This is a genomic window from Streptomyces tsukubensis (assembly GCF_003932715.1).
In the GTDB taxonomy this organism is placed as follows: Bacteria; Actinomycetota; Actinomycetes; order Streptomycetales; family Streptomycetaceae; genus Streptomyces; species Streptomyces tsukubensis.
Window position 1 is genome coordinate 807,400 of record NZ_CP020700.1, and the last position, 57,554, is coordinate 864,953.

Here is a 57,554-nt window from a genome sequence, read left to right on the forward strand (position 1 = left end):
GGCGACCCTGCTGGACACCGGCGGACTGCACGAGCACGGCTTCCCCCAGCAGGTCATGCCCCGGCTGTTCGCCATCGAGCACGCCGATCAGGAGGGCGTGGACAACGTCCGGGCGCTGACCCGGCGCCGCGGGACGGCGAGTCTGCTGAGCGCGTCGATGCGGGGGCGGATGGCGGACAGCGTCTACTACCGGGACGTGCTGCGGCCCGTGGGGCTCTCCGACGAGTTACGGGTGCTGCTGCGCGACGGCCCCCGCACCTGGGGGCTGCTGGTGCTGTGCCGGGGTCCCGGCGCCCCGCCGTTCACCGCGGCCGAGACGGCCCTGGCCGCCGCGGTCAGCGCCCCCGCGACGGCGGCGCTGCGCCGTTCACTGCTGCTCACCGGTATCGACCGGGACGACGTGCCCGACGCGGCGGGGCTGCTGGTGGTCGACGACGCACTGCGGGTCCGGCTGGCGACGGCCACCGCCGAACGCTGGCTGGCGCTGATCCAGGAGGCCCATCCGCCGCCGGGCCGGAGCCTTCCGTACGCCCTCGGCGCCCTCGTCCAGACGGCGCGCACCGCCGCGCCGGGCAGTCAGGTGCGGTCCCGGGCGATCGGTGTCACCGGGCACTGGGTGACGCTCACCGCCTGGCGGGAGGCCGGGGCGGGCACGCTGCCCGGTCCACTCGGCGACACGGACGGTGAGGGCAGTGAGGGCGATGAGGTACTGACCGTGGTGTCCCTGGCGCCGACCCATCCGCGGGAGCTGACCGCTCTCGTCCTGGACGCCTACGGGCTCACGCCGCGCGAGCGCCAGGTGGCGCAGCAGGTGCTGCTGGGCCGGTCGACGGCGGAGATGTCGGCGAAGCTGCACATCACCGAGTACACCGTCCAGGACCATCTGCGGAAGGTGTTCGACAAGGCGGGGGTGCGCAGTCGCCGGGACTTCAGCGGGGAGCTGTTCCGGCGCTGCTATCTGCCGAAGCTGGACGATCCGCCGCTGACGAAGGACGGACGGATGCGGGACGACGGCGACGGCGGTGCCCAGGACGACGGCTGAGCGGTGGCCCGGGCGGTACCGGGCCGCGGGATCGGTGCGTCGGTACGGGTGCGGGTCGCCGTACCACGGGCTCCGCCCCGCCCGGCGGAAGTGCCGGACCGGGCGGAGGGGGGAACCGAACCGGGCCCGTGGGCCTGGGGGCCGGGCCTGCGGGATCAGCCCAGGGAGGCGATCGCCTGGTTGAACGTGGCGGACGGGCGCATCACGGCCGCGGCCTTCGCCGGGTCGGGCTGGTAGTAGCCGCCGATGTCGACCGCCGTGCCCTGGACCGCGATCAGCTCCGCGACGATGGCCTCCTCCTGCTCGGTCAGCGTCTTGGCGAGCGCCGCGAACGCCTCGGCGAGCTGGACGTCGTCCGTCTGCGCGGCCAGCTCCTGGGCCCAGTAGAGGGCCAGGTAGAAGTGGCTGCCGCGGTTGTCGATACCGCCGAGGCGGCGGGTCGGCGACCTGTCCTCGTTGAGGAAGGTGCCGGTGGCGCGGTCGAGGGTCTCGCCCAGCACCTTGGCCCGGGCGTTGCCCGTGGTGGCCGCGAGGTGCTCGAAGCTGACGGCCAGCGCGAGGAACTCGCCCAGGCTGTCCCAGCGGAGGTAGTTCTCCTTGACGAGCTGCTGGACGTGCTTGGGCGCGGAGCCGCCGGCGCCGGTCTCGAACAGGCCGCCGCCCGCCATCAGCGGGACCACGGACAGCATCTTGGCGCTGGTGCCCAGCTCCAGGATCGGGAACAGGTCCGTCAGGTAGTCGCGCAGGACGTTGCCGGTGACGGAGATGGTGTTCTCGCCGCGGCGGATCCGCTCCAGGGAGAAGCGGATGGCGTCGACCGGGGCCTTGATCTCGATGACGAGGCCGTCGGTGTCGTGCTCCGGGAGGTACGCCTTGACCTTCTCGATGAGCTGCGCGTCGTGGGCGCGGGTCTCGTCCAGCCAGAAGACCGCCGGGTCGCCGGTGGCGCGGGCGCGGCTGACGGCCAGCTTCACCCAGTCCTGGACCGGCAGGTCCTTGGTCTGGCACATGCGGAAGATGTCACCGGGAGCGACCTGCTGCTCCAGCACGGCGGTGCCGGAGGCGTCGACCACGCGGACGGTGCCCGCGGCGGCGATCTCGAACGTCTTGTCGTGGCTGCCGTACTCCTCGGCCTTCTGCGCCATCAGACCGACGTTCGGCACGGAGCCCATGGTGGCCGGGTCGTAGGCGCCGTTGGCGCGGCAGTCCTCGATGGCGACCTGGTAGATACCGGCGTAGCTGCTGTCCGGGAGGACGGCGAGGGTGTCGGCCTCGCGGCCGTCGGGGCCCCACATATGGCCGGAGGTCCGGATCATCGCGGGCATGGAGGCGTCGACGATGACATCGCTGGGCACGTGCAGGTTGGTGATGCCGCGGTCGGAGTCGACCATCGCCAGGGCGGGGCCCTCGGCCAGCTCGGCGTCGAAGGACGCCTTGATGACGTCACCGCCGGGCAGGGTCTCCAGGCCCTTGAGGATGCCCCCGAGGCCGTCGTTGGGGCTGAGGCCGGCGGCGGCGAGCGCGGCGCCGTGCTCCGCGAAGGTCTTCGGGAAGAAGGCGCGGACCGCGTGGCCGAAGACGATCGGGTCGGAGACCTTCATCATCGTGGCCTTGAGGTGGAGGGAGAACAGCACGCCCTCGGCCTTGGCGCGGTCGACCTGGGCCGCCAGGAACTCCCGCAGCGCGGCGACGCGCATCACGGAGGCGTCGACGATCTCGCCGGCGAGCACGGGGACGGCCTCGCGCAGCACGGTGGTGGTGCCGTCCTCGTCGACCAGCTCGATGCGCAGGTCACCGGCGTCCGCGACGACGGCGGACCGCTCGGTGGAGCGGAAGTCGTCGGCGGTCATGTGCGCGACATTGGTCTTCGAGTCCGCGGACCAGGCACCCATGCGGTGCGGGTGGGCCTTGGCGTAGTTCTTCACGGACGCCGGGGCGCGGCGGTCGGAGTTGCCCTCGCGCAGCACCGGGTTGACGGCGCTGCCCTTGATCTTGTCGTAGCGGGCGCGGATCTCGCGCTCCTCGTCGGTCTTCGGGTCGTCCGGGTAGCCCGGCAGCGCGTAGCCCTGGCCCTGGAGCTCGGCGATCGCGGCCTTGAGCTGCGGGATGGACGCCGAGACGTTCGGCAGCTTGATGATGTTGGCGCCGGGGGTCTTCGCCAGCTCGCCCAGCTCCGCGAGGGCGTCGTCGATCCGCTGCCCCTCCTCCAGGTGCTCCGGGAAGGAGGCGATGATCCGCCCGGCCAGCGAGATGTCACGACTCTCGACGGCGACTCCGGCGGTGGAGGCGTACGCCTCGATCACGGGCAGGAAGGAATACGTCGCCAAGGCCGGGGCCTCGTCGGTGTGCGTGTAGATGATGGTCGAGTCAGTCACCGGGTGCTCCGCTCCACTCCACGTCTGCAACATTGCTTGACATCAAGATATCTCGTACGGGAGCCCTGCTCGACAGAGGCCCGTATGACGTCGGCCGCACCGGCCCGAACCCGGCCGGAACCGGGCCGTGCCTCCCGCTGCGGTTTCCGGGGCCGTTCCGGTCCGCCGTCCGTTCCACCTCGGGTGCGTCCACGGTCTCCCCTGATGATCACGTTCATGATTCACTGATCAAGCAAAGGTTTTGGCCAGCCCGAGGAGGCGCTCTGATGTCCGAATCCGACCCCCGGCCCGCGTCCGCCGACGACATCCGCTCGCGGATCGACACGGGCAAGCCGCATTCGGCGCGCTTCTGGAACTACTTCGTGGGCGGCAAGGACAACTACGAGGTCGACCGGGAGATCGGCGACGAGATCAAGGAGATCTTCCCGGGGCTGGTGGACGTGGCCCGTACCAGCCGGCTCTTCCTGGGGCGCGCGGTGCGTTATCTCGCGGCCGAGCAGGGCATCCGCGACTTCCTCGACATCGGCACCGGCCTGCCGACCGCGGACAACACCCACGAGGTCGCCCAGCGCACCGCTCCGGACGCCCGGATCGTCTACGTCGACAACGACCCGCTGGTGCTCGCCCACGCCCGGGCGCTGCTCACCAGCACGCCCGAGGGCCGTACCGCGTACATCGACGCCGATCTCTACGACCCGGCCCGGATCCTCGGCCAGGCCGGGGAGACCCTCGACATGTCCCGGCCGGTCGCGCTGATGCTGCTCAATGTGCTGGGGCACGTCGGCGACCACGGGCGGGCCAAGGAGCTGGTGGCCGGGCTGATGGCGGGGCTGCCGTCGGGCAGCCATCTGGTGATCAGCGACTCGACGGCGACCAGCCCGGGCATGGTCGCCGCGTCGGAGGCGTACAACAAGAGCGGCGCCGTCCCCTACTACGTGCGCAGCATCGACGAGATCACCGCCTTCTTCGACGGTCTGGAGCTGGTGGACCCGGGTGTGGTGCGGGTGACCGACTGGCGCCCGGAGGAGGGTGCGGCGGCCGAGTCGGTCGACGCGTACTGCGGGGTGGCCCGCAAGCCGTAGGCCCGGTTCCCGGGGGAGCGGCCGCAGGCCCGTCCGTGGTCCCGGCAGGTCCGGGGCCACGGCGCCCGATGGCGTAAAAGGCGCGGCCGCTGGCCGGATGTACGACACTCCACGCCTTTGGGCTGAGGCCGGGCGTCCTGATCACCTCCTGAAGGGTGACGCCGGGCACCCGGCACCGCCCTACGGTCGTTCGCATGATCCCAGTGACCCGGACGGCCGCGATCGCCGTCCTCGCCTGCGCCCTGGTCCTGCCCGTCGCCGTGACGGCCCCGGCCCACGCCGTGCCGAAGGCCGCGGCCGGCTCCGTGGCGGCGACCGCCCCGCCCGCCGGAACTCCCCGGTCCACCGCGCTCGAACTGCCGCGACCGACCGGGAAGTACGCCATCGGCAGCTCCGTCCACCATCTCGTCGACCGTTCGCGGAAAGACCCCTGGGAGCCGGCCGCCGAGGCCCGGGAGCTGATGGCGACCGTCCACTATCCGGCGGCCCGCCCGGGGCCGCCCGGCGCCCGGACCACGGCGTACGGCACGGTGGACGAGGCCCGGGCGATGCTCAAGGGGATCGGTTTCGATCCGGCGGTCCCGGCCGAGCTGCTGGCCGCGACCCGTACCCACAGCAGGCCGGGCGCCCTGCCTGCGCGGGGTCGCTTCCCGCTGGTGGTCCTCTCCCCCGGGTTCAGCGTCCCCCGGTACACGATGACCGCGCTCGCGGAGGATCTGGCGAGCCGCGGCTATGTGACCGTCTCCGTCGACCACGCCTACGAGTCGTTCGGGCTCTCCGTCCCCGGTGGGCGCCTGCTGACCTGCAAGGCCTGTACGGCGCTCGATGTGGACGGGGTGCCCGCCTCGGTGGTCACCGCGACGCGGGCGAAGGACGTGTCCTACGTCCTCGACCGGATCACCGGCCGCCATCCGGTGTGGAAGCACTCCGGGATGATCGACCGGAAGCGGATCGGCATGGCCGGGCACTCCATCGGCGGGGCCTCGGCGGCCACCGCGATGGTGAACGACCGCCGGGTGCTGGCCGGGATCAATATGGACGGGGCGTTCTGGGACGATCTGCCGCCCACCGGGCTGAACGGCCGTCCGTTCCTGATGATGGGCACCGACGACAACGTGCACCGGCCCGGCGGGATCGACACCACCTGGGACCGGATGTGGCCGTCGCTGGACGGCTGGAAGCGCTGGCTGACCGTGGCCGGTACCGATCACGGCGCGTTCGCGGACTTCCCACTGATCGAAGAGCACTTCGGGCTGCCGCGGGCGCCGCTGCCCGCCGCCCGGTCCGTGGAGGTGGTGCGCACCTATGCCGCGGCCTTCTTCGACGAGCATCTGAAGCGGAAGCCGCAGCCGCTGCTGGCGGGCCCCTCGCCGGCCAACCCCGAGGTGAACTTCCACCATCTGCCGTGACCCCGGACGGCGGGGTACGGGGGCTCGTCCTCGTACCTCGCCAACTCCCTTTTGGTCCAGACCTCTTGACTGATGGTCTGGACCAACTTACGTTGTGGCGCATCACCCCCACGTACGTCTCCAGGCCCCCCACAGTCCCAGGAGGTGAGCGTGCCCCACCGGTGTCCCCCCACTTCCCCGCCCGCGCGTCCCGCCTTCTGCCGGCCGGCCCTCGGGCCGGCGACCGCCGGGAGCCTGTGAAGACAGGAAGGGAACACGCATGGCAGCACGCAGATCCCGGCTTCTCGGGGCAGGCCTCGCCGCGGCCCTCGCCGTCCCGCTGTTCCTGGCCTCCGCCTCCCCCGGGCAGGCCGCCGCACCACCCGCCGCACCGCTCGAACTCTCTTCACAGCTCGCCGACCGGGCCGCGGACCGGCCCGTCGCCGACCCCGCCCCGGCCGCGGCGCCGCGCGCCGCCGCCGAGACGTGCGCCGTCAAGTCCAAGCCCGCGGGCAAGGTCCTCCACGGCTACTGGGAGAACTGGGACGGCGCCTCCAACGGCGTCCACCCGCCGCTCGGCTGGATCCCCATCACCGACTCCCGGATCACCAACCACGGCTACAACGTCATCAACGCCGCCTTCCCGGTGATCCTCTCGGACGGAACCGTCCTCTGGGAGGACGGCATGGACCGGACGGTGAAGGTCGCCACCCCGGCCGAGATGTGCGCCGCCAAGGCGAACGGGCTGACCATCCTGCTCTCCATCGGCGGCGCGACCGCGGGCATCGACCTCAGCTCGGCCGCGGTCGCCGACCGGTTCGTCGCCACCGTCGTACCGATCCTCCAGCGGTACAACTTCGACGGTATCGACATCGACATCGAGACCGGACTGGTCGGCAGCGGCAACATCAACCAGCTCTCGGCCTCCCAGGCCAACCTCATCCGCATCATCGACGGGGTGCTGGCCCGGATGCCGTCGAACTTCGGCCTGACGATGGCGCCCGAGACGGCGTACGTGACCGGCGGCAGCGTGGTCTACGGCTCCATCTGGGGCGCCTATCTGCCCATCATCAAGAAGTACGCGGACAACGGCCGCCTGTGGTGGCTCAACATGCAGTACTACAACGGGTCGTTCTACGGCTGCTCCGGCGATTCCTACCAGGCCGGTACGGTCGCAGGGTTCCGCGCGCAGACCGACTGCCTCAACCAGGGCCTGGTCATCCAGGGCACCACCATCCGGGTCCCGTACGACAAGCAGGTGCCAGGTCTGCCGGCCCAGGCGGGCGCGGGCGGCGGCTATATGCCCCCGCCGCTGGTGGCCCAGGCGTGGAACAGCTACAACGGCGCCCTCAAGGGCCTGATGACCTGGTCCATCAACTGGGACGGCTCGCGCAACTGGACCTTCGGCAACAACGTGAAGTCCCTCCAGGGACGCTGATCCGGCCGCGCCCGGGCATCACCCGGCGCTCGGCACCAGCCGGCCGTCCGCGCCTCCCGGGGCGCGGACGGTTTCGCGGCTCAGGGGCCGGGCGCCGCCCTGCGCCGGAGCCGGGCCGGACATCGCCAACTGCCCTGTACGGGGCCCGGGTTCGAGCGCCGGGCATCACCCGAGAATAATGGTCCAGACCTTTACGGCTACGCAGTTCGCCATATAACGTGCTCATAGATGAAACATCCCCCACAGTTTCATCATCCCCCCACAAGGAGTGACACGTTGACGGGCATCCTCGATGCCGCACTGTGCCGCTACCGGCGACACAGCACCACCATCCTCAGAGTTTCCGTCGGACTCGTCTTCGTCGGTTTCGGTGTCATGAAGTTCGCCCCGGACGCCAGTCCGGCGGAGGACATCGCGACCCGGACGATGGACGTCCTGGCCTTCGGCCTGGTGCCGTCCGGGGCTACCCGCCCCCTGCTGGCGCTCTTCGAGACCACGATCGGCCTCGGGCTGATCACCGGAATCCTTCTGCGGCTGGTGCTCGCGGCCTTCTTCCTGCACATGGCCGGGGTCTTCGCGGCCCTGCTGATCCTTCCCGACGAGATGTGGAACGGCCAACTACCCACCCTGGAAGCGCAGTACATCATCAAGAACGTGGTGCTGATCGCGGCCTGTCTGACGGTCGCGGCCGAGGAGAGCCTGCGCACCACGGTCGTCACACCCCGCCACCCCGAACCCGTCCACCGAGTCAGAGCCCGTCTGTGACACCCTCGTTACCGGAACTGTGGGCTCCGCCACAGGCGGGTGCGGTGGTCCTCTGCTGGACTCGGCCGATGCCCCGGCCGCACAGGTCCTGTCCCGGGACCACCGCACCCCGCCCGGCGCTCCGGCTCCGGCCCCCCGCCCGGCGGCCTCCATGCCGGTGATCCTCTTTCTGCTGCTCCTGCTGCCCGTCTGCGCGGGCCTCGCCTTCGGCCTGACCGGGTACGGAATCGGGGCCCTCGCGCGCTCCCGGCGCTCAAGCCGCCGTACGGGCTCCCTGCTCGGGGCGCTGGCGGCCTTCTGCGGCGCCGCCTCGGCCGTCGTCTACGCCTGGGGCGGTCTGCTGCTGGCCGGTGCGGTCGTCGAGGCGGAGGACGGGGGCACCAGCTCCTCCCCGCTGCTGCCCTGCCGTGATGTCACGGGCCGGGAGGAACAGCTCCAGCAGGTCGTCGGCTACTCCGTCGGCTTCGTCCCGCTGCGGTTCGACTGCGAGCTGACCGACGGCGGTTCGTACGACTCCGGTGCGGTTCCCGGTGCCGTCAGCGCCCATGCGGCGACGCTCGCACTGTCGGGTGCCGCGCTGGCCGTCGCCGCCCGGTACGCGGCGGAGCGGGAGGCGCGCTCCCGGAGCCGTACCGAAGCCGGCGGACCGGACCGGGACGCCGGATCGGACGGGGACCGGAACAGGTCCTGACGGGCCGCGGCGGGCCCACGGCCCGCGCCCGTGCCCGTGTTCCGGAACCACCCAAACGGCCCACCCGCATTGCCCCGCCCGCGCCCCCGACGGAAGGTGACGGGTACCCCTGTCCAGGGAGAAGGGCTGGTCGGCGGCCATGGCGGAGAAGCAGAAGCGGACGGACAGCAGAGCCCGGCGCATCGAAGAGCTGATCGGGCCACTGCGGGTGCCGCCGGGCACCGAGGTCGATCTGGCGAAGGACTTCGACCCCCGCTACAAGGCGCATCTGAAGAAGAAGGAGAGCGCCGAACTCCTGCGGACCGGCGTCGAGATGCTGACCGAGTACCAGGCGAAGCTCGCCGCCCAGAACACGTACGGCGTGCTGATGTGCCTCCAGGCACTGGACGCCGGGGGCAAGGACGGCACGATCCGGCACGTCATGAGCGGGGTGAACCCGCAGGGCGTCCAGGTGCACAGCTTCAAGGTGCCGTCCGCCGAGGAACTGGACCACGACTATCTCTGGCGGTACGGGAAACGGCTGCCCGCCCGCGGTGACATCGCGGTCTTCAACCGCTCCCACTACGAGGAGGTCCTCGTCGTACGGGTCCACCCCGAGGTGCTGGGGCGGCAGCAGCTGCCGCCTTCGGCGCTCCGCCGGGGGATCTGGGAGCGCCGCTACCGCGAGATCAACCACTGGGAGCGGTATCTCACGGACAACGGCTTCAAGGTCGTGAAGATCTTCCTCAATCTGTCGAAGGAGGAGCAGCGCACCCGCTTCCTGAAGCGGATCGACGTGCCGGAGAAGAACTGGAAGTTCTCGGCTGCCGATGTGCGCGAGCGGCGCTACTGGGACGACTACCAGCGCGCGTTCTCCGAGATGCTGTCGGCGACGAGTACGGCGTGGGCGCCCTGGTACGTCGTCCCGGCGGACCGCAAATGGTTCGCCCGGATCTGCGCTTCGGCGGTGCTCGTCCACACCCTGATGGACATCGACCCCCGGTATCCGACGGTGGGCCGCAAGGCCCACAAGGAACTGCTGGCCGTGCGCCGTCAGCTGGAGGACGAGGCTCCGGAGGGGGCGCCGAGGGATCCCTACCGGGCCGGCCACGGGGGCAAGCGACGGTCCGGCGGCCGTGGACCGGAGGCGTGACCATGGCCGGAGCATCCGAGCCGCGCGGTCCCGAAGCCCCGTGGTACGAGCGGGACGCGGCGGAGACGGCGGCGGCGTTCGGGGTGGACCCGGCCGTCGGGCTGCCGGCGGCGCGGGCCGCCGAACTGCTGGCGGAGCGCGGGCCGAACGCACTGCCGGAGGAGAAGCCGCTGCCCGCCTGGCGCCGCTTCCTCGACCAGTACCGCAGCTATATGCAGATCATCCTGGTGGTGGCCGCGGTGGTGTCGCTGGCCGTCGGGGAGTGGAGCACGGCCGTTCTCCTCGCCCTGCTGACCCTGCTGAACGCCGTCGTCGGGCTGCGGCAGGAGGGCAAGGCGGAGAGCGCGATGAACGCGCTGAAGTCGATGATGAAGGCGACGGCCCGGGTGCGGCGGGACGGGACCGAGTCGGAGATCCCGGCCGAACAGCTGGTGCCCGGTGACGTGGTGCTGATCGCGGCAGGTGACCAGGTGCCCGCGGACGGGCGGATCGTGTCGGCGAACGCGCTCCAGATCGACGAGTCGGCGCTCACCGGGGAGAGCGTGCCCTCCGCCAAGGACGCCGGCACACTGGCGGCCGCGGCGTCTGCGGGGTCGGGCGCGGCGTCCGGCGGTTCGGGTGGTGCCGCTTCCGGCGGTCTCTCGCCGGGCGAACAGTCCAATATGGCCTTTATGAACACCCCGGTCACCCATGGCAGCGGTGTTCTGGTGGTCACGGGCACGGGCGCGGACACCGAGCTGGGCAAGATCTCCGGAATGCTGTCGGCGACCCGCAAGGAGGAGTCGCCGCTGACCCGGCAGCTCAACAGTCTGACGCTGTGGATCGCGGGGGCCGCCGGGCTGACGATGATCGTGATGTTCGCCCTGGGCCGGACCCGGGGCCAGGCCTGGGACACCCTCTTCGTCAGCGCGGTCTCCCTCGCCATCGCGGCGATCCCGGAGGCCCTGCCCACGGTGACGCAGGTGATCCTCTCCGTCGGCAGTCTCAACCTGGCGAAGCGCAACGCCATCGTCAAGGAGCTGCCGTCGGTGGAGACGCTGGGCTTCACCTCGGCGATCAACTCGGACAAGACCGGCACGCTGACCATGAACCAGATGACCGCCGTCGAGGTGGTCAGCCCCAGCGACCGCTATACGGTGTCGGGCACCGGGTACGGGCTCGAAGGCCGGATCCACCGGGCCGCGGGCTCCACGGCGAGCGTGGAGGACGCCGTCCTGCCGTTCCTGGTCGCCAATGACGCGCGGCTGGTGGACGGCCGGGTGGTCGGGGACCCCACGGAGGGCGCCCTGCTGGTCCTCGGGCACAAGGCGGGCCTCGATATCGAGGCCACCCGGGAGCGGCTGCCCCGGCTTGCGACCCTGCCGTTCGACCCCGGCTACAAGCTGATGGCCACCTTCAACTCCGCAACGGGCGACGACGGCCGGCCGGTGGTGCGGGTCTTCGTCAAGGGCGCGGCCCCCGCCGTGCTGGAACGGACGGCGAGCGCGCTCTCGGAGGGCCGGACCGTGCCGTGGGACGAGCAGTTGAGCGGGCGGGCGGCGGAGGCCGTGGCCCGGATGGGCGGGGAGGGCCGCCGGGTGATGGCCGCGGCCACCCGCGATCTGGACCCGGGAGACTTCGACGAGGACGGCGATCTGCTGGGCTATGCGACCGGGCTGCGGATGACGTCGCTGGTCGGCATGGTCGACCCGCCGCGCGAGGAGTCCCGGGCCGCCGTCGCCGCCGCGCAGGACGCCCATATCCGGGTCCGCATGGTCACCGGGGACGACGTCACCACGGGCGCGGCGATCGCCCGGCAGCTCGGTATCCCCGGGGAAGCCGTCCTCGGGGCCGAGTTCGCGGCGCTGCCGGAGGCGGAGCGGCTGGACCGGATCGACCGGATCGGGGTGGTGGGCCGGGTCGCGCCCGAGCACAAGGTGCTGCTCGCCGAGGTGCTGAAACGGAAGGGCGAGGTGGTGGCGATGACCGGCGACGGCGTCAACGACGCCCCCGCCATCAAGGCCGCCGATATCGGCATCGCCATGGGCAGCGGTACGGACGTGGCGAAGAACGCGGGGCGGATGATCCTGTCCGACGACAACTTCGCGACGATCGTCTACGCCGTGGAGGAGGGCCGGAAGCTCTACGACAATCTGACGAAGTACATCCGGTTCGTGCTGCTCCTGCTGGTGACGTTCGTGCTGACGTTCCTGGGTGCGGCGGTGCTCAACATCGCGGCGGGCGAACCGTTCACCCCGGCGCAGGTGCTGTGGATCCACTTCGTCGTCAACGCGCCGTTCGGTTTCGCGCTGGGCTTCGACCGGGAGTCCCCCGGGCTGATGCGGCGCAGGCCCCGGCCGCGCGGCGAGTCCGTGCTGACCGGGCCGCTGCTGCTCACCGTCGGGCTGAGCGGGCTCGCGCTGACGGCCCTGCTGCTGGGCCTGATCAAACTGGGCGAGGCGCACTTCGGCTCCACGGCGACCGGCAGTTCGATGGCGTTCACGGCATTCGCGCTCTGTCTGATCGTGGCGGCGTTCGAATGCCGCAGCGAGACCGCGTCGGTGCTGCGGACCTCCACGTTCGACAGCAAACAGATGAACTGGGCGGCGCTCGCGGAGTTCGTGCTGGCGGTGCTGGTCACCCAGCTCGACGGCTTCCGCCGGATCCTCGGCACCACCCGGATCGACCTGCGGGAGTTCGGCTGGGCGCTGCTGGCGGCGCTGGTGCTGCTGGCGGCCTGGGAGCTGGGCAAGCTGATCGCCCGCCGGGTCCGCGCGGGCGCCGGGGCGCCGGCCGCCGGGAAGGAAGCGGTCCCCGACATCGCCTGAACGGCCCAGTCAGGCCGATCGCGACACCGCAGACGGCGAGTCCCGACAACGGCGCCCGGAGCGGCCCGGGGACGGTCCAGGTGCGTCACCGGAGCCGGGGCCCGGTCACGGTCCCCGCCGGGAGGCCCCGCGCCACTCTCCCGGCCCCGCCGGTTGCGCCCTTGGGAGGACCGCAGGGCCCCGCCCCCCACCCCACTCCGCGATGCGCTGATATGACCGGCATGGGACATTCAGCATGACTCGTCCCTTCCCACGGAGGAATCCTCATGAGCGGGACAGCTTCCCCGGACACGGGCACCACGGCCGCTGCGGACAGGCCCGCGGGCCAGGACCCCGATGACGCTGGCACCGGCGTCGTTCATATCCTCTGGATCAACGCGGGCCTGAGCTGCGACGGCGACTCCGTCGCCCTGACCGCCGCCATGCAGCCCAGCATCGAGGAGATCGTCACCGGTGCGCTGCCCGGGCTGCCGCCGGTCGCGGTCCACTGGCCTCTGATCGACTTCGAATGCGGCCCGGTCCAGGGCGCGGACAACTTCGTCGAGTGGTTCTTCAAGGCCGACCGCGGTGAGATCGAACCCTTCGTCCTGGTCGTGGAGGGGTCGATCCCCAACGAGCAGATCAAAGAGGAAGGCTACTGGTGCGGTTTCGGCGACGATCCGGAGACCGGTCAGCCGATCACCACCAGTGAGTGGCTGGACCGGCTGGCGCCGAAGGCAACCGCCGTGGTCGCCATCGGCACCTGTGCCACCTACGGCGGCATCCACGCCATGGAGGGCAATCCGACCGGCGCCATGGGCGTCCCCGACTACCTCGGCTGGGACTGGCGGTCGAAGGCCGGGCTGCCCGTGGTGTGTGTCCCGGGCTGCCCCATCCAGCCCGACAACTTCGCCGAGACGCTCACCTATCTGCTCTACCAGCTGGCCGGTTCGGCGCCGATGATCCCGCTGGACGACCAGCTCCGCCCCACCTGGCTGTTCGGGGCGACCGTCCACGAGGGCTGCGACCGGGGCGGCTACTACGAGCAGGGGCAGTTCGCCTCCTCGTACGGCACCCCGGAATGCCTGGTCAAGCTGGGCTGCTGGGGCCCGGTGGTCAAGTGCAACGTCACCAAGCGCGGCTGGATCAACGGCATCGGCGGCTGTCCCAACGTCGGCGGCATCTGCATCGGCTGCACCATGCCCGGCTTCCCCGACAAGTTCATGCCGTTCATGGACGCCCCGCCCGGTTCGCACGTCTCCGCGGGGGCCAGCTCCGCCTACGGCGCGGCGATCCGCCGGCTGCGCGCGATCACCTCGAAGACCCTCGACAGGGAACCGAAGTGGCGGCGCCCCGGCCGCAGGCTCGCCACCGGATACCACTCCCCCTGGTGACCCGTGCCGGACCCGGCCGACCGCCGCCCCGCCCCGCCCCCTCCCCCGCAACCCGTACGCAGAAGGGCACGACAGACCGATGGCACCGAAGACGAAGGCGGCCGGTGACGGCAGCGGCCTGGTGGAGATGAGCTGGGACCCGATCACCCGGATCGTGGGCAGCCTGGGCATCCACACAAAGATCGACTTCAAGCAGAAGCGGGTCGCCGAGTGCTACAGCACCTCGTCCGTCTTCCGCGGCTACAGCGTCTTCATGCGCGGCAAGGACCCGCGCGACGCCCACTTCATCACCAGCCGGATCTGCGGTATCTGCGGTGACAACCACGCCACCTGCTCGGTGTACGCGCAGAACATGGCGTACGGGGTGAAACCTCCGCACCTCGGTGAGTGGATCATCAACCTCGGCGAGGCGGCCGAGTACATGTTCGACCACAACATCTTCCAGGAGAACCTGGTCGGGGTCGACTACTGCGAGAAGATGGTCCGCGAGACCAATCCCGGCGTGCTGGAGCTGGCGGAACGCACCGAGGCGCCGCACGCGGGCGACCACGGCTACCGCACGATCGCCGACATCATGCGCTCCCTCAACCCCGTCGAGGGCGAGTTCTACCGGGAGGCGCTCCAGGTCTCCCGGTACACCCGGGAGATGTTCTGTCTGATGGAGGGGCGGCACGTCCACCCCTCCACGCTCTACGCCGGTGGCGTCGGCACGGTCGCGACCGTCCAGCTCTTCACCGACTACCTGACCCGGCTGATGCGGTACGTCGAGTTCATGAAGAAGGTCGTCCCCCTCCACGACGATCTCTTCGACTTCTTCTACGAGGCGCTGCCCGGCTACGAGGAGGTCGGCCGCCGCCGGGTGCTGCTGGGCTGCTGGGGCGCCCTCAACGATCCGGACCACTGCGATTTCACCTACGCCAATATGACCGACTGGGGACGGCGGATGTACGTCACCCCGGGCGTGGTGGTCGACGGGAAGCTGGTCACCAACGACCTCACCGAGATCAACCTCGGCATCCGGATCCTGCTCGGCTCCTCCTACTACGACGACTGGGAGGGCCGCGAGCGGTTCGTCACCCACGACCCGCTGGGCAATCCGGTCGACCCCCGCCACCCGTGGAACCAGCACACCATCCCCGCCCCGCAGAAACGCGACTTCGACGACAAGTACAGCTGGGTGATGTCGCCGCGCTGGTTCGACGGCAAGGACCATCTCGCCCTGGACACCGGCGGCGGCCCGATCGCCCGGCTCTGGTCCACCGCGCTCTCCGGGCTCGTGGACATCGGCTACATCAAGGCCACCGGCCACAGCGTCAAGATCACCCTGCCCCGCTCGATGACCAAGCCCGAGACGGTCTTCGAGTGGAAGATCCCGCAGTGGAGCAACGCCCTCGAACGCAACCGGGCCCGCACCTACTTCCAGGCGTACGCGGCCGCTGCCGCCCTGCACTTCACCGAGAAGGCGCTCGAAGAGGTCCGCGCGGGGCGCACGCAGACCTGGGAGAAGTTCGAGGTGCCGGACGAGTCCGTCGGCTGCGGATTCACCGAGGCCGTCCGCGGCGTCCTCTCCCACCACATGGTGATCCGGGACGGGAAGATCGCCAACTACCACCCGTACCCGCCGACCCCCTGGAACGCCAGCGTCCGGGACAGCTACGGCACCCCCGGCCCGTACGAGGACGCCGTACAGAACACCCCCATCTTCGAGGAGAACACCCCGGAGAACTTCAAGGGCATCGACATCATGCGGGCCGTGCGCAGCTTCGACCCGTGTCTGCCCTGCGGAGTGCATATGTACGTCGGCAAGGGCCGTGAGATCCGGCAGATGCACGTTCCCACCGGGCTGAGCGGGCTGGGCGGATGACGGCGGAGACCTGCGGGCTGCGGGTGCAGGAGGCCCTGGACCGGCTCACCGGCACGGGCGCCCGGGACGCGGGCGAGCAACTGGTCCGCGAGCTGATGGCGCTCTACGGCGAGGGGCTGGCCGCGCTGGTCGCGGCCGTACCGCCGCAGGCACTGGCCGCCGCGCTCGACGATCCGGCGGCGGCCGGGCTGCTGGTCCTGCACGATCTGCATCCCGAGGACACCACGGCCCGGATCCGGCGGGCGCTGAACCCGCCCGCGGACCGGCCCGGCGCGGCTCCCGACGCGCTCGCCGAATTCGCCGGGTTCGATCCCGGGACCGGCGCGCTGACCCTGCGCCGCCCGCCCGCCACCGGATGCGGCTGCGGCAGCTCCGATGTCACCGAACGGGTCGAGGGCGCCCTCGCCTGCCACGCCCCCGAGGTGACGTCCGTCGTCTGGGAGACGGCGCCCGCCGCCCCGCCGCTGCTCCAGATCGGCACCCGGCCCCCGGCGGCCGCCCGGTGAACGTCCGCCGTCTCGACCGCACGGGCACCGGAGTGCTGCGGGCGCTGCGCGCGCCCGCTCCCCCGCGGCCGGAGCGCTGCGCGTTCTGCGGAACGGGGCTGGCGCCCGGACACCGACATCTCGCCGATACCGCCGACCGCGCCCTCGTCTGCTCCTGCCCGCCCTGCGCGCTGCTGCTGGAGCGGCCGGGGGCGGGCGGCGGACGCTATCAGGGCCTGCCCGGACGGGTCGTCTCCGACCCCGGGCAGGAGCCGGATGCCGGGCTCTGGGCGGAGCTGCGGATCCCCGTCAGTACGGCGTTCGTCCTGCGCAATTCGGCTCTCGGGCGGCCGGTGCTCTGCTATCCCAGCCCGGCGGGGGCGACCGAGAGCGAACTCGACGACCGGGCCTGGCAGCGGCTGCTGGCGGAGAGCAGGCTGGCCGCCGCGCTCCGGCCGGACGTGGAGGCGCTGCTGCTGCACCGCACCCGGGATCCCGCGGGCGGCGAGCGGACCGCCGGCTATCTGGTCCCCGTCGACCGCGCCTACGAACTCGTGGGCCGGATGCGGCTGCTCTGGCGCGGCTTCGACGGCGGAGCCGAGGCCCGGGCCGCTCTCGACGCCTTCTTCGCCGCGCTGGCCGCCGAGGCCGCCGCCCTTCCGCATGAGCCCAATGAGCCCAGTGCGCCTACTGCGCCCAATGAGCCCGACGAGTCCGAGGAGCCCGGGGCATGACCGAACTCTCCTTCACCTGTACGGGAGTACGGGCCGACCGGCATGCCGCCGGGCCCACCCTGCTGTTCCGGCTGCGGATCACCGCGCCGGAGGGGACCCGGGTGCACGCGCTGGCGCTGCGCTGCCGGATCCGTATCGAACCCGCCCGGCGCGGCTACGACGACACCGAGGCCGGGCGGCTCACCGCCCTCTTCGGGGAGCGCTCCCGCTGGGGCACCACCCTCAACCCGGTGCAGTTCGCCGAGGTGGCGGTGCTGGTGCCCGGGTTCACCGGGCAGACCGAGACCGAGGTCCCGGTGCCCTGCACCTACGATCTCGACATCGCGGCGGCCCGCTACTTCCGGGCCCTGTCGGACGGGGACGTACCGCTCCTGCTGCTCTTCTCCGGTACGGCGTTCAGCGGCCCCGCCGGATTCCAGGTGACCCCGGTGTCCTGGGACCGCGAGGCGTCCGTCCGGCTGCCGGTCCGGGTCTGGCGGGAGATGATCGAACAGCACTTTCCGGGCTGCGGCTGGCTGAAGCTGCCCGCCGAACTCATGGACGGTCTGCTGGACTTCCGCGAACGGAGGGGTCTGCCGTCCTGGGAGACGACGGTACGGGCGCTCCTCGACGCGGCCGCGGAGGGCGACCGGGAGTTCGCGGAGGAACTGCGATGACGGACACCGCCACCGGGACACCGATCGCGGTCGACGCCTTCGGCCCGGAACTGGAGGAGCGGCTCGCGGCCGCCCGGCGGATCGCGGACGCGGTGCTCTTCGAGGGCTATGTCCTCTATCCGTACCGGGCGTCCGCCGCGAAGAACAGGCTGCGCTGGCAGTTCGGCGTCCTGGTGCCGCCCGGGTACGCCGCCGTCTCCGGCGAGAGCTCCCATCAGCGCACCGAGTGCCTCTTCGAGCCGCGGTCCGGGGACCGGCTCGCGGTCGAGCTGCGCTTCCTCCGGGCCCGCCGCCGCACGGTGCAGCGCGCCCTGCCCGACGGGGAGTTCGAGACCGTACCCGAACTGGAGCTGGGCGAAAGGGTGCTCCAGCCCTGGGACGAGGGCGCCGAGGAGACCGTGCGGCTGCTGCTGCCGGTGGAGCTGCTCGGCGGCGACGGCGTCGTCCACCCCTTCCGGCTCGCCGCGGCCCGCGACGAGGAGCGCCTCAGCCACGACGACGGCCAGGTCGCCGGGCGGCTGCTGCGGGAGTCGGCCCCGGTGGCCGGAGCGGTACGGGTCTCGGCCCGGCCGCTCCCGGGGCCGTACGGGACGCTGCTGCTCACCGCCGTCGTGGAGAACACCGGCGGCTGGACACCGGACGGGGGCGCGCGGCGCGAGGACGCCCTGCCCCATGCGCTGGTGTCGGCGCATCTGCTGCTCGCCCCGGAGCGGGGCACGTTTCTGTCGGTGACCGATCCCCCGCGGTGGGCGGCTCCCGTGGTGGCCGGCTGCCGCAACGAACACACCTGGCCCGTACTGGCGAATCCGCCCGGCACCCGCGACGACGTCCTGCTGTCCTCGCCGATCATCCTGGAGGACCATCCGCGGATCGCACCCGAGAGCCCCGGGCCGCTGTACGACGCGACCGAGATCGACGAGATCCTCGCCCTGCGCACGGCGGCCCTGACCGAACGGGAGAAGCGGGAGGCCCGGGGCACGGACGAGCGGGCGGGTGCGGTGATCGACCTGGCCGATTCCCTGCCGCCGGAGGTGCTGGAGCGGCTGCACGGAGCGGTCCGGGCGCTGCGGGACGTGACCGACCCCGGCTCCGGTGAGGGCGAACAGCCGTGGTGGGATCCGGGCGCCGACCGGGACGTGGACCCCGGACGGGACCGGATTCTGATCGACGGACGGCACGTCGGCGCGGGCAGCCGCGTCCGGCTGGGCCCCGGCCGCCGCCGCACCGACGCCCAGGACCTGTTCCTCCACGGCCGTACGGGAGTGGTGGAGGCGGTCCTGCACGACGTCGACGGCTCGGTGCACCTCGCGGTCACCGTGGACGGCGATCCGGGCGCCGATCTCTGGCGCGTCCAGGGCAGGTTCCGCTATTTCCAGCCCGACGAAGTCACCCCGCTCGACGGCGACGGCGGCGGGCCTTTCGCGGAGGAGGCATGACGGTGCGTCCGGTGCTGGTGGCCGGGGTCGGCAATATCTTCCTCGGCGACGACGGGTTCGGGGTGGAGACCGTGCGGCGGCTCGCCGCCCTCGGGGCCCCGGACGGGGTGGAACTCCTCGATTCGGGGGTACGCGGCGTCGATCTCGCCTACCGGCTGCTCGACGGCTGCCGTACGGCGGTCCTCGTCGACGCCGTCGCCCGCGGCGGGCCGCCGGGCACGGTGTATCTGATCGACGCCACGGCGGATCCGTCCGCCGCGGTGGAGGCGGGGGACGTACCGGCGCTGGACGGCCACCGGATGGGCCCCGACGCGGTGCTGGGCGTGCTGGCGACGCTCGCCGCGGGCACCGGTGCCGCGCCGCCGGACCGGATCCTGGTGGTGGGGTGCGAACCGGCCTCCCTGGAGGAGGGCATCGGGCTCAGTGCCCCGGTCGCCGCTGCCGTGGAGGAAGCGGCACGGCTGGTGCTGCGGGTCGCGGGCGAGGAGTGCGCCCGGGATCCCGCGGCCCCGGGCAGGCCGCCGGACGCGGCCCGTACACGTACGAGAAAGGTGTCGTCATGCTGAAGACCCTGCTGATCACGGCCGCCGGTGCGGCTGTCGGTGCGGTGCTGTGGCAGTCCCTGCCCGATCTCAGGCGCTATCTGCGGATCTCCCGGATGTGAGGTCCGGGGAGACGGTCCGGGCGCGCGCTGCTGCGAACAGGGTGCGTACGAACCCGGCGGCGGCGTGGCTCGTACGGCCCGCCGGGGCCGCGGCGTGGAATGGGTGGTGCGCCCGGCTCCCGCGGGCCCGTCACCGTGGAAGGCGTACCCAGCGATGCACGAGATGTCGATTGCGGTGGCCGTGGTCGACCAGGTGTCCCGGGCGGCGGCGGAGCACGGTGCGCGGGGTGTCACGGCGGTCCGGCTCGACGTCGGTGAACTCGCCGGGGTGGTGCCCGCCGCGCTGGACTTCTGCTGGGACCTCGCCTGCGAGGGTACGGCGCTGGCGGGCGCGGTGCTCTCGGCCCGGACCGTCACGGCCAGGGCGCGATGCGTGCCCTGCGCGGTGGAGTGGGCCCCCGGTCTGCCGCCGGACCTGGGCTGCCCCGGCTGCGGCGGCGGGCGGGTCGAGCTGCTGACGGGGCGTGAACTGCAGATCCGGGGGGTCGACTGGGCCGATGCACCCGGGCCGGGCCCGGGACCGACGGAAGAGGCGTGACCATGTGCCGTACGGCGGATCTCCGGCGGGCGGTTCTCGCCCACAACGACGACAGTGCGCAGGCCCTGCGGGAGGGGCTGGCCGCGCGGGGCGCGATCGCCGTGAACCTGCTCTCCAGCCCGGGCAGCGGCAAGACCGCGCTGCTGGAGACGGAGCTGGCGCTGGCCCGGGAGCGCGGGGTGCCGGTGGCGGCCCTGACCGCCGATCTGGCGACCGAGAACGACGCCCGCAGGCTGGCCCGTTCCGGGGTGCCGGTGCAGCAGGTGCTCACCGACGGGCTGTGCCATCTGGAGGCGGTGATGCTCCGCGGCTATCTGGCGGGCTGGCTGCCGCAGGACGCGGCGCTGCTGTTCGTGGAGAACGTGGGCAATCTGGTCTGTCCCGCCGCCTATGACCTCGGGGAGTCGCTGCGGGTGGTCCTTGCGTCGGTGACGGAGGGCGAGGACAAACCGCTGAAGTACCCGACGGCGTTCGGCACGGCGCAACTGGTGCTGGTCACCAAGGTGGATCTGGCGGAGCCCGCCGGGTTCGACGAGGCCGCGTTCCTGGCGAACGTGGCCCGGGTCAACCCCGGGGTGGAGGTGGTGTGCACCTCGGCGCGTACGGGTCTGGGCGCGGGCGCCCTGCTGGACCGGGCCCTCGCGGTGCGCGCGGGCACCCCGGCGCACCGGCCGGTGATGACGACCCCGGCGGTCGCCGCCCCGCACCGCCCGCCCGTACCGGACCATCACCATGACCACGACCACGACCACGACCCTGACCACGGTGACGGTGACGGGCCCGGGCACCACCACGACCACCCGGCCCCGCACCACGACCACGACCACGGGCGCGCCGCCCTGGACCCGCGGTGACAACGGACCCGGTCACGACGGACCCGGTGGCGCAGGCCGCCGCGGCGGGCCCGCTGCGGCGGCGCGTCTCCGTACGGGGTCTGGTGCAGGGCGTCGGGTTCCGGCCCTTCGTCCACGCCCTCGCCACCGAGCTGGGACTGTCCGGGCACGTCACCAACACCGGGGACGGGGTGCTCGCCGAGGTCGAAGGGCCGCCGGAAGCGCTCGACCGCTTCTGCGAGCGGCTGGCGGCCGACGCTCCCCCGCTGGCCCGGGTCGGTTCCGTCGCCCACGAGCCCGTCGGCGCCACCGGCGAGGCGGGGTTCACCATCGCGCCCTCCCGCCCGGGGGCCGCCTCCGGACGGGCCCGGATCCCGCCCGACATCGCGACCTGCGAGGACTGTCTCACCGAGCTGGCGGACCCGGACGACCGGCGCTACCGGCACCCGTTCATCACCTGCACCAACTGCGGGCCGCGGTTCACCATCGTGACGGACCTGCCCTACGACCGGGCGCACACCACCATGGCGCGCTTCCCGTTCTGCCCGGACTGCGCCCGGGAGTACGCGGATCCGGCCGACCGGCGCTTCCACGCCCAGCCGGTCTCCTGCCACGCCTGCGGTCCCCGGCTCACCCTGGTCGTCCCGGGGTCCGATCCGCTCGGCGGGGAAGCGGCGCTCGCCGGGGCCCGTGCCCTGCTCGCCGCGGGCGGCATCGTCGCGGTGAAGGGCATCGGCGGCTACCACCTGGTGTGCGACGCCCTCGACCCGGAAGCGGTCGCCCTGCTGCGGCGGCGCAAGAACCGGGGCGACAAACCGTTCGCCCTGATGGTCAGGGACCCGGCGGACATCGAACCGTACGTCCTGCTGGACGCGGCCGAACGGAAGCTGCTGACCGGACCGGTGCGCCCGATCGTCCTGCTGCGCCGACGGCCGCCGCTCCCCGAAGGCCCGGTGCCGGACGGGGCGCTCGACGCCGTCGCGCCGAACGCTCCCGACCTGGGCGTGATGCTGCCGTACACCCCGCTGCACCGGCTGCTGTTCGGGCTGCCCGGCGATCCGCCGGGACCCGCGCTGCTGGTGATGACGAGCGGCAATCTGTCGGGCGAGCCGATCGTCACGGGCGACACCGAGGCCCTCGACCGGCTGGCGCCGCTGGTCGATGCCTGGCTGATGCACGACCGGCCGATCCACGTACCGTGCGACGATTCGGTGCTGCGGGTGGTGGACGGCGAGCCGGTGCCGCTGCGCCGCTCGCGCGGGCTGGTCCCGCTCGCCGTCGACCTGCCCGCGGCCGTTCCGCCGGTGCTGGCGGCGGGCGGCGATCTGAAGAACGTGTTCGCCCTCGCCGAGGGGACGTCGGGCTGGCTGTCGGGCCATATCGGCGATATGGACGATCTGGCCACCCTGACCGCCTTCGACCGGGCCGTGACCCAGCTCGGCGCGATCACCGGTGTGGTGCCGGAGGTCTTCGCGGCCGACCTCCACCCCGGATACCGCTCCGCCCGGCGCGTCGCCGCCCTGGCGGCCGGCCGGCCCGTGACCCGGGTCCAGCACCATCATGCCCATCTGGCGTCCGCGCTGGCCGAGCACGGGTACGACGGTTCGCGGCCGGTGATCGGGGTCGCCTTCGACGGCACCGGGTACGGCGACGACGGCGCGGTCTGGGGCGGCGAGGTGCTGATCGGGGACTACGCGGGGTACGAGCGCTTCGCACGGCTGGCGTACGTGCCGCTGCCCGGCGGCGACGCCGCGGTGGCCCGCCCGTACCGCATGGCCCTGTCCCATCTCCGGGCGGCGGGAATCGGCTGGTCGCCGGAGCTGGCGTGCGTCGCGGCCTGTCCGCCGAACGAACTGCGGGTGCTGGAGCCCCAGCTCGCCACCGGTCTCGGCACCGTCCCCACCTCCAGCATGGGACGGCTCTTCGACGCGGTCTCCTCGCTGGCGGGGATCTGCCACCGGGCGGGCTACGAGGCCCAGGCGGCGGTGGAGCTGGAGGCTGCGGCCCGGGCCCACGGCCCGTCCGGTGACGGCTACCGGTTCGCCGTGCGCGAGCCGGGGCGGGGGCCGCTGGTGGCCGACCCGGGTCCGGTACTGGCCGCCGTGGTGGCCGATCTGACGGCGGGTGCGGGGGCCGGGCCGGTGGCGGCCCGCTTCCACGATGCCGTCGCCGCTCTCGTACGGCGGCTCTGCGCGGCGGCCCGGGACCGGTACGGGCTCGGTGAGGTGGCGCTGACCGGCGGGGTCTTCGCCAACGCCGTACTGCTGTCGGCCTGTGCCCGGGGGCTCGCGGCGGACGGCTTCACGGTACTGCGGCACCGGCTGGTGCCGCCCAATGACGGAGGGCTGGCCCTCGGCCAGCTCGTGGTGGCCGCCGCCGCGGCGGCCCGAGAGGAGACAACACCATGTGCCTGGCGGTGCCCGGCAGGGTGATGGAAATCGGGGAACGCGACGGGACCCGGATGGCCGTCGTGGACTTCGGCGGCGTCGTCAAGGACGTCTGCCTGGAATATCTGCCCGATCTGGAAGTGGGCGAGTACGCGATCGTGCACGTCGGGTTCGCGCTCCAGCGGCTGGACGAGGAGTCGGCACTCAGAACGCTGGGGCTTTTCGCCGAACTCGGCCTGCTCCAGGAGGAGTTCGGCGACTCCTGGGAAGCGGCGGCCGGACCCGGCGAGACGGCGGAGGTGGAGCGGTGAAGTATCTGGAGGAGTTCCGGGATCCGGCGCTGGCGCGGGGCCTGCTCGACGATATCCGGGCGACGGTGACCCGGCCGTGGGCGCTGATGGAGGTCTGCGGCGGCCAGACGCACACCATCATCCGGCACGGCATCGACCAGTTGCTGCCCGAAGGCGTGGAGCTGATCCACGGTCCGGGCTGTCCGGTGTGCGTGACCCCGCTGGAGGTGATCGACAAGGCGCTGGAGATCGCGTCCCGGCCGGGGGTGGTCTTCTGTTCCTTCGGGGACATGCTGCGGGTTCCCGGCAGCGACCGGGACCTGTTCCGGGTCCGCGGCGATGGCGGGGACGTCCGGGTCGTCTACTCGCCGCTCGACGCGCTGCGGATCGCCCGGGAGAACCCGGACAAGGAGGTCGTGTTCTTCGGCATCGGCTTCGAGACGACCGCGCCGCCCAACGCGATGACGGTCCACCAGGCGCGGAAGCAGGGCATCCGCAACTTCAGCATGCTGGTGTCGCACGTGCGGGTACCGCCCGCCATCGAAGCCGTCATGACCTCGCCGGACTGCCGGGTGCAGGGCTTCCTCGCCGCCGGGCACGTGTGCAGTGTGATGGGCACGGCCGAGTACCCGGAGCTGGCCGAGCGGTACCGGGTGCCGATCGTGGTCACCGGTTTCGAACCCCTCGACATCCTGGAGGGCATCCGGCGGACGGTGCGGCAGCTGGAGCGCGGTGAGGCCGCCGTCGACAACGCCTATCCGCGGGCGGTACGCCCCGAGGGCAATCCGGCGGCCCGGGCAATGCTGGAGGACGTCTTCGAGGTGACCGACCGCGCCTGGCGCGGCATCGGGGTGATCCCCCTCAGCGGCTGGAAACTGTCGGAGCGCTACCGCGACCAGGACGCCGAACACCGCTTCGCGGTCGACGGGATCACCACCCGCGAACCCGCCGAATGCCGCAGCGGTGAAATCCTCCAGGGGCTGATCAAACCGAACGAGTGCGCGGCCTTCGGCACCCGCTGCACCCCGCGCACGCCGCTCGGCGCCACGATGGTCTCGTCGGAGGGCGCCTGCGCCGCCTACTACCTCTACCGGCGCCTCGGCGCCCCGGCCGCAGCCCCGCTGGAGGCGAACCCCGTTGGCTGACACCCTGAGCACCACGATCGCACCCGACTTCGCCAACTGGAGCTGTCCGCTTCCGCTGCGCGACCATCCCCGGGTGGTCATGGGCCACGGCGGGGGCGGTGTCATGTCCGCCGAGCTGGTGGAGAACCTCTTCCTGCCGGCCTTCGGCGGCGCCCCGGACACCGGGCTCGGCGACAGCGCCGTCCTCGGCATCGGGGGGGCACGGCTCGCCTTCTCCACCGACTCCTACGTGGTCAGGCCGCTGTTCTTCCCCGGCGGCTGCATCGGTGACCTGGCCGTCAACGGCACCGTCAACGATCTGGCGATGAGCGGCGCCACGGCCGCCTATCTGTCCTGCGCCGTCATCCTGGAGGAGGGCGTGGAGACCTCCGTCGTGGGCCGGGTCGCGCAGGCGATGGGCGAAGCGGCGCGGGCGGCGGGCGTGGAGATCGTCACCGGGGACACCAAGGTCGTGGAGTCCGGCCACGGGGACGGCATCTACATCAACACGGCCGGGATCGGGCTCGTACCGCCCGGGGTCGACATCGGGCCGCACCGGGCCCGCCCGGGCGATGTGGTGATCGTCAGCGGCGGAATCGGCCTGCACGGTGTGGCGATCATGAGCATGCGGGAGGGGCTGGAGTTCGGGGTCGAGGTGGCGAGCGACTCCGCTCCGCTCGGCGGCCTGGTCCGGGACCTGCTGGCCGCGGCGCCCGGGGTGCACGCGCTGCGCGACCCCACCCGGGGCGGGCTCGCGGCCTCCGTCAACGAGATCGCCGCCGCGTCCGGTACGGGCGTCGTCCTGCGGGAGGGCGATATCCCGGTACCGCCGGAGGTCGCCAACGCCTGCTCCGTGCTGGGGCTGGACCCGCTGTACGTCGCCAACGAGGGCAAGCTGGTCGCCTTCGTGGCCCGCGCGGACGCCGAGGCGGCCCTGGCCGCCCTGCGGGCCCACCCCCTGGGCGCGGACGCCGCCGTCATCGGGGAGTGCGTCGCCGAACACCCGGGGATGGTGGTGGCCCGTACCCCGTTCGGCGGCACCCGGGTGGTCGACCTGCCGATCGGGGAGCAGCTGCCCCGGATCTGCTGACCCCGGCGGCCCCGGGGCGGTCCGGACTCCCGGCCCGCCCCGGACGCCGGGCCGCGGCGGCGGGGTTCGCGGGGCGGGCGGGCGGCGGGACCGCGTCGTACCGTGAGAAGACCGGCCCGCCGGGGGCCCGCTGCCTTCCGGCCGGGCCGTCCGCGCCGCGGTACGCGAGAGGAGGTCCGCCCGGTCATGGACGAGGAGCGCGCGAAGCGGCTGGTGGCGGCCCTGCAGTCGCGGCGGGTGATGGCCCATGTCGTCGAGGCGGGGGTGTACGAGTTCGGTGTCAGGGTCGTCGTGGACGGGGCGATCGAAGCGCTCTGGGACGTCGACGGGGCGGCCGGTCTCGACGCCGAACTGGTCGAGGACGGGGTACTGATCGGGTTTGTGCCGCATGTGCCCGGCTCGGAGGACTTCACGGAGGACCAACTGGTGGAGGCGATCGCGACCACCCGCTACTCCGCCGAAGGCCTCCGTCCGCCCGCCGGTACCGAACCCGCTCCGGCACCGGCACCCTCACCGCCGCCGGTGGCGGGGGCTCCGCCCGTGGCGCGCTACCGGCGCCGTGGGCACTGGCCGCGGCGGGGCGGGCCGTGACCGCTCCCGGGGCCCCGGACGTGATCCGTACCGAAGCGCTCCGCAAGGTGTATCCGGGCACGGACTTCGCCGCGGTCGACGGGATCGGACTGCGGGTGCGGCAGGGCGAGTTCTTCGGTCTGCTGGGGCCCAACGGCGCGGGCAAGACCACCACCGTCGGCATGCTCACCGGGCGGGTGGTGCCGACCTCGGGGTCCGCGTACGTGGGGACCGTGGACGTGGTGCGGCAGCCCGCGCTGGCCAAGCAGATCATCGCCTGTGTCACCCAGCAGAACACGCTGGACCGGGCGCTGACGGTCCGGGAGAACCTCTACTTCCACGGGCTGCTGTTCGGGATCCCCCGCAAGGAGTCGCTGCGCCGGGCGGACGAGCTGCTCGAACGGTTCGCGCTGGCCCGCTGGCGCGACGCCTCCGTGTACGCCCTGTCGGGCGGTATGGCGCAGCGGCTGATGCTGGCCCGGGCGGTCTTCCACCGGCCGGCCGTGCTCTTCCTCGACGAGCCGACGGCCGGTCTCGACCCGCAGGGCAGGCTCGCGCTCTGGGAGGCGCTGGACGAGCTGATCGCGGACGGCCGGACGATCCTGCTGACCACGCACAACATGGAGGAGGCCGACCAGCTCTGCGACCGGGTCGCGATCGTGGACCACGGCCGGATCCTGGCCCTGGACACACCCGCCGCGCTGAAGCGGGGCCTGGGCGCGGACACCACCGTCACGGTGGTCGCGCGGGGGCGGGCGGAGGAGTTGGCGCACCGTCTGGAGGAGGACATTCCGGAGGTGGTGCGGACCCGGCTCACGGACGGCGGGGTCGAGCTTCAGGTCTCGGGGAACGACCGGCTGGTGCCCCGGGTGGTGGCGAGCGCCGAGGCGGGCGGCTTCGAGCTGGTCGATCTGTCGCTGTCGCAGAGCACCCTGGAGACCGTCTTCATCAGTCTCACCGGGAAGGAGCTGAGGGAGTGATGGCCGCAGCCGACGGCCCGCCGGAGGGAACGGACGTCACGGCCGCGGGGAGCGGTCCCGGCCGGGCGTCCGCGGCCGCCGTGGCGGAGGAGGGCATGCCCGGTCCGCGGCGTTCGTCGGGCACGGCAGCCCGCTCCGCGCTGTCGGCGCTGATCCGCCGCGATCTGACGGTGCTGCGGAAGAACTTCGGCGAGTTCGCGGGCCGGACGATCATGCAGCCCTTTCTGCTGGTCTTCATCTTCCTGTACGTCTTCCCGGTGATCGGCCAGGGGGTGGGCTCGGGCGGCGGTACGGCCGGGGAGTCCGAGTTCGCCACCGTCCTGGTGCCGGGGGTGGTGTCGATCGCCGTGATGTTCCAGGGCATCCAGTCGGTCGCCATCCAGATGTCGCAGGAGTTCGGCTTCACCCGCGAAATCGAGGACCGGGTGCAGGCGCCCTGCCCGATCTGGCTGGTCGCCGTGGCGCGGGTGCTGTCCGGCGCGGTCCAGGGGCTGATCTCGGCCGCGCTCGTCCTGCCGATCGCGGCCGTCGTCCACGCTCCGGGCGTCCGCCCCGATCTCCATCTGCACTGGGGGGTGGTGCTGACGCTGATCCCGCTGTCGTGCCTGGCGATGACCGCGCTGGGGCTGCTGCTGGGCACCACCTTCGAGCCGCGGAACATCGGGGTGATGTTCGGCTTCGTGGTGCTGCCGCTGGTCTTCCTGGGCGGTACGTACTACCAGTGGACCGAGCTGTCGGCGGTGGAGGTCGGCGGCTTCCCCTGGCTCCAGACGCTGGTGCTGCTCAATCCGCTGATCTACATCAGCGAGGGCATGCGGGCCGGGTTCACGGATGTCTCGCATATGCCGCTGTACGTGGTGTATCCGGTGCTCATCGGGTTCTGTGTGCTCTTCCTCGGCCTCGGCCTGCGCAACTTCCGCCGTCGCGTGCTCTCCTGAGCCGGTCCCCGCTCGGCCGCGGTATTCCGGCATTCCTCTTATGTCCCGGGTGTGAATCCTCGTGGGACATTTGCCTCCTCATGAGGACATCGGGCCTGCCGGGCGGGGCGCGACGCCAAGGCCCCCTTGTTGCGGGGGTGTCCGCTGCCCCACGATGACTGACGACCATTGACCCGTCCATGGCAAACAGCCCTGGGCGGGTGTTTCTCCGTACCTGCTCACGCACGTTTCCGGCACCTTCCACAGCGGCGCTCCGACGCCGCCGGCGCAAGGGGAGACCACGTGGCACGAAGCATCAGACGGATCACCCGGCTCGGTTCGGCACCGCGCGCGAGACGCGCGGGGCGCCGCGGCGCCCCCGGGGCCCGGCACGGCGCGGTCGCCGCCCTCTCGGGCTTACTTCTCTTACTCCCGCTCGGCGCGGGCTCCGCCGTCGCCGCCCCGGCACCGGAGCCACCGGCACCGGACCGTACGACGGCCGCCGAGAGCAAGATCGAACCCGATCTGCGGCGGCAGCTGGACCGCGGCAAGACGGAGTTCTGGGTACGGTTCGACACCGCCGCCGATCTGGGCGCAGCCGCCCGGGCCCGCGGCAAGGACGCCAGGGCCGCGGCCGTGTACGAGGCCAAGCGGGAGCACGCCGAACGCTCCCAGGCCGGGGTGGTGAAGGCCCTGGAGGGCATGCGGGCCGAGTACACCCCGTATTGGATCGTCAACACGGTCCGGGTCGTGGCGACGGCCAAGGTCGCCGAGGAGCTGGCCCTGCGCCCTGAGGTCGCCGGGCTCGACGCCGAGGACCGGATCACCATCCCGAAGCCGGTCAGGGGCGAACGGGAGAACACCGTCGACGCGGTGGAGTGGAACATCGACCGCATCAAGGCACCCCAGGTCTGGAGCCAGCTGGGGGTCCGCGGTGAAGGCGTCGTCGTCGCCAATATCGACACCGGGGTGGACTACCAGCACCCGGCCGTCGACGAGCAGTACCGGGGCCGGGCCGCCGACGGCTCGCTGAGCCACGACTACAACTGGTTCGACCCGGCGAACGTCTGCCCGGCGAAGGCGCCCTGCGACAACAACGACCACGGCACCCACACCATGGGCACGATGGTCGGCGACGACGGAGCGGACAACAAGATCGGTGTCGCGCCCGGCGCCCGCTGGATCGCCGCGAAGGGCTGCGAGTCCAACTCCTGCTCCCAGACCTCCCTGCTCGCCTCCGGCCAGTGGATCGCCGCGCCCACCGATCTCAACGGCGCCAATCCGCGGCCCGATCTCGCCCCCGACATCGTGAACAACTCCTGGGGCAGTGCGGTCCACAACCCCTGGTACAAGGAGATCGTCGCCGCCTGGCGGGCGGCCGGCATCTTCCCCGCGTTCTCCAACGGCAACAACGGCCCGGCGTGCGCCACCAGCGGCTCCCCCGGCGACTACGTCGCGTCCTACAGCTCCGGGGCCTTCGACATCAACAACGCCATCGCGAGCTTCTCCTCGCGCGGCGCCGGGGACGCGGGCGGCATCAAGCCCAATATCGCGGCCCCCGGATCCAATGTGCGCTCCGCGATCCGCAACGGCGGCTACGGCTCCTTCTCGGGTACGTCGATGGCCTCCCCGCACACCGCGGCAGTCGCGGCACTCATCTGGTCGGCCGCCCCGGCGCTCCGCGGTGACGTGGCCCAGACCGAGGCGCTGCTGGACCAGACGGCGATCGACGTGGACGCCACCACCTGCGGCGGCACCCCCGCCGACAACAACGTCTTCGGCGAGGGACGGCTGGACGCCCTGGCCGCCGTGCAGTCGGCGCCGCGCGGCCCGGTCGGCGCCCTGACCGGCGCCGTCACCTCCGCAGGCGCTCCGCTCGCCGGGGCGAAGGTGGCCGCCACCGGTCCGATCAGCCGGACCGCGGTCACCACGCCCGACGGCCGCTACGGCTTCCCGGCGCTGTCCACGGGCGACTACACGCTGACCGTGACCAAATTCGGCTACCAGACCGTTTCCGGTACCGCCACGGTCACCGAGAACGGCACCGTCACCACCGACTTCGCCCTGGTCCAGGCCGCTTCGGGGAAGGTCACCGGGACGGTGGTCTCCGGCGCGGGACCGGCCGCGGGCGCCACGGTCACCGTCGCCGACACCCCCGTCACCGCGACGACCGACGCCACGGGCCGCTTCGAGGCGGTCCTGCCGCACGGCAGCTACGAACTGCGCGTCACCCACCCCTCGCGCTGCCTCACCGGGGCCACCGCCCGGATCACCGTCGCGGGCGACACCACCGCATCCGTGACCCTGCCCGACCGGACGGACACCTTCGGATACGCCTGCGCCACGGGCGACCGGCCCTATCAGGCCGGGACCCGGCAGCTCGCCCTGACCGGTGACAGCACCACCGAGCGGGTCGAGCTTCCCTTCCCCGTACCGCTGTACGGGAAGAACTACACGGTGGCGCACGTCGGCACCAACGGCACGCTCAGCTTCGGCGGACCGCACACCAACGACGCCAACGGGTCCCTGCCGAGCGCCGCGACCCCGAACGCCGCGCTCTACCCCTTCTGGGACGACCTCCTGCTGACCGGCGACCCCGACTCGGGGGTCCACACCGCGGTCACCGGGACCGCGCCGAACCGGGCGTACACCGTCGAATGGCGCAACGTCGTCCACTGGGCCGCCCAGTCGGAGCGGTTCTCGTTCTCCGCCGTCATCGGTGAGGACGGCCGGATCACCTACCACTACAAGGGCACCACGGGCACCGGGCTGCGGGGCGGTTCCAGCGCCACCGTCGGCGTGGAGAACGCCACCGGCACCGACGCCTTCCTCTACTCCTTCAACACCGCGGGCCTCGGCGACGGGTTCTCCCTCTCCTTCCGCACCACCCGGCACGGCGTGGTGCACGGCAGGGTCCTCGACGCCAACGACGGCAAGGGCGTCGGCGGTGCCTCCGTCACCCTGGGCACCGGTGCATCGGCGCTGACCGTCACCACCGGCCCCGACGGCTCCTACCTCGCCCAGACCGCGGCCGGCAGCCATCCGCTGGCGGCCTCGGCCCCCGCGTACGAGAGCGCCGAAGGCACCCTGGAGATCGCCGCCGACGGCGTACTGCGCGACACCCGGTCGCTGCGCACGGGCCGGGTCACCCCGGAGCGTACGTCGCTGAACGTCGTCGCCCCCGGTGACGAGCGGCGCACCCGCAGCCTCGACCTGACCAACCCGGGTCTCGGGACCGCCTTCACGGTCGCCGAGGACGTGCCCTGGCTGACGGTCTCGCCGTCCTCGGGCGAGCTGCCCACGGGCGGCCGCACCACCCTCGGTCTCACCGTGGACACCGCGGGTCTGGCGCCCGGGACCGTGCTGACCGACACGGTCCGCGTCGAATCCCGCAGCGGACGGTCCCCGGTGCTGTCGATACCGGTCACCGTCGTGGTGCCGCGCTACCGGACGGCGCTCGACACCGGTGCCCGCGCCGGTTCGGTGGACGTCCTCGGCGACGCCTGGAGCCCGGACCGCGCCTATACCGCGGGCGGATACGGCTACCAGGGCCGGTCCGACACCCGGTCCACGACCCGTGACATCGCCGGAACCACCGACCCGGCGCTGCTGCGCACCGCGCGCGAGGGCATGTACGAGTACCGCTTCGACCAGGTTCCCAACGGGGTGTACACGGTGGAGCTGGGCTTCGCCGAGGTGCAGTCGGCCCGGCCGAACAAGCGGGTCTTCGACGTCCTCGCCGAGGGCACGCAGGTGCTGCCCGCGCTCGATATCGCCCTGGAGGCGGGGTCGTACGCGGCGGTGCAGCGCACGTACACCGTCACCGTCACGGACGGGACGCTGAACGTGCGGTTCGTCGCCCGGGCCGGTTACGGCAAACCGCTGGTGAACAGCCTGCGTGTGACGGACCGTCCGGATCTGGCACCGCCGGCCCGCGCCGTCCTCTAGGCCGGCATCGGGTACGACGGCCATGACCGAGGCCCCGCCCGGACCCCGCACAGGGTCCGGGCGGGGCCGCCCGCCGTCCGGGTCAGGAGTCCACCCCCAGATGACGGCCCACGGCCGCCGGGAGGGGGTAGCTCCGCTCCGGCGGCAGCAACTGCTTGGCCTGGGCGGTCCGTCCGGCGCCGACCAGGTCCGCGATCCGGCGGGCCTTCGCGGTGATGTCGGTGATATCGGTGACCCAGTCGTCGGCGTAGGTACGGATCAGCCCGCGCCCCACCCCGACCTGGATGCTGTAGTGGTTCAGCGGGGCGCCCCGCAGGGAACGCTCGGGGTCCCACTGGACGTGCACGGCCGCTTCGGCGAGGGCCGCCGGGTCACCGGTCGTCAGCCGGCCCCGGGTCAGCGCCTCCTCCCAGCCGTCCCGGGTGATCCGGACCGCGAGCACCCGGGTCTGACCCGGTTTCCGGGCCCAGTTGCTGCGGTGCATCAGCCAGAGGAACGACGGTTTGATCCACGTCATCCGGGTGAAGGAGAAGGGGGCCGTGAACCGTCCGGCCCGCAGGGCGGCGTCGGCAACGGCCGGGGAATAGGCCTGATAGACGACCAGCGTCCGATCGTCGAAGTCGGCGCGGATACGGTACTGCGATGTCATACGTGAACGCTGTCATCGGACAGTACGCCGGTGCCACCGGTTTTCACCGGACCGGGTGCGTCGGCCGGGTCCGGGAGCGGACCGGGGCGTACGGTCGCGGGGTGCATCCGGACCGACCGACCCCCTTTGCGCCGTACGGGAACGCGGCCACCGGCCGGACGGACCGGCGAGTTCGGGGCTGCCGGTGAGTCCCGTGGTCGCGGACGCGGTCTCCGTCGTCCTGCTGGTCGTGGTCCTCGCCTGGGCGGTGATCCGCCCCCGGGGACTGCCGGAGGCCGTGGTCGCCGTGCCCGCAGCCGTTCTGGTGATCGCGGTCGGCGCGGTATCGCCGTCGGGCGCCGCGGACGAGGCGGCGCTCCTCGGTCCCGTGGTCGGTTTCCTCGCCGCCGTGCTGGTGCTGGCCCGGCTCTGCGACGACGAGGGCCTCTTCCGGGCCTGCGGGCAGTGGCTGGCGCACGCCTCCCGGCGGCGCGGCACGCTGCTCGCCCAGGTCTTCGCGCTGGCGGCGGCGGTGACCGCGGTGCTGAGTCTGGACGCCACGGTGGTGCTGCTCACCCCGGTGGTGTTCGCGACGGTCGCCCGGATCGGCGCCCGGCCGAAGCCGTACGTCTACGCCACCACGCATCTCGCGAACACGGCGTCCCTGCTGCTGCCGGTGTCGAATCTGACGAATCTGCTGGCGTTCACCGCGGCCGGACTGTCCTTCACCCGGTTCGCGGCCCTGATGCTGCTGCCGTGGCTGGTGGCGGTCGCGGTGGAGTACGCGGTCTTCCGCCGGTTCTTCGCCGCGGATCTCGCCGCTCCGCTCGCCCCCGAGGCCCGGGATCCCGGACCGCCGGTGCCCGTCCCGGTGTTCGCGCTGGTCACCGTCGGCGCGACGCTGGCGGGCTTTGTGGTGGGGCCGCTCGCCGGGGTGGAGCCGGTGTGGGCCGCGGCGGCGGGCGCCTCGGTGCTGGCGGTACGGGCACTGGTACGGCGCCGGAGCACCCCGCGGGCGCTCGTCGGGGCCGCAGCGCCCGCGTTCCTGGCCTTCGTCCTGGCGCTGGGCATCGTGGTGCGCGGTGTCGTGGACAGCGGTCTCGGCAGCGCGCTCGGGCATCTCGTGCCCTCCGGTACGGGCCTGGCGGCGCTGCTCGGGATCGCCGCGCTCGCCGCCGTACTGGCGAATCTCGTGAACAATCTGCCGGCCGTTCTGGTCCTGCTGCCGCTGGTGGAGGGGTCGGGTCCGGGCGCCGTGCTGGCGCTGCTGATCGGTGTCAACATCGGCCCCAACCTCACCTACGCCGGTTCGCTGGCCACCCTGTTGTGGCGGCGGGTGGTCCAAGCGCACGGCGCGGGCGGCGATATCGGGCTCGGCGAGTTCACCCGCCTGGGGCTGCTCACGGTGCCGGTCGCGCTCGTACTGTCGGTGGTGGCGCTCTGGGCGTCCCTGTCCGTGATCGGAGGCTGATCCGCCGTATGGCCGTCGTCGTCTGGCTGAGGGAGGGGACCTGGCCCGCGTGCGCCGACGCGGCACGCGATCAGCTCCCCGCGGACGGGCGCACCGTCCTGCTGCACGTCACCGACCCCGAGACGGCGGAGACGGCGCGGGCGGCCGGTGCGGGACTCCTCGGCCGGGCCGCACCGGCCGGTCTCGACCCTGCCGCGCGGATCGACCGGCTCGCGGCGGACCTCTCCCGGGAGCTGCTGGACGCGGCGGCGGCCCGGCTGGGCCGCCCCTGCGAACGGCGGTCGGTCACCGGCCGACCGGAGCGGACGGTGACGGACGCGGCGGCCGAGGCCGATCTGCTGGTCTGCGCCCGCGACGGCGACCGTTCCCGTCCGGGCCCGCACAGCCTGGCCCCGGCGACCCGTTTCGTCGTCGACCACGCGCCCTGCCCGGTCCTGCTGGTCTGGCCGGACGCCCCCGCGGGGCCGCCGCGGGGACCGGGCGGCTGAACGGCGGCGCGGATCCGGGGCCTGCACCGGCCCGCGGATCCTGCACCAGCCGGTTCAGTCCCGGGCCGTGATCCTGGTGAACGGGCCCGGGGCCCCCGTCAGCTCCTCCCAAGTGCCCTGCTGGACGATCCGGCCGCCGTCGAGAACCGCGATCCGGTCCGCCCGGCGGATCGTCGCCGGGCGGTGGGCGATCAGCAGCACGGTACAGCGCGGCAGGGCGTCGAGGACCTCCGCGTCCCCGACGCCGTCGAGCCGGGCCGTGGTCTCGTCCAGGACGAGCACCCTCGGGCCGGTCAGCAGGGCCCGGGCCAGGGCGATCCGGGCCCGCTGGCCGCCGGAGAGGGTGGTGCCCCGTTCACCGACGAGGCTCTCGTAGCCGTCGGGGAGAGCGGCGGCGATCCGGTCGACCCCGGTGGCCCGGGCGATATCACGGAGCTCACCGTCCCCGGCGCCGGGCGCGGCCAGCCGCAGATTGTCCGCGAGCGTGCCGTGGAAGAGCGGGGTGTCCTGGCCGACGACGGCGACCGTGCGCCGCAGTTCGGCATCGTCGACAGCGCGCAGGTCGACGGCCGTGCCGTCGGTGCCGACGAGTTCGATACCGCCGTGCGCCGGATCCCAGAAACGGGCCAGGAGATGGGCGCAGGTCGACTTGCCGGCGCCGGAGACTCCGGTGAGCGCGAGCCGGGTCCCGGCGGGCACGCTCAGGTCGAGCCCGGTGAGGACGGGATCGCCGCCGTAGTCGGCGCGGACGGACCGGAACCGTACCTCCAGCGGTCCGTCCGGGATCGGACGGGGCCGGGCGGGCGGCGGGGCGAGCGCGGGGGCGTGGACGGCGGCCCGGACCCGGGCGGCCGCCGCCCGCAGCCCGCTCGACTGTCCGGCGGCGGCCGTCGCGTCGGCGACGGGCGCGAGGACACCGAGGGCGAGGGCGAGGGCCGCCGGGGCCCAGGCTCCGCCGATCTGGTGTCCGGCGACGGCGACGACGCCCACGACGGCACCGGTCACCAGCAGATCGCGGGCCGCCGCCGATCCGGCCTCCCAGGTCTGTTCGGCACGCTGGGCGCCGCCGAGTTCGCGGCCGTCGGCCCGGAGCCGCTCCCGGCTGCGGTCCAGGGCGCCGAAGGCGAGGAGTTCGGGCAGCCCGTCGACGGTTTCGACGGTACGGGCGGAGAGCCGGGCCGCCGCCTGCCGGGTCCGGGCGGCGCGGCGGGCCCGGGAGCGTCCGTCGAGCAGCGGCAGCAGGACCAGCAGTCCGGCGGCGAGCAGGACGGGTGGCAGCAGCCCCGGTTCGACTCCCCCGAGGACGACGGCGCCCGCCCCGAACACGGTTGCGGACGCGGCGAGTTGGGCGACGGCATGGGCGTAGAAGAATTCCAGGGCTTCCACGTCCGCGAGCGCCGCCGAGGCGAGATCGCCGCTCTCCCGGCCTTCGACCCGGGCGGGCGCGCTGCGGGCGAGCCCGTCGAAGACCCGGATCCGCAGTTCGGCCAGGACGCGGTAGGCCAGATCATGGGAGAGGTCCATCTCCCACCAGGTGACGACCGCCCGCAGGACGACGAGACCGGTCAGGGCCAGAACCGTCCCGGGATCCGGCGGGGTGCCTTCGGTGACGGCGGCGCCCACCGTGTGGGCGGCGAGGGCCACCAGGGCGACGAGCGCGGACTGCGAGAGCAGCGCGGCGGCGAAGGTGCGGACGGTGGTGGCCCGGTGGGCGAGCAGGACGGGCAGCAGGGCCCGCAGCGCGCCGCGTTCGGGTATCCCGGTGGTGGTCCGGGTCATCGTGCGCTCCTTCCGGCCGGTTCCCCGGCGTACACGGTCGCGGCGCCTGCCAGGCGTGCGTACAGACCGCCCGCCGCGAGCAGCGTCCTGTGGTCCCCGACGGCGTCGACCCGGCCCCCGTCGAGGACGACGATCCGGTCCGCGTGCCGGACCGTTGCCAGCCGGTGGGCGACGACGAGGCAGGTGCGTCCCCGCGCGGCGGCCGCCAGGGCCCGGACGATTCCGGCTTCGGCGCGTTCACCGACGGCGCTGGTCGCCTCGTCGAGGACCAGGACGGGGGCGTCGGCGAGCAGGGCGCGGGCCAGGGCGATGCGCTGGCGCTGGCCGCCGGAGAGGGCGGCGCCCCGTTCACCGACGGCGGTCGCGTAGCCGTCCGGCAGGGCGAGGATCTCGTCGTGGATGCCCGCCGCCCGGGCGGCCGTGCGGAGTTCGGCGTCGTCCGCGCCGGGCCGGGCCAGGCGCAGGTTCTCCGCGACCGAGGCGGGGAAGAGGTACGTCTCCTGGGAGACGACCGCGATCCCGCGGCGCAGGGCGGCGAGGGTGTACGCGGCGAGGGGTTCGCCGTCGGCGCTGATGCGGCCGCCGTCCGGGTCGGCGTGGCGCAGCAGCAGGCCGAGCAGGGTGGTCTTGCCGGCTCCCGAGGGTCCGACGATCGCGGTGGTCCGTCCGGCGGGCGCGGTGAAGGTGACGCCGTGGAGTGCGGGCGCGGCGGCCCCCGGGTGGGTGAAGCGGACGTCGTCGAAGCGGAGGGCGGGCGCGGTGGTCCAGGGCCGGTCGCGGGTGCCGGTGTCGGGTGGGCCGCCGGTGGCGGTCCGGAGCCGTGCGATGCCGTCGGCGGCGGATATCCCGAGGTATCCGGAGTGCCATTCGCGGGCCAGGTCGCGTACCGGCCGGAAGCATTCGGAGGCCAGCATCAGCAGCAGATACGTCTCGGCGGGGGCCGCGCTGCCGGAGCCGGCCGACCAGCAGGCGACGAGGACGGCGGCGACGGTGCCGCCCTGGACGGCGAGGTCGGTGATGCCGGTGTCGACGAGGGAGACCCGGAGTTTGGCGACGGTGGCCCGGTGGAGCCGGTCGGAGTGGGCGGCGAGGCGGGCGCGGGTGCGGCCGGTGGCCCCGGCGGCGCGGAGCGGTGCCATGCCCTGGAGGGCCTCCAGATAGTCGGCGGCGAGGGCCTCGTACGCCCCCCAGTGCTGTTGTCCGCGCCGGGCCAGCAGCTTGTCCCACCAGCGGGGGGCCAGCAGGGCCAGGACGAGTGCGGGCGCGAGCACGGCCACCGCCCGCGGTTCGACGGCGGCGACGGCGGCCAGCAGCAGGGGCGGCAGGGCGCAGGTGACGGCGAGTTGGGGCAGGTAGCGGGAGAGGTAGGCGTCGGCGCCCTCGACGCCGTCGACGAGGACGGCCCGCAGGGCCCCGGCCCGTTCACCGGTCGCGCGGACCGGGCCGGTGCCGCCGAGCCGGGTCAGCAGGAGGTCGCGCAGCCCGGTCCGGGCGGAGGCTCCGGCGGTGACGGCGGTCCGGCGCTGCCAGGGGGTGAGCAGTGCGCGCAGGAGTGCGGCCCCGCCGACGGCCGCGAGCAGGGCGGGCAGGGGGCCGGTGTCGCCGCGGGCGACGGCGGCGAGGGCGAGGGCGAGCAGGACGGCCTGGGCGGTGTGGGTGGCGGCGATCGCGGTGAGGAGCGCGGTGGCCAGGGCGAGGGGGCGGCGCGCGGGGCGGGCGGCGCGCAGCAGTTCGGGGTGGAGCATCATCCGGGATCGGTCTCCTCTGAAGTCAAAGGCCCTGGGGGGGCGGTGAGTGCCAGGCCGTGCACGATCCACCGGCGGTTCGCGGGGGCGCCGAGTGCGGCGCCGAGGTCGGCGTTCTGCCAGGAGCCGACGGGCCGGGCGGGCAGGCCGAGGGCGGTGGCCGCGAGCTGGGCGTGTCCGATGCCGTATCCGGCGAGGAGATGGTCGCGGCGGATCCGGGCGGGTCGGGCGGTCGACGGGCAGCCGACGGCGAGGAGGACGGCTCCGGTGCGGGCGATCCAGCCCTGGCCCGCGGCCCAGTGGGCGAGGGTGTCGAGGACGGGCCCCACGGCTTCCGTACGCAGACCGCTTCCGGCTCCGGTTCCGGCCCGGCCTCCGGTTCCGGTTCCGGCCCGGCCTCCGGTTCCGGTTCCGGTTCCGGTTCCGGTTCCGGTCAGCAGTGCGGGGTGGTTGCCGCCGACCGCCAGCCACCATTCGGGCCCGTCGGGTGCCGCGGCCCGGGCGGCGGTCAGTACACGCAGCAACTGTTCCCGGGTGGGCGGCCGGCCGGTGGCGAGGGCGGCGGGTTCGGCGCTGCGGCGGGCCCGGAGAGTGTCCGGGTGTGCGGACCTCCGTGCGGTGTACCAGGTGCCGTGCCGGTCTCCCGCGGCGGCGAGCAGCCGCAGGATTCCGCGTGCCGCGGCGATATCGGGGTGGGGTGCGGCCGTGTCCCGGCCCGGGAGGGCGGCGGGCCCGCCGCCGAGTTCGCCGTCCGGGGTGAGCCGGACGACGGCCAGCGGTATGCCGTCGGTACGGCGTCCCGGGGGCGGGGGTACGGCTCCGGCCGCGAGGTCGAGGCAGTAGGCCCCGGCTCCGGCGGCCACCAGGGCGGCCACGGTGTGCCCGGTGTCCAGCAGCGTCAGCGGCCAGGCCCGGTGCCGGTAGTGGGCGACGGTCCGCTCGGGGGCGACTTCCAGTACGGCGAAGGCGCCGCGGGCCACGGGCGCGGACGGGGGTAGGAGGGGATGGAGCCGGTGGGTGCCGGGCTCGTAGGCGTACTGTCCGGCGGGCAGTCCGGCGCCGGGTCCGGCGAGCAGCCGTACGGCGACGGGGTGCAGCGCCCCGGCGGAAGGGACGGGCCGGAAGCGGCCGCCCGCGACGGAGTTCCGCAGCAGCGGGTCCAGTGCCGCGGGCACGGGCAGGCCCCGGTCCCGCCGGTGCGGGGCGACGGGCCGGTACGGCAGATCGGGCCCGGGCCTCCGGGCCGAACGGGCCAGGGCGAGGGCGGCGGTCACGGTCGGCACCGCCGCCCGGGGCGCCTCCGGGAGGGCCGGGCCGTTCGCCGCCGGCCGTGCCCGCGTCGCCGGTCGGTCGGCTGTCGGTGCAGCCTGCATCGGGGTGTTCCTCACATGTGCGGCGGCGGAACGAGCGTGAAGTGATCCGCACGCGTGGGTGGTTCGGCGCGCCAGCCGCGTTCGACGGCGGCCGTGGCGAACCGGGGGCTGCCGAAGTAGGCGAAGGCGGCCGGGGCGTTCGGGATCAGCCCGGTGACCAGGGTGCGGACCACGCGCAGTTCGGTGCGGGCGACGTCCTCCGTGGTCAGGTCGACGGTGAGGACGCGATGTCCGCGCTCCGCCAGCGCGGCGCGGAGGCGGTCCCGGTCACCGGCCGGGATGTCGGTGACGGGGACGGTGCCGAGGGCGGGCCGGGTGAACCGGCGGGCGAGGGGCGCGGTGCGCGGGTCGAGCCACACCTGCACCTGTGCGCCGAGGTCCCGTACCGCGGCGAAGTCGTCGCCGCAGTCGTCGAGGTAGCGCCGGTCGGCGCGGTGGTCGAAGTAGAGGCCGCGGGCGAGCAGTCCGGCGTCGACGGCGCGGAAGACCCAGCCGTCCGGGTCGGTGGTGCCCTGGGTGAACACCCAGGTGTGGACGGCTTCGAGTACGGCCTTGCGGACGGCTTCCGCCGGGTCGTAGCGGCAGGCGAACCCGGCCGCGTACAGGCCCCGGCGGGGGTCGTGGACGAGTGCGGCGGCGCAGGGCGCGAACTCGGAGGGCAGTTCGACGGCGCTGATCTCCAGGGCGCAGCCGGCGAGGTCGTCGGCGAGTCCGGGTACGGAGTCGAGGTCGATGCCGCGGGTGGGTCCTTCGAGATGCCACCACAGTTCCAGGGCGTCGCGTTCGACGGTTTCGAGGAGGCCGCGTTCGGCGGCGTCGTCGAGGCCCCGGCCGGTGGCGATGCCCGCGTAGTTGAGGTGGTGGGTGCGGGGCAATTCCCGCAGCGGGCCCTGCCGCCAGTTGAGATGGGAGAGGGCGACGGGCACCCAGCACGGCTGCCCGTTCTCGTCGGCGGGGGTCCAGAGGGCGGGGGTGTCGGGGGTGAGGGGCCGGTAGGGGAAGCCGGGGCGGGCGTACTGCCAGTCGGCGTAGGCGGGTACCTCGCCCGGCCCGTACACCCGGTGCCCTTCGGCGGTGAGTTCGGCGGCGGTGGCCCGGCGCGGTGCCCGGGGGTGGCCGGGGGGCGGGAGCCGGTTGCCGCAGTAGCGTTCCACGGCCTCGGCGACGGCCGCGATCCGGGCGCCTTCGGGGTCGCCGAAGGTAGTGCCGAGGGAGACCCGGTCGGCGGGCCAGGCCCCGAAGCGGCGGGCGTCGGACACGTCCGCCGTCATGGCGGTGTAGCGGGGCGGGGCCCCGGCGGGGTGCGGTACGGGCCGGACGTCGCGGACGATTCCGCAGACGGGGTCGGTGAGATGGCCGATGGGCAGCGGTGCGGGGGCGGTCGCGGTGGTCATGTGCGTATCTCCTGGGAGAGGTCCGGTACGGCGCCGGAGCCGCGCAGTTCGGTGACGGGCAGCAGCAGTGCGCAGGCGCCGGGGCGCAGGGTCCGGTGCGAGGGCAGGAGCCGGACGGCGGTGACGGGGTCCTCCCCGGTGTGGGGGTTGCGGGCGTGGGCGGGGAAGTGGTGTCCGGTGGCTTCGATCCGGATCCGGGTGCCTGCGGGCAGCCTGCGGGCGAGGGGGCCGAGGGGCACGGTGACGGTGGACCAGGTGCCGGGTGGGCGGGTGGTACGGGCGGTGCCGAGGGCGAGGGGTTCGGCGCGGCCCTGCGGGTCGAGGGCGACGAGGCGGACGAACCAGTCGGCGGCCGGGGTGTCGGCGGTGGCGTGGAGTTCGGCGGCGGCCGGGCCGAGGAGGTCGGTGTCGCGGGTCAGGGGCGCGGTGACGAAGAGGGCCCGGTCCGCGGGTTCGTCCGGGGTCCGCGGCGGGTCGGCGCGGAGTTCGTCGGAGCGTACGGGGCGGGCGGGGTCGGCGCGGAAGTCGGCACCGTACAGCAGGGTGACGTCCAGCGGCCCGGCGGCCAGGGGGAAGCGGCGGGCGGCGGCGGGCTCGACGAGGGCGTCCGCCGGGAACCAGTGCGGGGTTCCGGCGAGGGCGACGGCGCCGCTTCTGCCCGCGGGCGGGCTGCCCCCGCACACGGCGCGGGCCCAGTCGGCGGTGAGTCCGCCGGTGTCGACGCGGTGTTCGGGACGGGCGCCGGGGCCGGGGTCCCGGGCCAGCCGGTGGCCCCAGGGTCCGAGGAGCAGCCCGGCGGGGCCGCCCCAGGCGCGCCAGAGGGCGAGGGTGTCGGCGGCGAAGGGGTCGTGGGTGCCGCCGATCGCGAGCAGGGGGATGCGGGCGGCGGGCGCGTCCCGGACGATGCGGTCGGTGCGGCGGGCTTGCCAGATGCCCGGCCAGGAGGGCAGGGCGCGTCCGAGGCGGGCGGGCAGGTCCCCGACCGGGAGATGGGCGAGGAGGCCGGGGTCCTTCGACAGGAGCCGGTCGAGGGCGGCGGGGTCGGAGTCGGCGCGGTCGCCGTGCGCGGCCCACCAGCCGGCCCGGCCGAGGAGGCGTTCGGCGCCGGAGGGTTCCCGGGCGGTCTCGCCGGTGCCGAGCGCGGGTACGGCGGCGACGACCCCGTCGGGCGGCACGCCGTCGCTGCCCCCGGCCGCGGTGACCAGGGCGCAGTAGGCGGCGTAGGAGGATCCGGCGGCGACGACGCGTCCGTTGCTCCAGCGGCGGCCGCGGATCCACCGCAGGGTCGCGGCGCCGTCGGTCTCCTCGTGGGTGTAGGGCCGCCAGTCGCCGCCGGAGCCGTACCGTCCGCGGACGTCCTGGACGACGGCGGCGAATCCGAGCGCGGTCCAGGCGCGGGCTTCGTGCCGGTGGGCGCTGCGCCCGTAGGGGGTGCGGACGAGGACGGCCGGGTACGGGTGTCCGGCGGGACCGGTCGGCGGGAGGTGGACGTCGGTGGCGAGGAACACCCCGCCGGAGGGCACCCGGACGGTCCGGGTCACGGGGTGTTCCGTCCGGCCGGGAGCGGGGCGCACTCCGGGACCGGGAGGACGGGGTGCGCGGTCGTGGTCAGATCGCGGAGGTCGATCCGGCGCAGCACCGGGGGTGTCCGGTCCGGGCCGAGGAGGAGCCGGGTCATGAGGTCGTGCACGAGGAGGGCGGCCGTGAAGACCGCAGTGGCTTCGGTGTGCCGGGGGCCGTTGTCGGGGGTCCGTGATCCGGCCCAGTAGGCGGCGAGTTCGCGGTGGGCGGGGGTGGCGGCCAGGCGGCGCAGCCGGATATCGGCGGAGGTGGTTCCGTACGGTCCGGCGGCCGGGGGTTCCAGCCAGGCTTCGGCGCCCTCGCGGTGGCAGCGCGCCCAGAGCACACCGTCGCGGGAGAGCCGGTCGGCGCGGTCCCACAGCCCGGGGGGTACCGGGCGGTCGAGGCACCAGACGACGGCGGTACGGGCTCCGGCGACGGCCCGGGCCGGGAGGGCGTCCGCGGCGGTGGGCACCGGTTCGGCACCGGCCGCGCGGGCGAGCCGGGCCACGGGGCGGGTGAGCACCGGATCGCCCAGGAGGAGGAGGGTGGTTCCGGTGAGGGGGCGGTCGGTGGCGGGGTCCGGGTCCCGGGTTGCGTATCCGGCGTCCTCGAAGGCGGCGAGCAGCCGGTCAAGAGCGGGTGCGGGCATACGGCCGGATGCGGGGACGGGGTCCGGGGCGGTGCGTGCGGGACGGGGCACCGGGGCGGCGTCCCGTACGGGAAGGGGAGCGCCGTCGCACGGCGGCGCGGGCACCGGGCCCCGGCCGTGCGGGCCTTCACCGGTCGGCCCGGCCGGAGGACGCGCGTCACGGGGCGGCGAGACCGTCCGCCGTACCGGGACCGGCCCGGCAGCGGGGGGCGGTTCCGGCGCCGCGAGGGGCCCGCCGCCGAACAGGCGGACGAGGTCCGCCTCGGGAACGTCCGCGGTGTCGACCCGGAGGAAGGTGCCGTCGGGGGTACGCAGGGCCAGCCCCCTGCCGGGCACGGTAACCAGGGCGGTCCCGGGGTTGAGGCGGGGGGTGTTCACGATCGGGCTCCTCGGCTCGGGCGGATGCTGCGCGACTTCGCGCCGGTCCCGGCGCTCCTTCTGTGGTTCGGTCCTCGGCCTCCGGGGCCGAGACCCGCCGGGCCTTCCCTCCGGGCCCCCGGCCGGGTCCTGTCCGGGCGGTCTCCGGGCCCGGCCGGTGCTGTGACCGGAGAGGCCTGCCGTGGGGCGGCGGGTCCCCGGCCCTGCGGCCGGGCGGGGTCGTATGTGCGCGGTCCGGCCACGCGGCGGGGGTCCGCCGGGGCCGGGGAGTGCCGTGCAATCCCCCGGACGGGGCGGGGCGGACGGCTGCCGGGCGTGCTCGGGGAGGCGGCGCCCGGCAGCCGTCCGGTCAAACGGTCAAACGGTCATGCGGCTGAGCGGTCAAGCAGGGGGCGTCACTCGCCGGCGTCGGCCTCGACGTCCGCAGCGGCCGCGTCGTCGAACGGGTTCTCGACGAGCGCGTTGCAGTGGCTGGCCGACAGGTGCGCGAGCTGCGCCGGGTCGGCGATCGGGGCGAACACCTTGTGCTGGTCCACGGCGTGGATTCCTTTCGTCCTACGGATGTGCCCGCGGTCGCGAACACATCCCCACCTTAATGAATATGATTTTCATTCCGCAATGCCTTCGGTGATCGGCACGGGGTGATCCGGGTAACAGACGGGCCAGCCGCCTTCGGGATCGGTGCCGACCCGTCCGGCCACCCCCAGCACCCCGGCGAGCAGTTGGGGTGTGACGACCTCCCGGGGCGGGCCGTCCGCGGCCACCACACCGCCCTTCAGGGCGACGATCCGGTCCGCGAACCGGGCCGCCTGGCCCAGGTCGTGCAGGACCATCAGCACCGTCAGACCGCGTTCGCGGCGCAGCCGGTCCACCGTCGCGAGCACATCGAGCTGATGGCGCAGGTCCAGGAAGGTGGTGGGTTCGTCGAGCAGGAGGACCCGGGTGTCCTGGGCGAGCGCCATCGCGAGCCGGACCCGCTGGCGTTCCCCTCCGGAGAGGGAGGCCACCGGGCGGTCCGCCCATACCGCGACCCCGACGTCGGCCATGGCCCGCGCGGTGACCGCGTCGTCGCCGCCGCGCAGCATGCCGAGCGGCCCCCGGGCGGCGTACCGCCCCTGGCAGACCAGTTGACGCACCGTCATTCCGGCGGCGGGCTGCGCCGACTGGTGGAGCAGGGCGGCCTTCCGGGCCGCGTCACGGCGGGCCAGTCGGGCGACGTCGTCGCCGTCGAGCCGGATCCGGCCCCGTGACGGACGCAGCAGCCCGGCGCAGAGCCTGAGCAGGGTGCTCTTGCCGCAGCCGTTGAGGCCGATCAGGGCGACGGACTCGCCGTCCCGTACGGTCAGCTCCACCCCGCGGAGGACCTCTCGTCCGGGGTAGCCGAAGTGGACGTCCTCCGCCCGGACCACCACTCCCCCGCCGTCCGCGGCGGCCCGGCCGTCCGGCGAATCCGGCGCCTTCCCGCCTTCGCGGTCCGCCGTGGTCGCACCCGGCCCCCGTTCCCGACCGGTTTCCTTCATGCCGATGTCTCCTCCTCACGGATACGGCGGGCCACGATCAGCAGCAGTGCCGCGCCCGCGCAGGTGGTCAGCGCCCCGGTCGGGACGCTCAGCCGGTCGGCGTCCAGGACGCCGGTCAGCAGCCGGGACAGCGCCTGGGCGGCGGCGTCCGCCCCGCCGACCACCGCAGCTCCGGTGAGCGCCGCACCCGGCAGGGCCGTGCGCAGGTCGGCTCCGTACAGCGCGAACGCGAGGTGCGGGACGAGCAGTCCGACGAAGCCGAGGGCGCCGACGGTGGCCACCGCCCCGGCGGTCAGGGCGACGGCGCAGGCGAGGGCGGCGAGCCGGAGGCGTCCGGTGGCCAGTCCGCGGGCTGCGGCCTCGTCTTCGCCGCAACGCAGCAGGGTCAGCGGCGCGGCCAGGGCCCAGGCGGCGAGCAGCCAGCACAGCGCCCAGGGCCAGAGCAGGTTCCAGTGGTCGTGGACCCGGCCCTCGGTGGAGCCGACCAGCCACTGGACGACGCTGCCCAGTTCGCCGGGGGCGGCCAGGAGGACCATGGCGGTCGCCCCGGACAGGACGGCCGAGACCAGGACGCCGTAGACGGCGGTGCCGAAGGGGTCGGCACGTTCGCGGCCGGTGAGCAGCCACAGCAGCCCCGCTCCCGCGAAGCCGCCGATGACGGCCGCGACCACCACGGCCCCGGGCGACTGCCAGCCGGCGAGCCCGGCGCCCGAGGCGACGACCGCCCCGAGGACCGCGCCCGGGGCGACGCCGGTCACTTCGGGTCCGGCGAGCGGATTGGCCAGCGCGGACTGGAGCACGATGCCCGCGACCCCGAGACAGGCACCCGCGGTGAGCGCCACCAGGGCGCGCGGCAGCCGCAGTTCGAGAACGATGTGCCGGTCGAGGGGTGAGCCGCCGCCCATGAGCACCTCCCAGACCCCCGCGGGTCCCAGGGCCCGCCCGGCGGTCATTCCGGCGCATCCGGCGGCCACCACCAGCACGAGGAGCAGCAGCAGACGTCTCATTCGGCACCTCCGCGGCGGCTCCTGGGGACTCCGTGCGGGCTGTTCCTACCGGCGGGCACCTCGGGCACCCGGATGCCGGTGGGCGGCGCCTTCGAACGGTCCGCCGCCGGGGGCCGTTTGAGCAGGAGTACGCCCGCGGGCACCCCCAGCAGCGCGGTCCAGGCGCCCACCGGTGTCTCGACGGGCGCGAGGGCCAGCCGGGCGGGCAGATCCGCCCAGGCCACGATGAGCGCACCCCAGACCGCGGACCAGGGCAGCCACCCCACGGCGTCCTTGCCGGGCGCCAGCCTGCGCGCCAGATGCGGGGCGAGGAAGCCGACCCAGGCCACCGGGCCGCAGACCGCGACCACGGGGGCGATCAGCACGACCGCGACGGCGAGCGCGGCCGTCCGGGCACGGTGCACCCGGACCCCGAGGGCCCGGGCGTCGTCGTCGCCGAGCCTCAGCACCGACAGCACCGGGGCGCACAGCACCAGTGCCGGTACGGCCGCCACCAGCCACGGCGTCAGCTCGGTGACATCGTCCCAGGTGCGGGCCGAGAGGCTGCCGAGGAGATAGCGGTGGATCAACTGGAGGTCGAGCTGGTCGGCGAGGACCATCAGGACCAGCAGCGCCGACTGGAGCCCGGCGGCGACGGCCGCTCCGCACAGCAGGACGGCGGAGGGGCCGCGGGCGGCCCCCGCGGCGAGCAGGGTGAGCGCCCCGCCCGCCGCCGCGCCGCCGATCGCGAGGAAGGGCTGGACCGCGAGGGGTACGGAGACGGCGAGGACGAGCGGCCCGGCGACCGCGAGGGCCGCCCCGGAGGAGACACCGAGGAGTTCCGGGACGGCCAGCGGATTGCGCAGCGCCTCCTGGAGCACGAGCCCGGCGGCCCCCAGACAGGCACCGGCGATCAGGGCCAGCACCAGCCGGGGCAGCCGGAGTTCGGTGACCACGAACGCGTCGGCGAACTCCGCCGGGGGCACCGGCGGCGTGCCGAGGGCGAGCCCGCCGCACACCGCCGCCGTCAGTGCGCCCGCCGCGAGGACGGTGCGCCCGCTCACCGCAGCTTCGCCGTGGCCTCGTCGATCACGATGCCCAGCGACCGGGTGCCGCGGCCCTTGGCCCAGACCTCGGCGTCGACCTCGTACACCCGCCCTTCCCGGACCGCCGGGATCCGGGACCAGAGCGGGTTCTTCGCCAGTTTCCGCGACAGGGCGCCGTCCTGCGCCCCGCCGAAGGAGAGCGTTTCGACGAACAGGACGTCGACCTCCCGGGCGAGGATCTCCTCCAGGCTGTAACTGCCCTGCGCGCCGCGGCTCTGCCACGGGTAGTGCGACAGTTTCGGGAAGAGTCCGGCGGTCACGTCGGTGCCGGGGGTGGCGACGCCGAAGTTCTCGTCGCTGCCGAAGACGATCAGGCTGGTCCGCTCGCTGGGGTTCTGCTCCGCGCGGGCGAGTTTCTCCCGGAACCGCCGCTCGGCCCCTTCGCCCTGTTCGGTACGGCCGGTGAGCGCGGCCAGCTCGCGCAGATGACGGATGCTGTCCCGCCAGTCGCCGGGCTGGACGGGCCAGAAGACGGTGGCGCCCTTGAGTGCGGGCGCGAGCCTGCCGTGGGTGTCGGCGAGGCCGATCACCAGATCGGGCCGGTGGGAGAGCACTGCTTCGGTCTCCGGGCTGAGGAAGCCGCCCGGGATCTGCGGGATCCGCGCTGCCCGCGCCTTCCCGAGGAAGCGGGGGTGGGCGAGGAGCGCGGAGTTGGTGGCGACGGGCGCGAGGCCCAGCTCGACGAGCATGTCGTCGCAGAGCGCGACCAGGCAGACGATGCGTTCGGGTGGCTTCGCGGTGGTGATGCGTACCCCCTTGCCGTCGGTGACGGTCCGCGCGGGGGCGATGGGCGCCACCCGTATGTCCGTGGCCTCGCCCTTCTCCCCCGCCGCGTCGCCGTCGTTCGCGGCTGTGCCGCACCCGGCCAGCAGGGTGCCCGCCAGGGCGGCGGCGACCAGTCTGCGCACCACGCAGACCCTCGTTCGCAGTTTCATGATTCCTCCCCTATGTCCGTTTCGAATTCCGTCCGGTCGCGTCGATCCGGCCGTCCGGAACCACTTGCGCGCGCCGCCTACCGCGACGCACGATACGGGCCACATGATAATCATTTTCAGTAATGCTCGGTTTCCCACCCTCCGGAGTCGCCCGTGTCGTCCGCCGCGCCCGTATCACCCCGCCTCCTCGTCGCCGACCATGTGGCCGGTGGTCTCCGGGTGTTCGACCCGTCCGACGGCCGGGAGACGGCGTCCCTGCCCGGCCGGCACCCCGCCGAGCACGCCGGATTCCTCGCCCTGCCCGGGGGCCGTACCGCCTTCGTCGACGACCGGGCGGGCGAACTGGTCGTCCTCGACCCGTACGGACCGGACCGGGACGGCCCGCTCGTCACGGCGACCGCGCCCGTGGCCGTACCGGCGGAGCATCTGGCCGCCGATCCCGCGGGCCTGCGGATCGCCGTGACCACCGGTCTCGGCCGGAACGAGGAACCCTGGAGCGATCTGCTGACCGCAGTCGACCTCGGCGCGGACGGCGGGCCGCGCGCCGTGCGGGTACGGACCCGGACCGGTGAACCGGGGGTCGTTCTGGTGCCCCGCCGGACGGCGCGGTCCCCGGGGACACCTGGGTGGTGCTGCGGCACCGCGAACCGGGGGCGCTGGCCGTGTTTCCCTGGGCGGCGCTGGAGTCGGCACCCCCGTCGTGTCCGCCCGTGGCACCGCGGTACGGGCTGCCGCTGCCGGACGACGGGCACGGCGATGCGTACGACCCGGTCTCGGGGCTGCTGTTCGCGGCCACCGGGGAGGGCGTGCACCGGGCGCGCCGGGCGGGCGACGCCCTGGTTCCCGAGGCGCCGCTCCCCTGGGGCGGTGAGGGCCGCGGCTACTACCTGCGGCTGGACCCGGTGCGGCGGACCCTGTGGTCGACGGTACGGGGCGGGCCCGGTGATCCCGGGCGGTGGCCCGAGTGGACCAACTGCGCCTGGTGGTACGGACCGGACTCGGGCCGTAGCGGCCGGACCCCGCTCGGTCCGGGCCTGGTGTTCCGCTTCGCCGTCGCCGCCCGGTATCTCGCGTTCGCCCGGATCCACCCGGACGGCGACGAGCTGATCGTGCTCCGCCCGGACACCGGCCGCATCACCGCCCGCGTCCCGCTCCCCCCGATGTCCGGTGCCCCGCGCCCGGGTTCGGCCCCCTGGGACGGGGTGCAGCGGCGGGCCGTGGCCGCTTCACCGGGCCACGATCTGATCGCCGTCTCCCGGGGCGGCCACGGGGAGGTCCATCTGATCGACGCGGCCGCGGGCGCTGTCGTCCGCACCCTGACCGTCCCCGGTGCGCTGGACGAGGGCGGGCTGCTCGCCCTGACCGCCCCCGGCGACGGCGCCGAAGGGGATCCGGTGGGCCGCTGAGCCGGACGCGCGGTGCCGGGGCCGGGCTACCTCAGTCCGAGGCAGGTCAGCCAGGACCGCGACGCTCCGTGGCCCGCGGTCAGCAGGGCGGCCAGAACCCCCGTCGTACCGCCGAGGAGTCCGGGGTGCCAGGTCGGCTCGTCGAGTTCGGGGAGCCGTGCCTCCAGATGGCGCAGCAGCTCCGTCCGGAGGCCTGCGGCGGCGGGGAGGCGGGCGTGCCGGGCGAAGGCATCGGCCACGGCGAGCACACCGGCCGCGCCGTGGCAGATCCCGAGGCGGTCGGCGGGCAGCTCGCCGTAGAGGTGGTAGTCCGGGTCGTAGGCGTCGGCAAGGGTGGTAAAGGCGGTCGCCGCCCAGGCGGCGGTCCGCTCGTCGCCGAGGGCGTCGGCGGCGTCCCACAGGGCCCAGGTGACACCGGGGTTGCCGTAGCACCAGGCCTGCCGGGGCCAGGGGCCGGGCGCGGGCGGGGTGCCGTCGTGTCCGGCCGCGGCCCAGCTCCGGACCGAGCGGTCGTCGGTGAACGACTGCCGGACCAGCCAGTCGACGGTACGGCGCAGGGCGCGGACGAGCCGCGGTTCGGGGCCGGTCCGGCGGACGGCGGCGGTCAGGGCCGTCGTCAGCCCGGCGACGCCGTGCCCCGTACCGGTGTTGATCCGGCCGTGCAGCCAGTGCAGGTCGGGGTCGTTCTCGTAGGGGCCGGTACGGAGCCGGGGCAGGGCGGCGGAGTCGCAGAGCTCCACGAGGTGGTCGACGAGCGGGGCCGCCTGGGCGGGTACTGGCGAGGTGGCGTACAGGGCGAGCAGGGTTCCCGAAGGGCCGCTGATCAGGTCGTAGTCCGGGAGGGCGACCTGCTCCGTACGCCAGGGGCGCTGTCCTGCGGTGGTGAGGAGATGGCCGCGGAGCCGGTCCGCGAGGCGCAGCAGCGGGGGGTGGAGGGCGGCCGCGTGGTGCAGTCCGACGAGGGTTCCGGCGAGTCCGGAGTTGTACAGCGCATGGTGGCCGGGGCCACGGCCGACGGTCGTCACCCAGGCGGCCACGGCGCGGCGCGCGGCCGATGCCGCGCTTCCGGACCCGCTCCCGCTGTCGGTGGCGGCGACGAGGGCGGCGAGGACGGGGACTCCGGGATCGCAGGCGACGGCGGAGCCCGCGGTGAAACCGTGGAGGATTCCGACGGCCCGCCCGAGGGGCTGCCGGAAGTCCGGAGGGGTCGGAAGGCGCGGTGGCATGGGTGCTCCGGAAGGGGGCGCGGTGAGCCGCCCGGTCATCACGGCCGGGCGACTCGGTCGGTCCGGATCGGATCAGACACAGATGCCGAGGATGGCGGTGCACGCGAGGAACGTGCAGATGCCGACCGTGTCGGCCATGTTCTCGGCGCCGGAGTCGGCGGTGGTGACGCGCTCGTCGAGCTGCTCGATGAGGGCGTCGAGGTCGGTGATCTCGGTGATTTCGGCGACGGGCATGGGGTTCTCCTTCGTTCTCTTCTAGGGGGTGGTGACCGTCCCGGTGGCCGTCGCACAGGGTGTGCGGGGACCGGGAACGCCTTGGGTGAGCGCGGCGGCGGCGAGCGCGGCCAGCTCATCGGGGTCCCTGGTGGGGGCGAGGGTGAGGAGGAGCTGTCCCGCGACGGCGGCGCCGTGGTGCGCCGCGTCGCGCAGGGTGAGCCGGTCGGGCCCGGGCAGCATCTCCTCGAAGAGCAGGTCGTCGCCGGGAACGGTCGCGCAGAGCCGTTCGACGAGGGTGAGCGCGGTGGGTGACGTCAGATCGACGGGCAGCGGTTTGCCCCCGGTGGACGGCCGCAGCAGGACACAGCGCGGCAGTTGCTCGGCGCGGGCCAGCGCGGCCAGCGCGCGGGCCCGGGTGAAGTCGCCGTCCCGGGCGGGCCGGAACCGTTCCCGGGGGATCCGCCAGGTCGCGGGGGCGATGACGAGGTCACCGCCGACGGTCAGCCGCGGGGTGCGGACGGTCTCGGGTGTGCCGGGATATGCGGCGGCGTACCCGTCGAGCCGCAGGGCGGTCGAGGCGGCGGGGTGGCCCGCGCGCAGCAGCAGCCCGGCGAGCAGATCGTACGGGGGCAGCGGGACGCGTGTGGCGTGGTGGACCGGGAGGAGCCGTACCCCGTCCGCTTCGGCGACGAAGCCCGCGCCGGGGGTGCGGCGCAGGGTGATGCGGTCGAGGGGGAGGTACTGCTGCGGGGGGCCGTCGGGCGGGCAGTACGCGGCGTGGTTGGGATCGCCGGTCCACCAGCGGGTGGTGACGGGCCGTCGGACGGCGTTGGCGGCGCGCTCGCCCGACGGGGGCAGCAGCAGTTCGACGAAGCGGGTGCCGCTGCGGCGTTCCACCGCGGCCAGGAAGGCGCGGTAGGCGCCGGTGCTCCGGTGGCCGCCGTGCAGGGTGTGCAGGGCCTCCGCGAACCGGGCGTCGAGGATATGGGCGGCGGAGGCGGTTTCGAGGACGGCGACGGGCCCGGCGGGTCCGGGCAGCGGGCGCAGCAGACAGTCCAGCGGCCACGGGGGCAGGGAGTCGGCGGCGGGCGGCGCGCCGAGGCTGTCGAGGAGGGTGTCTCCGATGTCGACGGTGGTGTCGTCGCGGTGGCGGTCGAGGTGGGCCAGCAGGCGGGCGTAGCCGGAGGCGGGATCGTGGGCGGGGTGCCAGCCCGGGTAGCGGTACAGGGTTGTGAGGGCGGTCGGGGGCGTTCCTTCGGCATCGAGCAGATCCGCGAGGAGGGCTCCGAGCGGGCGCGGCTCCTCTCCGACGGCCTCGGCCGCCGCCCGGGCACCGGCGCCGTGGCCGGGTGCGGCGGCCAGATCGTCCCGGCGGAGCCGGTCCAGCCGGGCGGCGACGGCCAGGGCGTGCCGGACCCGGTCGGCGGCGGCTCGGGGGACGGTGGCGTCCAGGGTGCGGTAGGAGTCGACGAACCAGTCGTCCGTCCGGCCGGTGCGGGCGGGGTGCGGCAGGGTGCCGGGGCGGCGCAGGTCGCGGGCGGGGACCCAGGATCCGGTGTGGCGGCGCGGCGCGGCGCAGGGCTGGAGCACTCCGAGCCGTACGAGATGGCCGAGGAAGCGGTGGAGCGCGGAGGCTCCGGCGGGTCCGGCGACGGCCCGTTCGAGGTCGGGGAGGGTGCGGGGGCCCGCTGCGAGCAGGCCGAGGACGGTGTCGAGTACGGGGGTGCGGCGGACGGCGACCTGCCGGGTCCGGGTGGGGTCGGCGGGGTCGACGCCGTAGCAGCGGAGCCGGCCGTCGGGGTCGGTCATATGGAGCGCGGCGGGGGCGAAGGGGGTGGCCGGGTCGGCCTCCCACGGGTCGGCGGCGGTGAGCCGGGTCCGCAGCAGATGGACGTTCTCGGCGGCGGTGGCGGCGAGCGCGCCGACGGCCGCTCCCGGCGGCAGGAGCCGGGCGGGCGGGCCGAACGGAGGGTGCACGGGGTCCGGGCCGGGGACTCCGGCGGGCTGTCCGTTGCTGCCGGCGGGGTCGTCCGCCACGGGTACGGCGGCGATATGGCAGGCCCAGCCCCGGGGGGTCGTCTTCACGGCGGCCCGGGCGACGGCCCGCCACAGATATCCGGACCGCTTCCGCAGCCTCTTGCCGGTCCAGCCCTCGCCCTCAGCGAGGATCCGGGCGATGTCCGCGGTCAGCCCGGGGCTCGCAGTGTCGACGAACGCGCGCAGCACGGGGCTCTCGTCCAGCAGCCGCCAGGCCAGCGCGCCCACCCGCTCGCGCTCACCGGCGACTTCGCGTTCGAGGGCGGACCGGGCCGCGGCGGCGGCCCGGGCGTCTCTGAGCAGCTCCCCGGCTTCCCGGGCCAGCGGCCAGGGCACGGCGGGCAGCCGGGTCAGCATCCCGCACTCCCCCGGCCGGGGCGCCGCACCGGAGTGGAGCCGCCTGCGCAGGGCCAGCAGGGCGTGGCGTTCGGCATCGGCCAGCCGGGGGTCGGGCACGATCTCACCGAGGGCGACGGCGAGCCGCCGGGAGCGCGCGGCCCTCCGGTCGGCGTCGTCGGCGTGGTCGGCGAGCCGCTCGGAGAGGCGGGGATTGCCCGCGGCGGTCCATAGAGCGCACGGCACCCCGGCGATCCGGACGAGCGCGGTGCTGCCGAGCAGCGGCGGGCTGTCGTGGTCCGGCATGTCACACCACCCCGTCGGAGGCGAGGGCCTCGGTCAGCAGACACTGCCGGGCGGCGGGCAGCGCGGCCCGGTTCCAGTGGAAGATCGCGGCGTAGGCGGCGGCGCGCCGGGGTCCGCGTACCGCCTGTCCGGCTTCGAAGTAGCCGGTTCGCCAGGCGTCGGCGGCACTGCGGACGGCTTCGCCGTGGGCGGCGATCCGGGGCCGCCACTCCTCGGGCAGCGCGGCGAAGGCGCTCTCCCGGGGCCGCCCCCACCAGTCGCGGATGCCCTGCTCGGCCCGGAGCCGTCCGCCGGCCCCGGGCTCGGGGTCGGGTTCCAGGGACCGCCCGGTCTCGGTCCGTACGACGTCCCAGACTCCGCGGTGCTCCCATCCCACGATGCGGAGCCCGTCGAGGAGTTCGCGGAGCAGCAGCAGCGAGATCCGCCAGCTCGCAAGCGGCTGCCGGGTGGCGCCCTGCCGGTGGCAGTCCAGCCAGGCGAGGGCGTCGGCGGTGAACAAGCGGTGGACATGGGGCATGGAGGCGGGCCCGCCGAAGAGATACGCCTCGGGCTCGTACACCGTGGCGACGGCACCCCCGAACGCACCCGCTAGTGAGATCAGTTGGGCGCGGAGTCCGGATACATCACCGGGTCGCCGCGCCTGGAACCTGAGGCGGAGCCCGGGCGGCTTGTGCATGAAGAAGAACTCGCACGCGGGCCCGTCGAGCAACTCCTGCGCCAGATCGGCGATGTCGCCGTAGAGCGCGGGCGGGAGGGGGTAGACGGTGCTGAGGTTGATCTGGACCCAGCGGTCCTCGGGGTACTCGACATCCGGCATTGTCCACCTCCTTGCTGCGGGAGCGGTGCGGCGTGGCGATTCTTCTCATGGATTCAATTTCCTGATATCCATGGCACTCAAACTGATCTCGGATTTAGTCGTATCATGCGATCACCACACGGGATTTCTTTATCCAGAATTCACAAACACCCTCGTGCCACGTTCCGGATTGCCTATGGGGAATGTTTCCCACCATCGCCGTCTCATATGAGAGGAAGGCGTCGGTATCGCGTCCGGAGAAGCCTTCAAAACCGACGGCAGAGAATTCCGGAACGGCTCCGAGAAGGCCGTCGCAGGGTTTTCTTCCTTTCCGTCCCGGGCTTACGGTTCCGGACCGGCGGCCGGGGTCCGGCGCGTCACCCGCACGTCCCGCTCCGGCTGCGGGCCGCCCCGGCAGCGCGTAGGACGGTAGGCAGTGCGGTGCACTGCGGTGCGAGCGGCGGGTCGGAGGCGGAATGCGGATCGTGGTGGATCTGAACCGGTGCCAGGGGTACGCCCAGTGCGCCTTCCTCGCCCCGGAGGTCTTCTTCCTCCGCGGTGACGAGGCGCTCGGCTATCGCCCCCGGGTCCCCGACGACCAGCGGGAACGGGTCGGCCGGGCGGTCGCCGCCTGTCCGGTGCAGGCGATCGCCGCCGGGCCCGCAGCGGGTGCGGATGTCGACTGAGCGCCCGCTGCCCCGGATCGACGGCTCGGTACGGCGCGTGGTCGTCGTCGGCGCCTCCCTCGCCGGACTGCGGGCGGCCGAGGCGCTGCGGGACAGCGGTTTCGACGGGCGGCTCACGCTCGTCGGGGAAGAGCCGGAGTTCCCGTACGACCGCCCTCCGCTCTCCAAGCAGGTACTCCTCGGCGAGGCCGCGGCCCATGACGCGGGGCTGCCCGCGTGCAGGCCGGTCGACGCGGAGTGGCGGCTCGGGGTGCGGGCCGCCGGAGTGGATCCCCTGCACCGGCAGGTGCTGCTCGCCGACGGCGGCCGGCTGCCGTACGACCGGCTGCTGATCGCGACGGGGACCCGCGCCCGCCCCTGGCCGGTCGCCGAGGAGGCCGCACTCGACGGGGTGCTGACCCTCCGGACCGCGCAGGACGCCGCGGGGCTCGCGGCACGGCTGGACGCCGAGCCGCGCCGCGTGCTGGTGATCGGAGCCGGGTTCACCGGGTCCGAGATCGCCTCCGCCTGCCGGGAACGCGGTCTCGACGTCACCGTCGTGGAGCGGGGTCCGGCCCCCTTGGTCGGCGCCCTGGGCGGGGTGCTGGGGACGTTCGCGGCCGAGGTGCAGCGGGCCCACGGCGTCGACCTCCGCTGCGGGGTGACCGTCACCGCGCTGGAAGGGAGCGGCGGCAGGCTCAGCGGTGCCCGGCTGTCCGACGGCTCCCGGGTCACGGCGGACGTCGCGGTGGTCTGTCTGGGCGCGGTGCGGAACACCGAGTGGCTCGACGGCTCCGGTCTGGCGGCCGGCCCGAGGGGCGTGGCCTGCGACGCGGGCTGCCGGGCCTTCGACATGTACGGAATCGTCACGGACGACGTGTTCGTCGCCGGTGATGTGGCGCGGTTCCCGCATCCGCTGTTCGGCTACCAGATGCTGTCGCTGGAGCACTGGGGCAACGCCGTCGCCCAGGCCGAGGTCGCGGCGCACAACATGGTGAGCCCGGGGCCGCGCCGCCGCCCCCATCTGACGGTGCCCGCATTCTGGTCGGCCCAGTTCGGTCTGAACATCAAGTCGGTCGGGGTGCCGACGTACTCCGACCGGGTCGTGATCGCCCAGGGGTCGCCGGAGGAGGGCCGGATGGTCGCGGTCTACGGCTACCGGGGACGGGTCACGGCGGCGGTCGCCGTCAACCGTGCCAAATGGCTGGAGCACTATCTGCGCATGATCGAGACCGCGGCGCCCTTTCCGCCCCCGCCGGACGCCGCCGACCGGCGCGGGGACCCGGTGCCCGTGCCCTCCGACGTACCCGATCCGCGTCTGCTGTCCCACGGCCCGACGGTCGCCCTCACCGGGCACCACCCGGACCGGCACATCACCGTGGTCCGGGCGGACTGAACGAGGAGCCTGCCATGTCGAGCGAAACCCTGTTCCGGCGCATCACCGACTACGCCGCCCGCGCGGACCCCTATCCGCTCTACACCGAACTCCGTGAGCACGGCGTGGCGCGCCAGGAGGACGGCTCGTACCTCGTGGGCACCTACGACGAAGTCGTCCAGCTGCTCCACGATCCGCGGATCAGCTCCGATGCGCTCAGCCGCGCCGATGCCGACGAGGAGCTGCTGAGGGAGGAAGCGGCCGGTCTGGTTCCCGCTTTCATCGGACTCGACGACCCCGAGCACGAACGGCTCCGCGGGATCGCGATGCGTCCGTTCGGGCCGCCCCATTCGCCCGGCCGGATCGACGCCCTCCAGGACGATATCGCCCGGATCGCCGGGGAGCTGATCGACGGCTTCGACGGCAGGGAAGAGGTCGATCTCGTCGACGACTTCGCCTATCCGCTGCCCGTCACGGTGATCGGACGGCTGCTGGGCATCCCGTCCGGGGACATGGGACAGCTCCGGCAGTGGACCGACATCATGATCGCGAGCCTGGACTTCGCTC

The 57,554-nt window shown here is 73.8% G+C and carries 47 protein-coding genes and 2 pseudogenes (2 of these 49 only partly in view); 32 read left to right on the top strand and 17 right to left on the bottom strand.

Features of this window, described 5'->3' with window-relative positions:
* Positions 1–1,042 carry the 3' portion of a helix-turn-helix transcriptional regulator gene (locus B7R87_RS02315; RefSeq protein WP_130585248.1) on the top strand. It extends 203 nt beyond the left edge of the window, so only the last 1,042 of its 1,245 coding nucleotides appear in the window; its start codon lies off the left edge, out of view; its stop codon occupies positions 1,040–1,042.
* A gap of 155 nt (positions 1,043–1,197) precedes the next feature.
* On the opposite strand, the gene B7R87_RS02320 is transcribed toward B7R87_RS02315, so the two are convergent.
* Positions 1,198–3,417, bottom strand: a complete 2,220-nt coding sequence (locus B7R87_RS02320) for an NADP-dependent isocitrate dehydrogenase (protein ID WP_006350709.1) — start codon at positions 3,415–3,417, stop codon at positions 1,198–1,200.
* A gap of 266 nt (positions 3,418–3,683) precedes the next feature.
* Between B7R87_RS02320 and B7R87_RS02325 the strand changes: the two genes are divergently transcribed.
* From B7R87_RS02325 to B7R87_RS02440, 25 genes are all read left to right on the top strand, one after another.
* Positions 3,684–4,499, top strand: coding sequence for an SAM-dependent methyltransferase (locus B7R87_RS02325; RefSeq protein WP_006350708.1), 816 nt, complete (start codon positions 3,684–3,686; stop codon positions 4,497–4,499).
* A gap of 194 nt (positions 4,500–4,693) precedes the next feature.
* Positions 4,694–5,908: an alpha/beta hydrolase family protein gene (locus tag B7R87_RS02330; protein ID WP_040916962.1), complete on the top strand. Its 1,215-nt coding sequence runs from the start codon at positions 4,694–4,696 to the stop codon at positions 5,906–5,908.
* Positions 5,909–6,167: 259 nt separating this feature from the next.
* The gene (locus tag B7R87_RS02335) at positions 6,168–7,325 is read left to right on the top strand and encodes a chitinase (RefSeq protein ID WP_187144589.1); all 1,158 of its coding nucleotides are present in this window, start codon (positions 6,168–6,170) and stop codon (positions 7,323–7,325) included.
* Between the two features lie 276 nt (positions 7,326–7,601).
* On the top strand, positions 7,602–8,090 hold the full coding sequence (locus B7R87_RS02340) for a DoxX family membrane protein (protein ID WP_006350704.1): 489 nt from the start codon (positions 7,602–7,604) through the stop codon (positions 8,088–8,090).
* Positions 8,091–8,241: 151 nt separating this feature from the next.
* Positions 8,242–8,781: a hypothetical protein gene (locus B7R87_RS02345; protein ID WP_233168743.1), complete on the top strand. Its 540-nt coding sequence runs from the start codon at positions 8,242–8,244 to the stop codon at positions 8,779–8,781.
* A 139-nt stretch (positions 8,782–8,920) separates the two neighbouring features.
* On the top strand, positions 8,921–9,913 hold the full coding sequence (locus B7R87_RS02350; protein WP_006350702.1) for a polyphosphate kinase 2 family protein: 993 nt from the start codon (positions 8,921–8,923) through the stop codon (positions 9,911–9,913).
* 2 nt (positions 9,914–9,915) lie between these two features.
* Entirely contained in the window at positions 9,916–12,720 is a 2,805-nt protein-coding gene (locus tag B7R87_RS02355) for a cation-translocating P-type ATPase (protein ID WP_130585249.1), read from the top strand.
* 266 nt (positions 12,721–12,986) lie between these two features.
* Positions 12,987–14,093, top strand: coding sequence for an NADH-quinone oxidoreductase subunit B family protein (locus B7R87_RS02360; RefSeq protein ID WP_006350700.1), 1,107 nt, complete (start codon positions 12,987–12,989; stop codon positions 14,091–14,093).
* A gap of 79 nt (positions 14,094–14,172) precedes the next feature.
* Entirely contained in the window at positions 14,173–15,957 is a 1,785-nt protein-coding gene (locus tag B7R87_RS02365) for a nickel-dependent hydrogenase large subunit (protein WP_006350699.1), read from the top strand.
* Complete coding sequence (locus B7R87_RS02370) at positions 15,954–16,463, top strand: hypothetical protein (protein ID WP_006350698.1); 510 nt, start codon at positions 15,954–15,956, stop codon at positions 16,461–16,463. Before B7R87_RS02365 ends, B7R87_RS02370 begins: the two co-directional genes overlap by 4 nt.
* A complete protein-coding gene (locus B7R87_RS02375) occupies positions 16,460–17,176 on the top strand; it encodes a DUF5947 family protein (protein ID WP_006350697.1) in 717 nt (238 codons plus the stop codon). The genes B7R87_RS02370 and B7R87_RS02375 overlap by 4 nt, the downstream gene beginning before the upstream one ends.
* Positions 17,173–17,832 (top strand): DUF6084 family protein, encoded by a 660-nt coding sequence (locus B7R87_RS02380; RefSeq protein ID WP_006350696.1) that lies wholly within the window; start codon positions 17,173–17,175, stop codon positions 17,830–17,832. The genes B7R87_RS02375 and B7R87_RS02380 overlap by 4 nt, the downstream gene beginning before the upstream one ends.
* On the top strand, positions 17,829–19,268 hold the full coding sequence (locus tag B7R87_RS02385) for a hypothetical protein (protein WP_006350695.1): 1,440 nt from the start codon (positions 17,829–17,831) through the stop codon (positions 19,266–19,268). Before B7R87_RS02380 ends, B7R87_RS02385 begins: the two co-directional genes overlap by 4 nt.
* Positions 19,265–19,834 carry a hydrogenase maturation protease gene (locus B7R87_RS02390; protein WP_006350694.1) on the top strand — a complete coding sequence of 190 codons (570 nt, stop codon included), beginning with the start codon at positions 19,265–19,267 and terminating at the stop codon, positions 19,832–19,834. The genes B7R87_RS02385 and B7R87_RS02390 overlap by 4 nt, the downstream gene beginning before the upstream one ends.
* Entirely contained in the window at positions 19,828–19,932 is a 105-nt protein-coding gene (locus B7R87_RS34365; RefSeq protein WP_391119049.1) for a DUF6893 family small protein, read from the top strand. Before B7R87_RS02390 ends, B7R87_RS34365 begins: the two co-directional genes overlap by 7 nt.
* Before the next feature lie 154 nt (positions 19,933–20,086).
* Positions 20,087–20,470 carry a hydrogenase maturation nickel metallochaperone HypA/HybF gene (locus B7R87_RS02395; protein ID WP_006350693.1) on the top strand — a complete coding sequence of 128 codons (384 nt, stop codon included), beginning with the start codon at positions 20,087–20,089 and terminating at the stop codon, positions 20,468–20,470.
* 2 nt (positions 20,471–20,472) lie between these two features.
* Positions 20,473–21,324 (top strand): hydrogenase nickel incorporation protein HypB, encoded by an 852-nt coding sequence (gene hypB, locus B7R87_RS02400; RefSeq protein ID WP_040916955.1) that lies wholly within the window; start codon positions 20,473–20,475, stop codon positions 21,322–21,324.
* Complete coding sequence (gene hypF, locus B7R87_RS02405; protein WP_233168744.1) at positions 21,321–23,735, top strand: carbamoyltransferase HypF; 2,415 nt, start codon at positions 21,321–21,323, stop codon at positions 23,733–23,735. The genes hypB and hypF overlap by 4 nt, the downstream gene beginning before the upstream one ends.
* On the top strand, positions 23,708–24,001 hold the full coding sequence (locus B7R87_RS02410) for a HypC/HybG/HupF family hydrogenase formation chaperone (RefSeq protein ID WP_006350690.1): 294 nt from the start codon (positions 23,708–23,710) through the stop codon (positions 23,999–24,001). Before hypF ends, B7R87_RS02410 begins: the two co-directional genes overlap by 28 nt.
* Positions 23,998–25,125, top strand: coding sequence for a hydrogenase formation protein HypD (gene hypD / locus B7R87_RS02415; RefSeq protein ID WP_006350689.1), 1,128 nt, complete (start codon positions 23,998–24,000; stop codon positions 25,123–25,125). Before B7R87_RS02410 ends, hypD begins: the two co-directional genes overlap by 4 nt.
* Entirely contained in the window at positions 25,118–26,194 is a 1,077-nt protein-coding gene (gene hypE, locus B7R87_RS02420) for a hydrogenase expression/formation protein HypE (RefSeq protein ID WP_006350688.1), read from the top strand. Before hypD ends, hypE begins: the two co-directional genes overlap by 8 nt.
* Positions 26,195–26,380: 186 nt before the next feature.
* Entirely contained in the window at positions 26,381–26,785 is a 405-nt protein-coding gene (locus B7R87_RS02425) for a hypothetical protein (RefSeq protein WP_006350687.1), read from the top strand.
* Positions 26,782–27,744, top strand: coding sequence for an ATP-binding cassette domain-containing protein (locus B7R87_RS02430; protein WP_006350686.1), 963 nt, complete (start codon positions 26,782–26,784; stop codon positions 27,742–27,744). Before B7R87_RS02425 ends, B7R87_RS02430 begins: the two co-directional genes overlap by 4 nt.
* Complete coding sequence (locus B7R87_RS02435) at positions 27,744–28,682, top strand: ABC transporter permease (RefSeq protein WP_006350685.1); 939 nt, start codon at positions 27,744–27,746, stop codon at positions 28,680–28,682. Before B7R87_RS02430 ends, B7R87_RS02435 begins: the two co-directional genes overlap by 1 nt.
* A 282-nt stretch (positions 28,683–28,964) precedes the next feature.
* On the top strand, positions 28,965–32,609 hold the full coding sequence (locus B7R87_RS02440) for a S8 family serine peptidase (protein WP_233168746.1): 3,645 nt from the start codon (positions 28,965–28,967) through the stop codon (positions 32,607–32,609).
* Positions 32,610–32,691: 82 nt separating this feature from the next.
* On the opposite strand, the gene B7R87_RS02445 is transcribed toward B7R87_RS02440, so the two are convergent.
* A complete protein-coding gene (locus B7R87_RS02445) occupies positions 32,692–33,258 on the bottom strand; it encodes a DUF4291 domain-containing protein (protein ID WP_006350683.1) in 567 nt (188 codons plus the stop codon).
* A gap of 184 nt (positions 33,259–33,442) precedes the next feature.
* On the opposite strand from B7R87_RS02445, the gene B7R87_RS02450 reads away from it, so the two are divergent.
* Both B7R87_RS02450 and B7R87_RS02455 read left to right on the top strand, forming a co-directional pair.
* Positions 33,443–34,708: an SLC13 family permease gene (locus B7R87_RS02450; RefSeq protein WP_006350682.1), complete on the top strand. Its 1,266-nt coding sequence runs from the start codon at positions 33,443–33,445 to the stop codon at positions 34,706–34,708.
* 8 nt (positions 34,709–34,716) lie between these two features.
* Complete coding sequence (locus B7R87_RS02455) at positions 34,717–35,196, top strand: universal stress protein (protein ID WP_006350681.1); 480 nt, start codon at positions 34,717–34,719, stop codon at positions 35,194–35,196.
* Positions 35,197–35,250: 54 nt separating this feature from the next.
* Here B7R87_RS02455 and B7R87_RS02460 read toward each other — a convergent pair whose 3' ends face one another.
* The 11 genes and pseudogenes from B7R87_RS02460 to B7R87_RS02505 form a co-directional block, all read right to left on the bottom strand.
* Entirely contained in the window at positions 35,251–36,975 is a 1,725-nt protein-coding gene (locus tag B7R87_RS02460; RefSeq protein ID WP_130585250.1) for an ABC transporter ATP-binding protein, read from the bottom strand.
* Positions 36,972–38,723 carry an ABC transporter ATP-binding protein/permease gene (locus tag B7R87_RS02465; RefSeq protein ID WP_130585251.1) on the bottom strand — a complete coding sequence of 584 codons (1,752 nt, stop codon included), beginning with the start codon at positions 38,721–38,723 and terminating at the stop codon, positions 36,972–36,974. Before B7R87_RS02465 ends, B7R87_RS02460 begins: the two co-directional genes overlap by 4 nt.
* Positions 38,720–40,003: a nitroreductase family protein gene (locus B7R87_RS02470; RefSeq protein WP_130585252.1), complete on the bottom strand. Its 1,284-nt coding sequence runs from the start codon at positions 40,001–40,003 to the stop codon at positions 38,720–38,722. Before B7R87_RS02470 ends, B7R87_RS02465 begins: the two co-directional genes overlap by 4 nt.
* A 101-nt stretch (positions 40,004–40,104) precedes the next feature.
* Complete coding sequence (locus B7R87_RS02475) at positions 40,105–41,487, bottom strand: YcaO-like family protein (RefSeq protein ID WP_006350677.1); 1,383 nt, start codon at positions 41,485–41,487, stop codon at positions 40,105–40,107.
* Complete coding sequence (locus B7R87_RS02480; protein ID WP_130585253.1) at positions 41,484–43,028, bottom strand: CocE/NonD family hydrolase; 1,545 nt, start codon at positions 43,026–43,028, stop codon at positions 41,484–41,486. The genes B7R87_RS02475 and B7R87_RS02480 overlap by 4 nt, the downstream gene beginning before the upstream one ends.
* The gene (locus tag B7R87_RS02485; protein ID WP_130585254.1) at positions 43,025–44,077 is read right to left on the bottom strand and encodes a hypothetical protein; all 1,053 of its coding nucleotides are present in this window, start codon (positions 44,075–44,077) and stop codon (positions 43,025–43,027) included. Before B7R87_RS02485 ends, B7R87_RS02480 begins: the two co-directional genes overlap by 4 nt.
* 395 nt (positions 44,078–44,472) lie before the next feature.
* The gene (amiA, locus tag B7R87_RS33035; protein WP_006350673.1) at positions 44,473–44,613 is read right to left on the bottom strand and encodes a streptamidine family RiPP; all 141 of its coding nucleotides are present in this window, start codon (positions 44,611–44,613) and stop codon (positions 44,473–44,475) included.
* Positions 44,614–44,669: 56 nt separating this feature from the next.
* Positions 44,670–45,597: pseudogene (locus tag B7R87_RS02490) on the bottom strand (ABC transporter ATP-binding protein).
* Positions 45,594–46,604 carry a FecCD family ABC transporter permease gene (locus tag B7R87_RS02495; protein ID WP_006350671.1) on the bottom strand — a complete coding sequence of 337 codons (1,011 nt, stop codon included), beginning with the start codon at positions 46,602–46,604 and terminating at the stop codon, positions 45,594–45,596. Before B7R87_RS02495 ends, B7R87_RS02490 begins: the two are co-directional and overlap by 4 nt.
* Complete coding sequence (locus B7R87_RS02500) at positions 46,601–47,647, bottom strand: FecCD family ABC transporter permease (RefSeq protein ID WP_130585255.1); 1,047 nt, start codon at positions 47,645–47,647, stop codon at positions 46,601–46,603. The genes B7R87_RS02495 and B7R87_RS02500 overlap by 4 nt, the downstream gene beginning before the upstream one ends.
* Positions 47,644–48,624: an ABC transporter substrate-binding protein gene (locus B7R87_RS02505; RefSeq protein WP_040916946.1), complete on the bottom strand. Its 981-nt coding sequence runs from the start codon at positions 48,622–48,624 to the stop codon at positions 47,644–47,646. The genes B7R87_RS02500 and B7R87_RS02505 overlap by 4 nt, the downstream gene beginning before the upstream one ends.
* Positions 48,625–48,825: 201 nt before the next feature.
* On the opposite strand from B7R87_RS02505, the pseudogene B7R87_RS02510 reads away from it, so the two are divergent.
* Positions 48,826–50,030: pseudogene (locus B7R87_RS02510) on the top strand (hypothetical protein).
* Positions 50,031–50,056: 26 nt separating this feature from the next.
* Here B7R87_RS02510 and B7R87_RS02515 read toward each other — a convergent pair.
* The 4 genes from B7R87_RS02515 to B7R87_RS02525 all read right to left on the bottom strand — a co-directional run bounded on the left by B7R87_RS02515 (position 50,057) and on the right by B7R87_RS02525 (position 54,968).
* Positions 50,057–51,256, bottom strand: coding sequence for a lanthionine synthetase LanC family protein (locus B7R87_RS02515; protein WP_040916945.1), 1,200 nt, complete (start codon positions 51,254–51,256; stop codon positions 50,057–50,059).
* A 72-nt stretch (positions 51,257–51,328) separates the two neighbouring features.
* Positions 51,329–51,490 (bottom strand): hypothetical protein, encoded by a 162-nt coding sequence (locus B7R87_RS33040; RefSeq protein ID WP_164516020.1) that lies wholly within the window; start codon positions 51,488–51,490, stop codon positions 51,329–51,331.
* 21 nt (positions 51,491–51,511) lie between these two features.
* A complete protein-coding gene (locus B7R87_RS02520; RefSeq protein ID WP_130585256.1) occupies positions 51,512–54,151 on the bottom strand; it encodes a lantibiotic dehydratase in 2,640 nt (879 codons plus the stop codon).
* A 1-nt stretch (position 54,152) separates the two neighbouring features.
* Complete coding sequence (locus B7R87_RS02525; RefSeq protein WP_006350662.1) at positions 54,153–54,968, bottom strand: thiopeptide-type bacteriocin biosynthesis protein; 816 nt, start codon at positions 54,966–54,968, stop codon at positions 54,153–54,155.
* A 455-nt stretch (positions 54,969–55,423) separates the two neighbouring features.
* Here B7R87_RS02525 and B7R87_RS02530 point away from each other — a divergent pair, with 455 nt between their 5' ends.
* The 3 genes in view from B7R87_RS02530 to B7R87_RS02540 are tightly spaced (at most 14 nt apart) and all read left to right on the top strand, a layout consistent with a single transcriptional unit that may run on beyond the window.
* Positions 55,424–55,633, top strand: a complete 210-nt coding sequence (locus B7R87_RS02530) for a ferredoxin (RefSeq protein ID WP_006350661.1) — start codon at positions 55,424–55,426, stop codon at positions 55,631–55,633.
* Positions 55,623–57,008 carry an NAD(P)/FAD-dependent oxidoreductase gene (locus B7R87_RS02535; protein WP_006350660.1) on the top strand — a complete coding sequence of 462 codons (1,386 nt, stop codon included), beginning with the start codon at positions 55,623–55,625 and terminating at the stop codon, positions 57,006–57,008. Before B7R87_RS02530 ends, B7R87_RS02535 begins: the two co-directional genes overlap by 11 nt.
* A 14-nt stretch (positions 57,009–57,022) precedes the next feature.
* Positions 57,023–57,554: the 5' portion of a cytochrome P450 gene (locus B7R87_RS02540; RefSeq protein ID WP_006350659.1), read on the top strand. Its footprint extends 686 nt past the window's final position; 532 of the gene's 1,218 nt are visible here — the first part of the coding sequence; its start codon is at positions 57,023–57,025; its stop codon lies beyond the right edge, outside the window.

What these genes read in the sequence shown, in the direction of transcription:
- B7R87_RS02325 (WP_006350708.1), top strand. Translation starts at nt 3,684, where the DNA reads ATGTCCGAATCCGACCCCCGGCCCGCGTCCGCCGACGACATCCGCTCG.
- B7R87_RS02330 (WP_040916962.1), top strand. Translation starts at nt 4,694, where the DNA reads ATGATCCCAGTGACCCGGACGGCCGCGATCGCCGTCCTCGCCTGCGCC.
- B7R87_RS02335 (WP_187144589.1), top strand. Translation starts at nt 6,168, where the DNA reads ATGGCAGCACGCAGATCCCGGCTTCTCGGGGCAGGCCTCGCCGCGGCC.
- B7R87_RS02345 (WP_233168743.1), top strand. Translation starts at nt 8,242, where the DNA reads ATGCCGGTGATCCTCTTTCTGCTGCTCCTGCTGCCCGTCTGCGCGGGC.
- B7R87_RS02350 (WP_006350702.1), top strand. Translation starts at nt 8,921, where the DNA reads ATGGCGGAGAAGCAGAAGCGGACGGACAGCAGAGCCCGGCGCATCGAA.
- B7R87_RS02355 (WP_130585249.1), top strand. Translation starts at nt 9,916, where the DNA reads ATGGCCGGAGCATCCGAGCCGCGCGGTCCCGAAGCCCCGTGGTACGAG.
- B7R87_RS02360 (WP_006350700.1), top strand. Translation starts at nt 12,987, where the DNA reads ATGAGCGGGACAGCTTCCCCGGACACGGGCACCACGGCCGCTGCGGAC.
- B7R87_RS02365 (WP_006350699.1), top strand. Translation starts at nt 14,173, where the DNA reads ATGGCACCGAAGACGAAGGCGGCCGGTGACGGCAGCGGCCTGGTGGAG.
- B7R87_RS02370 (WP_006350698.1), top strand. Translation starts at nt 15,954, where the DNA reads ATGACGGCGGAGACCTGCGGGCTGCGGGTGCAGGAGGCCCTGGACCGG.
- B7R87_RS02380 (WP_006350696.1), top strand. Translation starts at nt 17,173, where the DNA reads ATGACCGAACTCTCCTTCACCTGTACGGGAGTACGGGCCGACCGGCAT.
- B7R87_RS02385 (WP_006350695.1), top strand. Translation starts at nt 17,829, where the DNA reads ATGACGGACACCGCCACCGGGACACCGATCGCGGTCGACGCCTTCGGC.
- B7R87_RS02390 (WP_006350694.1), top strand. Translation starts at nt 19,265, where the DNA reads ATGACGGTGCGTCCGGTGCTGGTGGCCGGGGTCGGCAATATCTTCCTC.
- B7R87_RS34365 (WP_391119049.1), top strand. Translation starts at nt 19,828, where the DNA reads ATGCTGAAGACCCTGCTGATCACGGCCGCCGGTGCGGCTGTCGGTGCG.
- B7R87_RS02395 (WP_006350693.1), top strand. Translation starts at nt 20,087, where the DNA reads ATGCACGAGATGTCGATTGCGGTGGCCGTGGTCGACCAGGTGTCCCGG.
- hypB (WP_040916955.1), top strand. Translation starts at nt 20,473, where the DNA reads ATGTGCCGTACGGCGGATCTCCGGCGGGCGGTTCTCGCCCACAACGAC.
- B7R87_RS02410 (WP_006350690.1), top strand. Translation starts at nt 23,708, where the DNA reads ATGTGCCTGGCGGTGCCCGGCAGGGTGATGGAAATCGGGGAACGCGAC.
- B7R87_RS02425 (WP_006350687.1), top strand. Translation starts at nt 26,381, where the DNA reads ATGGACGAGGAGCGCGCGAAGCGGCTGGTGGCGGCCCTGCAGTCGCGG.
- B7R87_RS02435 (WP_006350685.1), top strand. Translation starts at nt 27,744, where the DNA reads ATGGCCGCAGCCGACGGCCCGCCGGAGGGAACGGACGTCACGGCCGCG.
- B7R87_RS02445 (WP_006350683.1), bottom strand. Translation starts at nt 33,258, where the DNA reads ATGACATCGCAGTACCGTATCCGCGCCGACTTCGACGATCGGACGCTG.
- B7R87_RS02455 (WP_006350681.1), top strand. Translation starts at nt 34,717, where the DNA reads ATGGCCGTCGTCGTCTGGCTGAGGGAGGGGACCTGGCCCGCGTGCGCC.
- B7R87_RS02460 (WP_130585250.1), bottom strand. Translation starts at nt 36,975, where the DNA reads ATGACCCGGACCACCACCGGGATACCCGAACGCGGCGCGCTGCGGGCC.
- B7R87_RS02465 (WP_130585251.1), bottom strand. Translation starts at nt 38,723, where the DNA reads ATGATGCTCCACCCCGAACTGCTGCGCGCCGCCCGCCCCGCGCGCCGC.
- B7R87_RS02475 (WP_006350677.1), bottom strand. Translation starts at nt 41,487, where the DNA reads ATGACCACCGCGACCGCCCCCGCACCGCTGCCCATCGGCCATCTCACC.
- B7R87_RS02495 (WP_006350671.1), bottom strand. Translation starts at nt 46,604, where the DNA reads ATGAGACGTCTGCTGCTGCTCCTCGTGCTGGTGGTGGCCGCCGGATGC.
- B7R87_RS02505 (WP_040916946.1), bottom strand. Translation starts at nt 48,624, where the DNA reads ATGAAACTGCGAACGAGGGTCTGCGTGGTGCGCAGACTGGTCGCCGCC.
- B7R87_RS02515 (WP_040916945.1), bottom strand. Translation starts at nt 51,256, where the DNA reads ATGCCACCGCGCCTTCCGACCCCTCCGGACTTCCGGCAGCCCCTCGGG.
- B7R87_RS33040 (WP_164516020.1), bottom strand. Translation starts at nt 51,490, where the DNA reads ATGCCCGTCGCCGAAATCACCGAGATCACCGACCTCGACGCCCTCATC.
- B7R87_RS02520 (WP_130585256.1), bottom strand. Translation starts at nt 54,151, where the DNA reads ATGCCGGACCACGACAGCCCGCCGCTGCTCGGCAGCACCGCGCTCGTC.
- B7R87_RS02525 (WP_006350662.1), bottom strand. Translation starts at nt 54,968, where the DNA reads ATGCCGGATGTCGAGTACCCCGAGGACCGCTGGGTCCAGATCAACCTC.
- B7R87_RS02530 (WP_006350661.1), top strand. Translation starts at nt 55,424, where the DNA reads ATGCGGATCGTGGTGGATCTGAACCGGTGCCAGGGGTACGCCCAGTGC.
- B7R87_RS02535 (WP_006350660.1), top strand. Translation starts at nt 55,623, where the DNA reads ATGTCGACTGAGCGCCCGCTGCCCCGGATCGACGGCTCGGTACGGCGC.